Here is a 57,671-nt window from a genome sequence, read left to right on the forward strand (position 1 = left end):
TTAAATAATGCAGTGAAAGTCCCTTTTCCGCATTATTTATGCCGTCATGATAAATATGCTATTAAATATATGAGTTAATTATTGGCTGACCGTTTCGGCAACCGGCACCGCAGCTTTGGCTTTTTCGACATCAGTTTTCATTAATGAGCGTTCATAGGCGCGGAGGAATGGCAGATAAATTACCGCTGACATCACCATGCAAATTAAACACATCACCACCGGGCTTAGCGTCCAGTTTGCAGCCCAGGATGCACCGATAGGGGCCGGGGTCGTCCACGGCGTCAGCGAAACGACCTGGCTGAGCCAGCCGAGGCGCGTCGCACCGTAAGCCAGAACGGCGTTAATCATCGGGACAAAGACGAACGGGATAAACATCATCGGGTTCATGATAATCGGCGCGCCGAACAGAATCGGTTCATTGATATTAAAGAAGCTCGGAACGATACCCATTTTGCCAATGGTGCGCAGGTGAGCTACGCGGCTACGCAGCAGCAGGAAGGCCAGCGGAAGCGTGGAACCGACGCCGCCAATCAGCAGATAGTGGTCCCAGAAACCCTGCAGATAGACATGGGGCAGAGCCGCGCCGGCCGCCAGCGCAGCCTGATTTGCCGACAGGTTGGCCATCCAGAAGGGGTTCATAATGCCGGTCACGATCAGCGAGCCGTGGATCCCGGCGAACCAGAAAATCTGACACATCAGCACCGACAGCAGTATCGCCGGCAGAGAGTCAGAGGCGGAAACCAGCGGCTCCAGCAGGTGCATAATCGCCTGCGGCAGAATCATACCGGTCTGCGCTTCGATAAACAGATTCAGCGGATGCAGTGTCGCGATCACCACCAGCACCGGGATAAGGATTTCGAACGAGCGCGCGACGCCGGTCGGCACCTCTTTCGGCAGACGAATCGTAATGTTGTTCTGCTTCAGCCAGGCGTAAACGCGGGTAGAGTAGATAGCGGTGATCAAAGCGGTGAAAATACCCTGACCAGAGAGATACTGGGTGGAGATTTTGCCGTCGGCATACGGCGCGGCAACCAGTAAGAAAGCCATAAACGCCAGCAGACCGGACATCACCGGATCGAGCTGGAACTGGCGTCCCAGGCTGGCGCCGATTCCCACCGAAATAAAGAACGTCATCACGCCCATGCTGAGGTTAAACGGCAGCATCAGCTGTTCGCGATACTGCTGGGAGAAGTCCAGCCAGCCGCGGGCGAAACCGTTAGTGGTATCCGGCGAAAAAGGCGGAAAGATAAATACCAGCATGAATGAGCCGATGATCATAAACGGCAATGCGGCAGTGAAACCATCGCGAATCGCGATAACGTATTTCTGCTGCCCAAGGCGTCCTGCCAGCGGGGTAATTGATTGCTCGATCACGGCAATCATGGACTGATACAGAGAACTCATTTGTACACCTCTTAATGCGCTTCGATCAGCGACAGGGCATAATCCAGAACGTTGTCTCCCCGCTGCATCCCGTAATCCATGGTGTTAATTGGCTGGACCGGAATATTCAGGGGCGCGGCTTTCTCAGATAAGGTTTTCAGCATGTACTTCACCTGGGGCCCAAGAAGCACCACCTGGTACTGCGGAAACTGCATATCAAATTCGGAAACTCCATAGGCATCAATCTGCACCGGCAGGGCGCGTTCCTTCGCGGCATCGACCATCTTTCTGACCAACAGACTGGTGGACATCCCGGCAGAGCAGCACAGCATAATCTTGTACATCGACGATCATCCTCAAAATGTAAAAAGTTATTGCGTGGATGATTTGATATCAGACGGAAACCGGTTTCCATTTATAAAAAACAGAACTGTGATAACCGTCAAGATCCATCAGTCAAAGGGTGTGTTAATTAGATTTGGCTCACAGATTTTCGTGATTTTTGCTACGTTTTTCCGCGAAACGGAAAATCGGTTTCCAAATAAAAAAGGAAACGGATATACTGCCGCTGGTTATTATTGAAGCGATTCAGGTTTATGGATTTACAGGGATCGGATTAGCCCTGTCAGGGGAAAATAATGTCTACTATCAACGATGTATCACGATTAGCTGGGGTATCTAAAGCCACAGTCTCTCGGGTGTTGAGCGGTTCGCGCGGCGTAAAGGAAGCCAGCCGGCAGGCGGTATTACAGGCGGCGGAAGAACTCAACTACCGGCCGAACATGATAGCGCAATCTTTGCTGAGTCAGACCACCGGCTGCATCGGCGTGATCTGCGCCCAGGACAACATCAATCAAACCACCAGCTATCTCTATGCGCTGGAAAAGCAGCTCAGCCAGCACCAGAAGCATCTGCTGCTGCGTTTTGCCAACAGCCGCGGTAGGGTGCTGCACTCTCTGGAAGAGTTAACCTGCGGTTTATGCGACAACGTGCTGATTATCGGCGCCCGGTTTCCGCTCAATATCGACCGTCCTGACGTGGTGCTGATCGACTGTCTGGAAAGCGAAGGGGCGAACAGTATTCATTTTGACCACGCATTCGCGGCGGAAACGGCCTGTAACTATCTGATAAGCCAGGGGCGCAGGCAGATTGCGCTTATCCACCCGCAGGGCAGCGGCTTTGCAGACCAGGTCCTGCTGGGCTATAAGCACGCGCTGGAAAAGAATTTTCTGCCGTTTAATCGCAACCTGGTTTTTCTCGACAGTCCTTCGCCATCCGTAGCGGTGCAGGAGCTGGTGAATAACGCAACAACCTTGAACTTCAATGCGTTATTGGTTGCCAACGAGCAGCAGGCGCAGCTGGTGGTGCCGCAGCTCCAGGCATTTAACCGCGCGGTGCCGGAAAAAGTCATGGTATTCAGCCTGGCGGGCTCGTTACAACTGCCCGGTATTCCGACCATCCCGGCGATTGAATATTCCATGGACGCGATGGCCAGCCGGATAGTCAACTGGCTGACCGAGAAGACGCAAATGCTCGGCAGTAGCCCGCTGCGCGGGGATTTGATCATCCCGAACCGCTGATGGCGTCCAACCCGCCGCCGGAATCAGGGCGTTGGGCACTGAATGCCGCTAATGGCCTTCTGATAAGCGGCGCTGTTGTTTTTATCCAGCGCCCGCGTCGCGCTTTGTATGGCGGTCTTATTTTCCGCTGATTCCAGCACGCGGTTAGCAAACTGCGTATCATCCAGCGCGCTGCTGGCAGGGCAGTTTTTCCTCACATCCTTCACGATCTGCTGCTTCTGCTGTTCAAACTTCAGGCCGGAGAGCGGCGCGGCTGCGGCCAGATGGGGTAGCATCAGGCTGGCTGCCAGCGAAAGCGCAATACTCATTCTCTTCATCATGGATATCCTTATTTTTATTAAAGGGTTTTTCTAACTATAGACACATTCCCGAAATAACCATTTTGCGTGCCGGTTTCCGCAAAAATGCATCCGTTTCAGCCGCTGAAATTTATCTTCCGTACCGGCAAGCAAAGCCGTTGATGCGCAGATGCCCCCCTTTCTTTTGATGGATATATTTCTGCCATTGCGTTTCAGGGATGGCGGAGCATGATGAAAAAAGGAACCTCCTCGACGCCGCACGACGCGGTTTTTAAGCAGTTTTTATCGCATCCCGAGTGCGCCAGGGATTTTATCGACATTCATCTTCCCGCGTCGCTGCGCCAGCTATGCGATCTGCAAACGCTCAGGCTGGAGTCAGGCAGCTTTATTGAAGCGAATTTACGCGCCAGCTACTCCGACGTGCTGTGGTCGCTAAAAACCAGCGACGGTGATGGCTATATCTACGTGGTGATTGAACACCAGAGCACGCCGGATGCGCATATGGCATTCAGGCTGATGCGCTACGCGCTGGCGGCGATGCAGCGTCATCTGGATGCCGGGCATAAAACGCTGCCGCTGGTGGTGCCGATGCTGTTTTATCACGGCGCTAAAAGCCCTTATCCCTTCACGCTTTGCTGGCTGGATGAGTTTACCGATACGCAGACAGCACGACGACTTTATGCCGCCGCTTTCCCACTGGTGGATATTACGGTGGTGCCGGATGAGGACATTATGCAGCACCGGCGTGTGGCGCTGCTGGAGCTGATTCAAAAGCATATTCGCCAGCGCGATTTACTTGGCCTGGTGGAGCGATTAGCAGAGCTGTTGGTTAAAGGTTGCGCTAATGACAGCCAGTTGAAAGCGCTGTTTAATTACATGCTGCAGTGTGGTGATGCGCCTCATTTTGGTGAATTTCTTCACGAGGTCGAGCGGCGCGTTCCTCAACATAAGGAGGTACTCATGACGATTGCGGAAAGGCTACGGCAGGAAGGGAGACAAGAAGGCAAGTTGGAGGGCAAGTTAGAGGGCAAGTTAGAAGGTAAACAAGAGGGTAGACAAGAAGAAGCGTTGCGTATTGCTCGTTCATGTCTGGAACAGGGGTTTGAGCGCGAGCTGGTGCAGGTGGTTTGTGAGCTGTCGGATGACGATCTGAAGATGCTGCAAACTCAGGTTGCAGCATCTCCGGCCAGATAATTGTCAGCCTGTTTTCACCCGCCGCCGCGAATCCATGGCGATCAGCACCACCGACGAGAGAATCAGCAGCGTGCCCAGCCAGTCCGGCAGGCTAAAGGTAATGCCGAGCAGCAGCAGCGAGAGCAGGGCGCTACTCAGCGGCTCCGCGCAGCTGAGGATCCCCGCCTTCGCGCCGCCAATCTTCTGCGCGCCGTTCAGATAGAGGCTGAATGTCAGCGAGGTGCCGATAACCACCAGGTAGAAAAAGGCCAGCAGCAGGCCGCCGGTCACCACAAAATGGTTGCCCTGTCCGGCGTAGAATGGCAGCAGCATGGCGCCGCCGAGCAGCATGCTCCAGCCGACAATCGGCAGGGTGCCGTAGCGGGCAATCAGCGTCGATGGATATGTCGTGTAGAACGCGGCGGCAAATGCCGAAGCAATCCCCCAGAACAGCGCTGCGGGAGAAATCGACAGCGTTGTCGGATTGCCGTGGGTCACCAGCAGAAATGTGCCCGCCAGCGAGGTACCGATGGCCGCCAGCACCAGCGGACTGGGGCGCGTTTTGCGGGCGATGGCAAACCACGCAACGATAATCGTCGGTGACAGGAACTGCAGCACCGTCGCGGTGGCGGCGTTTGATTTCTCGATGGTCATCAGAAAGGTGTACTGCACGGTGAGCGCCCCGAACAGCGAAAAAATCAGCAAACTGATAGCGTCCTGGCGATTTTGCAGGACGCGGAAAATTTTATCGCCGTGAACGAACGAGAGCATCAGAAGAATCAGACCGGCGAACAGCAGGCGCGTCATGGTCAGAAACGGCGATGACATCTGACTTTGCTGCATAATATATTGCGCGCAGACGCCGGAACTGCCCCACAGCACGGCGGCGATCAGTACGTTCAGCATCCCTTTTTTGCTGGAGCCCATCTTTCCCTCAGGTGAAAATAGTGCGAAAGCAGTATCATAGCATGAGCACGCGCGGGAAGCGGGGCAGGAAATGGTAGCCGGATCCTTTATCAGATGGCCAGCAAAGCGTACCCCGGCCGACGTCGCCCGGCGGCTGGCGCCTGACCGGGCCGACAGAAACGCGACGCCACGTGCAAAAAATATTCAACATGGGGCGTCAGTGCCTCCCGCCACGCGGCGGATAAACTCACGTTCACCGCCGTGCGCCAGACGCGCCTCTTAGCTTAAATCAACGTTTTTACTGCCGAATAGCCAGGTGAGGGCAAATCCGCAGAGATAAGAGACCGCCAGCCCGGCGGCATACACCGCCATTCCGGCGTAGATCCCGCTGCCGGAGGTCATCAGCGGCAGCGCCACCAACCCCGACGGGCCAAACACCGTATTCAGGCCAACCGGCAGCCCCATCCAGGCGATGAGACCGAGAAAGAAACCGCCGCAAGCGCCGCCGAGACAGGCGGTGATAAACGGCTTCATACGCGGCAGCGTGACGCCGTAAATCAGCGGTTCACCGATGCCCAGGAAGCCGGGGATAATTGCCCCTTTAATCTGCGTGCGCAGCAGAGAACCGTGCTTCGCCCGCCAGAAAAGCGCCAGCGCCGCGCCAACCTGTCCGGCCCCGGCCATGGCCAGTATCGGAAACAGCGAGTTAAACCGCTGCGCATCCACCAGCGCGAAATAGACCGGCACGAAGCCCTGATGGACGCCGAACATCACCGCCAGCAGGAACAGGCCGGCCAACACCGCAGATCCGAACGGGTTACCGTTAAGGTGCAAAAACAGCCATGACATCCCGGTAAACAGCCAGCCGCCGATCGGCATAATAACGGTAAACGTTATCGCGCCCATGATCAGCAGCGTCACCGCCGAGGTGAGGATCATATCGAGGTTGGCAGGCATGATGCGTCGCACCTGCTTCTCCACCCACGCGCCGATAATCGAGGCGATCAGTACGCCGATAATATTGCCGCGCGGGTCAATACCGTGGCCGAAGAAGGTCGAAATTCCGGAATAGAAGCCGCTGGTGGCTTCCGGGTTATAGCCGAGGACAAACAGCGCAGCGATGATCGCTCCGTTGACTCCGGAGCCGCCGAAAGCTTTCTGGGCGTTATAGCCGATCAGGATGCTCAGGAAGGTAAACATTCCCTTGCTGAACACCTTCATGTAGCCGATCAGCGCCAGCAGCGTCGCATTCGGATGCGCGTTTTCAAGGACGAATATCTGCTCCGCCAAAGTGGCGAACCCCAGCAGCAGGCCGACGGCGATAAAACCGGGAATGAGTGGGGTGAAAATAGTAGCGAATTTCGCGAGGAATTTTTGAATGCCGCTGGTTTGCTTGCTCTTCAGCGCCTGTTTCTTTTCGGCGGCGACGTCGGCCAGCGATGGCGCCTCCGCCGGCGCGTCTTCCAGTAACGCGTTCATCATTTCCGCCGCGCTTTGCGCCTTGCCGGGCCCAAGGACGACCTGGAACTGTTCATCGCTAACGATCACTCCCATCACGCCGTCAATCTGACGGATGGCGGCGCTGTCGGCCCGTGATTCATCGCGTAGGGTCAGGCGCAGCCGGGTCATACAGTTGCCCGCCTGCGCGACGTTCCCGGCTCCGCCCACGTGCTGCAGGATCCGCGCTATCATCTCTTTATTTATTTTCGCCATTGCAGATTCCCCGTGAGTCAGCGGTCAGGAGTGGCTCAGCGCCTTGCGGATATAGCCGTTATTTTTTGCCAGCAGCGCCTGAGCCTCCGCGGCGCTTAAATCAGCCAGCACCATCACAATCGCCGTTTTGCAGTGGCGATCGCAGGCTTCCAGCGCGCTCTGGGCGGTTGCGCGATCGCATTCGGTCGCTTCCATGACGATGGACACCTGGCGCTCGATAAGCTTGGCGTTGGTCGCTTCAACGTCCACCATCAGATTGCTGTAAACCTTGCCGATGCGAATCATCGCCCCGGTTGAAATCATATTCAGCACCAGCTTCTGCGCGGTACCCGCCTTCAGGCGCGTTGAGCCGGTCACCACTTCCGGACCCACGACCGGCGTAATGGCGACGTCCGCCAGCCGGGCCATTTCGCCGTGCGGGTTACAGCTGACGATGGCGACAAAAGCGCTCTGGCTATGGGCATACTCCATCGCGCCGATGACGTACGGCGTGCGTCCGCTGGCGGCCAGGCCGACCAGTACATCGCGGCTGCTAAAGTTCAGATTCTGCAAATCCATCGCCCCTTGGGCTTTGTTGTCTTCGACGTTTTCCACGGCGCTCAGGATCGCTTTATGACCCCCCGCGATAATGCCCACCACCTGCTCCGGGCGGGTACCGAAGGTCGGCGGGCACTCGCTGGCATCAAGGATCCCCAGGCGACCGGAAGTACCCGCGCCAATGTAAATCAGGCGCCCTCCCGCCTGCAGCGCCGCCGCGACGTTATCCACGACCTGGGCAATTTGCGGCAGATAGGGGGTAATGGCGTGGGCCACCTTCCGATCTTCCTGGTTAATCACCGTCAGCATCTCTTCGGTGGAAAGGGTATCAATGTTGACGCTATTGGCGTTGCGGCGCTCGGTCAGCAGTTTGCTCAGGTCGATACTCATAGGAACCTCTTTATTCACAGTGGCGGGCAGTATAAGGAATTAATTATTCCTTTCCTGTGAAGGTTATCACGATTGGTGTTGAAGGAATAATAGGTGATTTCAGCACTGGCGGGAAAGATGGCGGTAATAAAACTGGAATTTTTTATTACCGCCGGAGAAAATTATACCGTGGGCCGCGGCTTTTTCAGGCCAATCAGCAGCGCGGCCAGATAGCAAAGGCTCATCGCGAAACTCATTTTGAGCATCGTTTCGCCGCCGAGCCCGGCCAGCGGCGCGGCAATACCGCCGAACACAAACATCAGCGTGCCCATCAGGGCTGACGCGGTGCCGGATTGACGGGCATTAATGGCATTCATCGCTTCCGCACCGGCGACGGTGCTGATACCGCTCATCATAGAAACGGTAAAAAACAGGCCGACCAGCGCCAGCGTCGGCAGCGGTAGCCAGGCGAAGAGCAGGGTGATGGCGGCAAACGTCACTGCCAGCAGCTGGCCGCCGCGCAGCAGGGCTTCGGCGCTGAAGCGGCGTGCCAGGCGGGAAAAGATCAGCGCCGCGATAATCAGCCCGATGCCGTTTAGGCCGAACAGCAGGCTGAACTGCATCGCGCTCATGGCATATTCGCTCTGGATAACGAACGAAGATGAGCCGATATACGAAAATAGCCCGGCCATCATAAAGGCCTGAATCAGGCAGTAGCGCATAAAGCGGCGGTTTTTCAGTACCGGCGCCTCATCCTGCTGCTGCGTAACCGAGGCGGCGCTTTTAACCGGCAGCGTTTCGTGCAGCACCGTCAGGCTGAGCAGCAGCAAAATAATGCCGATCGCCGCCATCGCCCAGAACAGAATACGCCAGTCGAAGGCGGTGATGATCCAGCCGCCGAGTACCGGTGAAAGCACCGGCGCAATGCCGTTAACGGTCATCAGCAGGGCGAAAAACTGGGTCAGCAGAGTGCCCTGATACTTGTCGCGTGCGATGGAGCGCGACAACACCGAGCCGCCCGCGCCGGCGAAGCCCTGCAGAAAGCGCCAGGCGATCAGCATATGGATATCGTAGGTTATCGCGCACATCGCCGAGGAGAAGATAAACAGCAGCAGGGAGAGCGCCAGCGGCTTTTTACGGCCAATGCGATCGCTCAGCGGGCCGAAAAACAGCTGCCCAAGGCCGAGACCAATCAGCGCCGCCGTGAGCGACAGCTGGGTCTGCGTGCCGGTGGCGCTGAGCTGCTGGGTGATTTCCGGCAGCGCGGGCAGATAGAAGTCGGTACACAGCGGCCCAATGGCGCTAAGCAAACCGAGAACCACGACCCAGGAGAGAGAAATTCGGGACATATCAACGGGCTCCTTGTCATCAAACCGGGCGTTGCCGCCCGGCAAAAGTGTTAGCTGGCGCCGCCTCCCAGCGACTGCCAGAGGGTAATGCGGTTTTCCAGATCGGTCTGCTGGAGGGAGATCAGCGTGGCCTGCGCCGACCACAGCGTTCGCTGGGCGGTCAGCACCGACAGATAATCTCCGACCCCGGCCTGATAGCTCTTCATCGCAATATTCAGCGATTTCTGCTCCGCCGCGACGTATTTATTCTGCGCGTCCAGCTGTTCGCTGAGCGTTTCCCGGCGCGCCAGCGCGTCGGCGACATCCTTAAAGGCGCTCTGAATGGTCTTCTCATAGGTGGCGATCAGACCCTTTTTCTCCGCTTCAGCGTAGCGCAGCTGCGCCAGGTTGCTGCCGCCGGTAAACAGCGGCAAGCTGATGGACGGCGCGAATGACCACACCTGCATGCCGTGGCTGAACAGCGACGAGAGCGAGTCGCTGCCGACCCCGGCGCTGGCGGTCAACGAGATGGACGGGAAGAAGTTGGCCCGCGCCGCGCCGATATCGGCGTTAGCGCTTTTCAGATTATGCTCCGCTTCCTGGATATCCGGGCGGCGCAGCAGTACCGATGAAGAGACGCCCGCCGGCACCAGGGTGATACTACGATCGCCAAGGCTTTCAAGGGTGCCGGGCAGCAGGCTATCCGGCACGGTTTCTCCGGCCAGCAGGTTGAGCGCGTTTTTATCCTGCGCCACCAGCGTGCGGTAGCTGGCGACGCTGGCGCGCGCCTGCTGATAAACGCTTTCCGCATCGCTCAGGTCGCCAGCTGAGGCGGTGCCGACTTCCATCTGGCGGGTGACGATGTTGCGCGAGTTCTCCGCGCTGGCCATGGTTTCCTGCGCCAGCGCCAGATTGCTGTTGTCCGCGGCGAGGGTTATCCACGCGGTGGTCAGATCGGCAATCATCGTCAGACGCGTATTCTGAGCGGTGAATTCGCTGGCAAGCCAGGTTTCCCGCGCCGCGCGCGTCAGGCTTTGGTTCTTACCAAACAGATCCAGCTCGAAGCTGGAAACCGCGCCGTCGGCTTCCGCTGACGAGGTGAGACCGCTGGCCACCGTTTTACTGCGGGTATGGCTCAGCTCGGCGTCGAGGGTTGGAAACAGCGAGGCGCGGGTTTCGCCAAACTGGGCGCGCGCGGCTTCGATATCGGCCAGCGCTTTCTGCACGTCGCGGTTGCTGGTCAAGGCGATATTCACCACTTTTTTGAGGCGGGCGTCATTCACTACCTGCTGCCAGTCGCTGACCACCGCGGTTGCCTCGCCGTGGCTGCCCGGCAGGGTCGCTGGCACAGGCGCGGCCGGGCGCTCATAGTTCGGATCGAGAGAGACGCAGCCCGCCGTCAGGAGCGCAACAAAGACTAAGGTAAAACGAAACATAACTTACTCCTGAGAAGAACGATGGCGGGTGAAGAAGCGTTTCACCAGCACAAAGAATAGCGGCACGAAGAACACCGCCAGCAGCGTCGCGGTCAGGGTTCCGCCGATAATCCCGGTACCGATCGCCACGCGGCTGTTGGCCCCGGCTCCGGTGGCGATCGCCAGCGGCAGCACCCCGGCAATAAACGCCAGCGAGGTCATCACAATAGGTCGTAGGCGGGTCTGCGCGGCGCGCATGGCGGCACGCGACAGGGAATAGCCCTCTTCCACCGCCGATTCGGCGAATTCGACGATCAGGATGGCGTTCTTCGACGACAGGCCGATAGTGGTTAACAGCGCCACCTGGAAGTAAACGTCATTGTTCAGACCGCGCATCCATGCCGCCAGCGCCGCGCCGAGCAGCCCAAGCGGGATCACCATGATCACCGAGAACGGTACCGACCAGCTCTCATACAGCGCCGCGAGGCACAGGAAGACCACCAGAATCGAGATGGCGTAGAGGCTCATCGCCTGGCCGCTGGCGAGTTTTTCCTGCAGCGACATGCCGCTCCATGCCCAGGTGGTACCGGCCGGCAGGTCATTGGCCAGGGCTTCCATCTTGTCCATTGCCGCGCCGGAGCTGAAGCCGCTGGCGTTTTCGCCCTGGATTTCAAAGGCGGCGGAGCCGTTGTAGCGCACCAGGCTCTCCGGGCCGTATTGCCAGCGGGTGGTGGCGAAGGCGGAGAACGGCGTCATGCTGTCATCGCTGCCGCGTACGAACCATTTACCGAGGTCGGACGGCACGGCGCGGGCGTCGCTTTCGCCCTGGATATAGACCTTCTTCACGCGACCGCGATCGATAAAGTCGTTAACGTAGGTTCCCCCCCAGGCGCTGGAGAGGGTATCGGTAACATCGCTTAATGACAGCCCGAGCGAGACGGCTTTATTGTTATCGATATCGACCTGCAGCTGCGGCATTTGCGGCAAATCGTTGGCGCGTACCGACTGCAGCTCGGAACTTTGATTCGCCGCGGCCAGCAGCTGGCTGCGCATTTTCATCAGACTGTCGCGATCGGTGCCGCCGCTGGCCATCAGTTCGAAGGTGAAACCGTTACTCTGCCCCAGGCCATCTACCGACGGCGGGGTCATGGCGAACAGGGTGGCGTCGCGAATGCTGCCGAGCTCTTTGGTGGCGCGCAGGGCGATGGCCTGAGCGGTATTTTCTTCGCCTTTACGTTCGGACCAGTTTTTCAGCGACACGAAGGCCATCCCGGCGTTTTGTCCGCTGCCGCTAAAGCTAAAACCGTCAACGGTAAAGATCACGTCGGTATTGGCTTTCTCTTTCGTCAGGAACCAGTCGGTGACCTGGCGGCGAACCTCGGCGGTGCGTACCGCCGTTGCTCCGGCAGGCAGCGTGTATTGGACCATGATTTCGCCCTGATCCTCCGTCGGCAGGAAGCTGCCCGGCAATTTCCACATCGCCAGCGCCATGCCGCCGCAAATCAGGACAAAAGCGCCCATCATCATCGCCGAGCGACGCAGGCCGCCGACAACACGATGCTGATAGCCCTGCTCGGTGCGTCCCCACAGGCGGTTAAAGGCGCCGAAGAAGCCTTTGGTATGCGGTTTCGAATGGCTCAGCAGCGCGCCGCACAGCGCCGGGGTTAAGGTTAAGGCGACCACTACCGAGAGCATCATCGCCGAGATAATGGTCACTGAAAACTGGCGATAAATCACCCCGGTTGAGCCGCCGAAGAAGGCCATCGGCAGAAATACCGCCGAGAGCACCAGGGCAATGGCGATCAGCGCGCCGGAGATTTCACCCATCGATTTTTCGGTGGCTTCGCGGGCGGGCAGCCCCTCGTCGCGCATGATACGCTCGACGTTTTCCACCACCACGATGGCGTCATCCACCAGCAAGCCTATCGCCAGCACCATCGCAAATAGCGTCAGGGTGTTGATCGAGTAGCCGAACAGCGCCAGCACGCCGAAGGTGCCCAGCAGTACGACCGGGACCGCCACCGCCGGGATCAGCGTGGCGCGGAAGTTTTGCAGGAACAGATACATCACGCAGACCACGAGGATTATCGCCTCGAATAGCGTCTGAATCACATCCTCCACCGAGATTTTGATGAACTCGGTGCTGTCTTTCGGGTAAGCGATATCGTAGCCCTGCGGCATCTGGCGCTGGAACTCGGCAATCTTGTTTTTTACCAGCGTCGCGGTATTCAGGGCGTTAGCGCCCGGCGCCATCATTACCGCGATCCCCGCAGCCGGATGGCCGTTAAGATTGGCGGAAGCGGTGTAATCTTCGCTGCCCATTTCAACGCGGGCGACGTCGCTCAGGCGCACCACCGAACCGTCGCTCTTGCTCTTGACGATAATCTCTTTGAACTGGGCGACGGTTTGCAGCCGCGACTGAGCGCGTACCGTGGCGGTCAGCTGCTGCGCGTTGGAGGCGGGTAGCGCGCCGATTTTACCGGCGGACACCTGTACGTTCTGCGCCTCTATAGCCGATTGCACATCGGATGGCATGAGCGAATAGGAGGCCAGTTTGGTTGGGTCCATCCAGATGCGCATGGCGTATTCGGCGCCGAACACCTGCAGACTGCCGACGCCTTCTATACGCGCCATCGGATCCTGCATGTTGCTGACCAGCCAGTCGGAGATATCGGAGCTGGTGGCTTTATTGTTTTTGTCATACACCGCGAGGATCAGCAGGAAGCTGCTCTGCGATTTCTCCACCGTTACGCCAGACTGCTGAACTTCGCTCGGCAGACGGGATTCCGCCTGCTGCACTTTGTTCTGCACCTGAACCTGGGCGGTATCCGGATCGGTACCCTGCTCGAACGTGACGGTAATGCTGACCGAGCCGTCGGAGCTGCTGGTGGATGTAAAGTAGAGCAGGTTATCCAGTCCGGTGAGCTGCTGCTCAATCACCTGGGTGACGCTGTTTTCCAGGGTTTCCGCAGAGGCCCCGGTGTAGGTGGCGGAGATTTTTATCGCCGGCGGCGCGACGTCAGGATACTGGGCGACAGGCAAGGTGCGGATAGCCAGAATCCCGGCGAGCATAATCAGAATGGCGATAACCCAGGCGAAGACCGGGCGTCGCACAAAGAAGCGGGAAAACATCAGGCGTTGCCTCCGTCATTTTTGACTTCGGCGGCTTTGACCTGCTGGCCCGGCGCCACTTTGCCGGTCCCTTCGACAATCAGCCGGTCGCCGCTCTTCAGACCGTTAACGATCAGCCATTTGTCGCCGTAGGTTTCGCCGGTTTCCACGCTGCGCTGTTCAACCTTGTTATTAGCATCAACCACCAGCGCGGTGGCATCGCCTTTGGCATCGCGGGTAATGCCCTGCTGCGGGGCGAGGATCGCATCGTTCATAATGCCTTCGTCTATGCGGGCGCGAACGAACATACCGGGCAGTAGCACATGCTGCGGATTGGGGAAGACCGCGCGTAGCGTGACCGATCCGGTCGATTCATCTACCGCCACTTCGGTCAGCGTCAGGCGGCCTTTTTCGCTGTAGGTGCTGCCATCTTCAAGGGTCAGGGTCACGTTGAGCGTATCGCTGTTGCTCGCCAGGCTTTGCTTACGCAGGCGCAGCAGATCGACGCTGGATCGGGTGAGATCGACGTACATCGTATCCAGGCCGCGGATCGTCGCCAGCGCGGTGTCCTGATCGGCGGATACCAGCGCCCCCGGCGTGACGGATGAGATCCCGATGCGCCCGGCAATCGGCGCGGTCACGGTGGTCCAGTTCAGGTTGATACGCGCGCTTTCCAGCGCCGCTTTTTTCGACTCCACGCTGGCTTTATCCTGATTACAGGTCGCTATTGCGTCATCGGCGTCCTGACGGGAGACGCCGTTATCTTTGACCAGCACCGCGTAGCGCTGGGCTTTTTGACAGTCGGCGGTCACCAGCGCCTGGGCCTGTTTCAGCGATGCGGCGGCTTCGTTAAACGTTGCTCGATAGCTTGACGGGTCGATTTGGTACAGCGCCTGTCCGGCTTTGACCATATCGCCTTCGGTAAACAGGCGTTTTTGCACGATCCCGCCCACCTGCGGGCGAACTTCAGCGTTAAGCGAGGCGGTGGTGCGTCCGGTCAGGCTGCTTACCACCGGGACAGGTTGCCCCTGCAGAGTGACGACGCCGACTTCCGGCGTCATCTGCTGCGGGGAGGAGGTTTGCGCATTATCGCACCCGCTAAGGAGAAATAATGCTGCTGCGATGGGGGCTATAGTGTATTTCATTATATTTTCTCAGGATGAACGACGTCCGCCCCGCAAATTCACTGGCGGGGTGATGGGCCGGGCGATGATGCATCTCCGGGCAAGCACAAATAACAAAGTGGGAAATAAATATTCCTGTTTGCAGTAAATAACTCGGTGAATACCGCTATTGATTGCGCGGTTTTTCCGAGATTTTCCTGTGCGGCGAATACGGCATCAGACGGCGGTTACAGGCTCTGAACCGAGTAGTCATGCCTGCTACAGGCTATTTATCACGGGTTTCTCCATGGTTTAAGATGATGAGAATGATCGTTCTCATTTTTTCCATTATACGTCTGAACCGAATGATGGGAAGATTTTTTACACAAAATTTAGTGCAGGGAATTTAGTCAGGAAATAATGGAGAAAAAAAGGATATTTTGTGAAAGTAGGGTGGTGAATGGTCTGTGAAAAATAAAAAATGGAGATAATCAATGACATTAATAATAACAGAGAACATTAATCCTACCGATCAAGAAGAGCTGCTGGCGGGCCTGCGGGAATACAATTTGCGCTTTCTCGACCCGGCTCAGTTCGGCGAGCTGGGCATTTATTCACGCGATGAAGCTGGCGCGATGCGCGGCGGGTTGATTGCCAAACGCAAAGGCAGCTGGCTGTGCATTGAGTATTTGTGGGTCAGCGAAGCTTCGCGCGGCAGCGGCCTGGGCAGCGAGCTGATGTATGAAGCGGAATCCCAGGCGCGGGCGCGCGGCTGCAGCCATATGCTGGTGGATACGTTCAGCTTTCAGGCGCTGCCGTTTTATCAGAAGCTGGGCTATCAGCTGCAGATGTCGCTGCCGGATTTTCCGCACGCGGGTATGCAGCGCCATTATTTATCGAAAGTCTTGTAAATCTGGCTTCAGGAGACCATCCCGGAGGCGGCGCTGTGCGCCTGTCCGGGCTACCCAATTGCAGGCGGCTGTGAATCGGGTTAAATCCCCCGGATGGCGGCTGCGCCTTATCCGCGCTACTCAACCGCAGACGGTTATAAACCTGTAGCCCGGCTAAGCGCAGCGCGAGCCGGGGGGAATTAGCCGCCGATGCCATTGCCTGTTAACGCCAGGGCATGGCTGACAATCATCTCCCGGTCTACCGATTTTAACCGCGGATCGGTGTGGGTGCGGGAGAACGGCACCAGCACCAGGCTTATCAGGGTGGTAAACAGCAGCTCCGGGGAGAGCGCCGGATTAAGCTTGCCCTCCCGCTGCCAGCGGCGCACCGTCTCCAGCATCTTATGATACTTCTCATCGCCAAAACGCGCGTGCATATGCTGGCGCAGCACCGGCATCTCGCCGATGATCTCTTGCATCCACAGCGGCGCGAACCACGCGTTTTTCTCCGCCATGGTCGCCAGGGTTTTAATGAGCAACGTAAAGGCGGTGACCGGATCGTCGCCGTGCGCGACAAAAATCTGTCCGATCTCGCTGCGTAGCGGCATAAAGCGCTCCTCAACCAGCTTTTCCACCAGCGCTTCGCGCGAGCTGAAGTAGTAGTGCAGCATCGCGGGCGTCACCCCCGCCTCTTTAGCAATGGCGTTCAGCGAAATTCGGGCGATCCCGTGGCGTGCAAACAGCGCCAGGGCAATATCCATCAGCTGTTCGCGGTTGGCGGAGCCGGATTTTTGCCCGCGCGGACGACCGGGACGACGCGGCGCTTCGTTGTCTTTTTGTGCTGACATCTTGTGGCGATCCCTTGACCAGATTCATCATTTCCCTAAATATTAATTATGCATTTAATTAATTTCAAGCGAGTGATGCTATGACATCTGAAGTCGCCACCCAACCGGCGGTACCCTCGATCCGCCTGCTCTTCAGCGCCCTGCTGCTGGTGATGCTGCTCTCGGCGCTGGATCAGACCATCGTCTCCACCGCGCTGCCGACCATCGTTGGTGAACTTGGCGGGCTGGATAAGCTTTCCTGGGTGGTCACCGCCTATATCCTGAGTTCGACCATCGCGGTGCCGCTGTATGGCAAGTTTGGCGATCTGTTCGGGCGCAAAATTGTCCTGCAGGTGGCGATTGTACTGTTTCTTGCCGGTTCCGTTCTTTGCGGGCTGGCGCAAAATATGACCCAACTGGTGCTGATGCGCGGCCTACAGGGGCTGGGCGGCGGCGGCCTGATGGTGATCAGTATGGCGGCGGTGGCTGACGTTATCCCTCCCGCCAGACGCGGCCGCTATCAGGGACTGTTTGGCGGCGTCTTTGGCCTGGCGACGGTCATCGGGCCGTTAATTGGCGGCTTCCTGGTGCAGCACGCCTCCTGGCGGTGGATTTTTTATATCAACCTGCCGCTGGGGCTGTTTGCGCTGCTGGTGATCGGTGCGGTTTTTCACAGCAGCAACAAACGCAGCCAGCATCAGATCGACTGGCTGGGAGCGATCTATCTCAGCATGGCGCTGCTGTGCATCATCCTGTTTACCTCCGAGGGCGGCAGCGTCCGCGCGTGGAGCGACCCGCAGCTGTGGTGCATCCTGGCGTTTGGTCTGGTCGGGATCGTTGGCTTTATTCATGAAGAGCGGCTGGCCAGCGAGCCGATTATTCCGCTCTCCTTGTTCCGCAACCGCAGCTTTTTGCTGTGCAGCCTGATTGGCTTTGTTATCGGCATGGCGCTGTTTGGTTCGGTGACCTTTCTGCCGCTCTATTTACAGGTGGTCAAAGAGGCGACGCCGACCGAGGCGGGCCTGCAGTTAATTCCGCTGATGGGTGGCCTGCTGCTGACGTCAATCATCAGCGGGCGCATTATCAGCCGCACCGGCAAGTATCGCCTTTTTCCGATTATCGGCACTCTGCTGGGGGTCATCGGCATGGTGCTGCTGACGCGCATCACTATTCACTCCGCGATGTGGCAGTTGTACCTGTTTACCGGGGTGCTGGGGGCGGGCCTGGGGCTGGTGATGCAGGTGCTGGTGCTGGCGGTGCAGAACGCGATGCCCGCGCAGATGTACGGCGTGGCGACCTCCGGGGTCACGCTGTTTCGATCGATTGGCGGTTCCATCGGCGTGGCGCTGTTTGGAGCGGTGTTTACGCATGTGCTGCAAAGCAATCTCCAGCGCCTGCTGCCGGAAGGCGCGCAGCTGCCGAGGGCGCTGAACCCGGCGGCGGTGCAGAATCTTCCGGCGGAGATTCGCCTCGATTACCTGGATGCCTTCGGGTCCGCTATTCATGCGGCGTTTCTGATGGCCGCCGGCATTATGGCGGTAGCGTTCGCGCTCTCCTGGTTCCTGAAAGAAGCGCCGTTAAAAACCACCGCAGGCTAGACGGCGGCGGCAATACGTAACAGCGCCTGGCGCAGTGCCGGTGTGGCAAAATCGATAAATTTACGCAGCTTGAGCGGAGCCAGATCCCGGGAGGTGTACAGCAGGTGCACCGGCACAGGTTCCGGCTCCATCGCTTGCAGGATCATCCGTAATTCGCCGCGGGCCAGGCCATCGATCGCCTGGTAATGCAGCAGTCGGGCCACGCCGACTCCCTGGCGGGCAGCCTCGGCGGCGCTCTCCGGCGTGGTCAGTGACAGCACCGGCTGCAGCACCACCAGCCGGTCCTCCGCCTCTTCGGCGTGAAAGCGCCAGCCGCGGTAAGGCATCGGTGATTCAATACCAATGATCGGTAGCGCGGCCAGCTCGCGCGGGCGTTGTGGTATGCCGTATTTTTCCAACAATGCCGGGTGGGCGCAGGTCACGATGCGCATCTCGCCCAGCCGGGTGGCCACCATCCCGCTGTCCGGTAGCGGGCCGATACGTACCGCTAAGTCAATATGGTCGCCCACCAGGTCGGCATTGCGGTCGCTGAGCAGCAAACGGACGCGAATCTGCGGGTAACGAGCGAGAAAACGGGCGACTATCGGTAAAACATGCAGGCGCCCAAACATGGTTGGGGCTGAGAGAACCAGTTCGCCTTTTGGCTCCTGATATTCACCCGCCGCCTGGCGCTCGGCGCGCTCTACCTCTTCCAGAATGCGCCGCGCGGCGGCGACATAATCGACGCCAGCATCGGTCAGCGTCAGCTTGCGCGTAGTGCGGATCATCAGGCGTACGCCGAGGGTATTTTCCAGTTCGCCAATCTGGCGACTGACGGTAGTCAGGGGCATATTCAGCGCCCGCGCAGCCGCCGACATACTGCCGAGTTCGGTCACTTTTACCAGCAGCGCCATCGCGCTAAGTCGGTCCATAATTATCCCGTTTTACGGAAAGATGATTGTCATATTCCCACTATTATCTTTTCTGCCAGCACAGTCCATGATGAGTTACGCCGCAACGCATCGGGAGGATCTATGCCAGCAGAATTTCTTGATATCGCCATGACGCCGGACGTGATGGATGTCCAGCATGAAATGGGCAGCGATGAGCTGTGGCAGGCGCCGCATCGCCAGCGCCGGGGTGAGCGCTTCGGCGCCAGCGAGGAGGCGATGATTGTCACCCGCGACAGCTTCTATCTGGCCACCCTTTCGCAAACCGGCTGGCCCTATGTTCAGCATCGCGGCGGTCCGGTGGGCTTTCTGCATCTGCTGGATGAAACCACCCTGGCGATGGCGGATTTTTCCGGTAATCGCCAGTACATCACCACCGGCAACCTGCGCGGCAGCAATCGAGCCTGTCTGTTTTTGATGGATTACCCGCGGCGTGCCAGGCTGAAAATCTACGCCACCGTAGAGGTTGTGGCGGTGGATGCCGACCCGCAGCTGCTGGCGCGGGTGGCCCCGGAGAACTATCGGGCCCGGATTGAGCGCATTTATCGTTTCCGCTTACAGGCTTTTGACTGGAACTGCCCGCAGCATATTACCCCGCGCTACACCGCCCGACAGGTGGCGGAGTATAGCCAGACGCTGCAACAGCGTATTGACGAGCTGGAGCGGGAAAATCAGCGTCTGCAGCAGCGTATTCATACAGGAGATTCATGATGACCGAACAACGTCCGCCTCTGCCGCCGTTCACCCGCGAGAGCGCCGCGCAAAAAGTCCGAGCCGCTGAAGATGGCTGGAACAGCCGCGATGCCGCTAAGGTCGCGCTGGCCTATACCGTCGATAGCGAATGGCGTAACCGCAGCGAATTTGTTCACGGCAGAACGCAGATTATCGACTTCCTGCAGCGCAAATGGCGTAAAGAGCAGGAGTACCGGCTGATTAAGGAGCTGTGGGCGTGGAACGATAATCGTATTGCGGTACGCTTTGCCTATGAGTGGCACGACGACAGCGGCAACTGGTTTCGTTCATACGGCAACGAAAACTGGGAGTTTGATCGGCACGGCCTGATGCAGACGCGCTACGCCTGCATCAACGATCTGCCGATAACCGAAAGCGAGCGTCTGTTTCACTGGCCCCAGGGCCGTCGTCCGGACGATCACCCGGGGCTGAGTGAGCTGGGGCTGTAAGGCGCTGTTCTGCGGAACGAGCCTCACCGTTAAAGAGATCCCCGGAGGCGGCGCTGCGCACCTGTCCGGGCTACTCGATCGTAGCCGGCGGTGAATCCGTAGCCCGGGCAGGCGCATCACGCCGCCCCCGGGAGAAAGGGGGAAGATGATTTTATTTCCGGTTGCGGTTTTTGCGTTTAAAACCTCCCCACAAAGTCGTTATAGTTTCAGACGAAAAAATAATAACGATCTTCTATGGACTGACGGGGTGATAACAATGAAATTGCGTTTACGGACAGCCGCCGCCGTGGTGCTGGCGGGCCTGCTGCTGGCGGGCTGCGACCAGAAGGGCAGCGATGCGAAACACATTAAAGTCGGCGTGATTAACGGCGCGGAACAGGATGTGGCGGAAGTGGCGAAGAAAGTGGCCAAAGAGAAATATGGCCTCGACGTTGAGCTGGTGGGTTTTAGCGGCTCGCTGCTGCCCAATGAGTCCACCAACGCTGGCGATCTGGACGCCAACGTTTTCCAGCATCGCCCGTTCCTCGAACAGGATAATAAAGCCCACAACTATCACCTGGTAGCGGTAGGCAACACCTTCGTCTTCCCGATGGCGGGCTACTCGCGCAAAATTAAATCCGTCACCGAGCTGAAAGACGGCGCGACGATTGCCATACCGAACGACCCGACCAACCTGGGGCGCGCGCTGCTTCTGCTCCAGCAGGAAAAGCTGATTACCCTCAAAGCGGGCACCGGCCTGCTGCCGACGGCGGTCGATATCACCGACAACCCGCATAACCTGAAAATTATGGAGCTGGAAGGGGCGCAACTGCCGCGCGTTATCGACGACCCGAAGGTCGACGTAGCGATCATCAGCACCACCTACCTGCAGCAAACGGGCCTTTCCCCGGTGCGCGACGGTATCTTTATTGAAGATAAAAACTCGCCCTATGTGAACATCATCGTGACCCGCGAAGACAACAAAGACGCGGAAAACGTCAAAGCGTTTATCCACTCCTACCAGTCGCCGGAAGTGGCGAAAGCGGCAGAGACGATCTTTAACGGCGGCGCGGTGCCCGGCTGGTAATCACTCACACAAGGAGACGTGGCGATGACCCGGCAACGCCAGGCTGATTTGCTGCTCATAGCCGCGACGGTTATCGCCGCCTGCGGATGGATTTTTTCCCGGGAAGCGATTGCCGGTATGCCGGTTTTCGCTTTCCTCGGTCTGCGCTTTTTCTTCGCCGCGCTGCTGCTGCTGCCTTTCTGCCGCGGCTTTCGCGTCGGCAGGGAGCACTGGCCGCGCATCATAATCAGCGGTCTGTGGTTTGCCTTAAACCTGTGCCTGTGGATCTACTCGGTATCGACGACCCCGTCGCTGGGCGAAGGGGCGTTTATCATGAGCCTGTCGATGCTGTTCGTGCCGCTTACCGCCTGGGTGATGATGAAGGCGAGGCCGGCGCGGGCCTACTGGGAGTGCCTGCCGATAGCGGTTGTCGGTCTCGGCTTGCTCAGCCTGCATATGCCGATTGCGTTTCACCCCAGCCAGGGTTGGTTTCTGCTGACCGCGCTGGTGCAGTCGATCTGGTTTTGCTACACCAGCAAAAGCGCCCGCGAGGTGCCGCTAATCCCGCTGACCACCGTGCAGCTCGGCATTACCGGGATTGTTGGACTGGGGGTCTCCGCCGCCGTCGAAAGCTGGGATCAGCCGTTTACGCTGCCGACCTTCGGCTGGCTGCTCGCCAGTATCGTTATCGCCACCAGCCTGCGCTTCGGCCTGCAAATGAAGGGGCAGAAGTACGCGGCGGTCGCCAGCGCGGCGATTATTATGGTGCTGGAGCCGCTGCTGACGGTGATTGCCGCGACGCTGTGGTACGGCGAACAGCTACCGCTGCAGAAAATTATCGGCGGCCTGCTGATCCTCGTCGCTCAGCTATGGTTCCGCTGGCGAATGCTGAAGCCGCTACGCTAAACCGGTACGCCGCTGCGCCATCAGATGCAGCAGCGGCACCAGCGATAGCCCGTCCGGCATATCGCCGCGGGCGATCATCTGGCCTATCTCTTCGAGGGTAAACCAGCCCGTTTCCATCACTTCGTCCTGATCTTCATCCATTCCCACCCAGGCCAAATCGCGGGCCAGCCAGGTAATAAACAGCTGATCGCTGCTACCGTAGGAGGGGTTATAGCGGATAATTTCTTCAGCGTGCTGCGCCTGCCAGCCGGTCTCTTCTCGCAGTTCCCGCAGGGCCGCCTCGCGCGGGTCTTCGCCTTCATCGACGCCGCCGGAAGGAATTGCCCATACCACCCCATCGATCAGGTAACGGTAGTGGCGAATCAGCAGCACTTTGTCATCCTGCATCGCCACAATCCCTACCGCCGGGTGCGGGTAGTGAATAGAGTAAAAATCCCGCCGATCGCCGGGCGCCATATCAATCCCAACCTTGCGCATACTGAACCACGGACAATGCGCCAGAACTTCGGCATCATGCAGGTCGTCTGAGGTGAGTTTCTTCTTCATCGTCGCCACTGTTTCTGAAAAATAAGCCTTCAGCACACCATAGCCGGGCGGCGATGGCAACCGTCGCAGATTGGCCCGATTTCATCGTTCATTGCCCAAACGCCCATATTGCGCCAGGCTTGTGGGACGTACGATGTTCAGCAGATGACCGCGAAGAGGAATGAACATCATGAAAATCACCCATGTGCGTAATGCCACCCAGCTTATTGATTATGCGGGTAAAAAGTTTCTCATTGACCCGATGCTTTCTGCCAAAGGCGCCTGGGCGGGCTTTGCCGGTACCGCGCGCAGCGAGTTGCGTAACCCGCTGGTGGATCTGCCTTTTTCCATCGAAGCGATCGTTGACGTGGATGCCGTGATTGTTACCCACACCCATCAGGATCACTGGGACGAAGCGGCGATCGCCGCGATCCCCAAAACCCTGCCGGTTTACGCCCAGCATGAGGCCGACGGACAGCTACTGCGCGGGCAGGGCTTTCGCGATATTCGTCTGCTCTCTGAGGACAGCGCGTTTGCTGACGTTGCGCTGGTAAAAACCACCTCGGGCCAGCACGGCAGCGACCGCACCTATGCGGTGCCGGCAATGGCCGAGCGCCTGGGCGAAGCCTGCGGCGTGGTGCTGCGCCATCCGCAGGAGAAAACCCTGTGGCTGGTGGGGGACTCTATCTGGCGCGATGAAGTGGAAGCCGACATGCTCAGGCTGCGCCCTGAGGTGGTGGTGCTGAATGCCGGGTATGCGCACGTCATCGGTTTTGGGCCGATCATCATGGGCAAAGAGGATGTGCTGAAGGCGCACTTCACCCTACCGGAAGCCAAAATCGTCGCCAGCCATATGGAAGCGGTGAACCACTGTCTGCTGAGCCGCGATGAGCTGCGCCAGTACGTGGCTGACAATCAGATTGCCGGGGCGGTCAGCATCCCGCAGGATGGGGAAAGTATGATCTTTTAGAAGCGGAGCGGGCGATGAAACTGACGGAAGTGGCGATTGTGGCGGTGGACGGGTTTAGTCCGTTTCACTACTCGGTGCCCTGTATGCTGTTTGGCGATACGGTCTCGGAAACCAAACGCTTTAACCTGCATATTTGCGCCGAACACCCCGGGCTGCTGAACGCTCGCGACGGCTTTGCGCTGAACGCCAGCGGCGATTTTTCCACTCTGGAGCAGGCGGATATTGTGGTGGTGCCTTACTGGGGGGCGGTGAATCAGCGTCCACCGCAGCCGCTGCTTGACGGCCTGGTTCGCGCGCGTAACAACGGTGCGCAGATCGTCGGCCTGTGTCTCGGGGCGTTTGTGCTCGGCTACGCCGGGCTGCTGGATGGCAGGCGTGCGGCGACCCACTGGGAGTTCGAGCAGGATTTTCAGCACCTGTTTCCGCAGGTGCGGCTGGATATCAACGCGCTGTACGTTGACGATGAGGGGATCATCACCTCGGCGGGCACCGCGGCGGCGCTCGACTGCTGCCTGTATCTCATTCGCCAGCGCTTCGGCAGCCTTGCCGCCAATCAGATCGCCCGGCGGATGATCGTCCCGCCGCACCGGGAGGGAGGACAGGCGCAGTTTATCGCTCAGCCGGTACCGAAAAACACCCGCGACGCGCGGATAAACGGCCTGCTTGAGTATCTTCAGCAGCATATCCGCGAATCGCATAATCTCGATTCGCTGGCGCAGGTGGCGGCGATGAGCCGCCGTACCCTGACCCGCCATTTCGCCAAAGCGACCGGTATGGGCATTGCCGACTGGCTGGCCGCCGAGCGCCTGCGGCGCAGCCAGATCCTGCTGGAGGCCGGGGATTTACCCGTCGGGCAGGTGGCGGAGGAAGTGGGCTATCGCTCCGCCGTAACCTGGCGTCAGCAGTTTAAAGCGCGCTTTGGCGTCAGCCCGGTGGAGTGGCGGCGCACCTTTCGTCGCGGGGCTTAGCCGCCGAGCGTGGCGCTGTCGATGACGAAACGGTATTTCACGTCGCCTTTAATCATCCGCTCCCAGGCCTCGTTAATCTGGTCGCCGCGAATCAGCTCAATATCGGCGACGATGCCGTGCTCGGCGCAGAAATCGAGCATCTCCTGAGTTTCCGGGATGCCGCCGATCATCGATCCGGCAATTGACCGGCGGCGGAAGATCAGATTAAACACTTCCGGCGAGGGATGCGGCGTGGCGGGCGCGCCCACCAGCGTCATGGTGCCGTCGCGTTTGAGCAGCGTGGTGAAGGCATCGAGGTTATGCGGCGCCGCCACGGTGTTAAGTATAAAGTCGAAGCTTTTCAGATGGGCGGCCATTTCGTTTTCGTTGCGCGAGACCACCACTTCGTCCGCGCCCAGCTCTCGCGCCGCGTCACGCTTGGATTCCGAGGTAGTAAAGGCCACCACGTGGGCCCCCATGGCGTGGGCCAGCTTGATGCCCATATGCCCCAGCCCGCCGATGCCTACGATGCCGACTTTTTTGCCCGGCCCAACGTTCCAGTGGCGAAGCGGCGAGTAGGTCGTGATACCCGCGCACAGCAGCGGCGCGACGGCGGCCAGCTGTTCTTTGGGATGGGATATGCGCAGCACGTAGCGCTGATGAACAACGATCTGCTGGGAGTAACCGCCGAGCGTGTGGCCGGGCGCATCCTGCGTCGGGCCGTTATAGGTGAGCACCATATGATCACAGTAGTTTTCCAGCCCGTCCCGGCACTCCTCGCACTCTTTACAGCTATCGACCATACAGCCGACGCCCACCAAATCGCCAACGGCGTGACCGGAGACGCGGCTGCCCACGGCGGTCACCCGGCCGACGATTTCATGACCCGGCACGCAGGGATAGAGCGTCCCTGCCCACTCGGAGCGCGCCTGGTGCACATCCGAGTGGCAGACGCCGCAATAATCAATGGCGATCTGCACATCGTCCGGCCCCGGCTCGCGGCGGGTGATGGCCATAGATCCCAACGGCTGGCTGGCCGAATTCGTTCCAATAGCGTTGATTTGCATAGCAAAACCTCTTCTACATAATGATAATGGCGTTGAATAAAACGGAGGGGGAGAGCGTTTTTTGAGCGGCAGGATCAAGCGTAGCCTGGTTGAGGCGCGATGGGAGGGGGAGAGCTCAAAGGGTTAAAGATGGGCTCACCCCCGCAAACGGAGTGCAGAAAATATCAGGGCGCGACGGGCGTCAGATAATCCAGCCGCAGCGGCCCGGCAAGCAGGCTATCCATCTGCGCAATAAAAGCCTGGAAGTGCGGCAGGGCGATATGCGCGTCCAGAGCCTCCTGATTGCGCCAGGATTCGCGCATATAGAACGTATCCGGCGCATCGCGCAGCTGAAACAGGGCGTAATCAAGATTGCCCGGCTCCTGACGCGTGGGCAACAGGAGCGCCCGCAGGGCCTGGCGCAGCGCGTCGCTGTGGCCCGGTTTCGCCGTCAGCACCGCGATAAATGAAATCGCCTCGCCGCTCATCTTAAAAACCCTCCAGCACGATTTTGCCCACCGAGCGCCCGGTTTCCAGCTGCGCGTGCGCTTTTTGCAGATTGGCGGCGGTGATGGCGCCGTAGTGCTCGCCGAGGGTGGTCTTAATGGTGTTGTCGTCAATCAGAGCCGCCACGCGGGTCAGCAGCTGATGCTGGGCGATCATGTCCGGCGTTTCGAACATCGAGCGGGTAAACATAAATTCCCAGTGCAGGGAGATGCTTTTCGCCTTCAGCGGCACCACGTCGAGGGTTTGCGGATCGTCGATTAGCGCCAGCTTGCCCTGCGGTGCGAGAGCGGCGATCAGCTGCGGATAGTGCTGGTCGGTATTGGTCAGGCTGGCGACGTGGGTTACCGCTTTGACGCCAATCCGCGCCAGCTCTTCAGCAAGCGGTTTGCTGTGATCGATAACATGATGCGCGCCCGCTTCCCGTACCCATTTCTGGCTTTCCGGACGCGAGGCGGTACCGATGACCGTCATACCGGTGAGCTTGCTGGCGAGCTGGGTCAGTATCGAACCGACGCCGCCCGCCGCGCCGACGATCAGCAGCGTGTCGCCCGCGTTGCCGCCTTCCTCTACGCCAAGGCGGTGGAACAGTAGCTCCCATGCGGTGATGGCGGTGAGCGGCAGCGCGGCGGCGGCGGCGTTATCCAACGAACGCGGTTTGCGGGCGACGATGCGTTCGTCCACTAACTGAAACTCGCTGTTGCTGCCCGGACGGCCCAGCGCGCCGGCGTACCACACTTCATCGCCCGCGGCGAACAGGGTTACCGCGCTGCCGACGGCTTTAACTACGCCAACCGCGTCCCAGCCCAGCACGCGCGGGGTATCGGCGTTAAAGCCGGCGCGGACTTTGGTATCCACCGGGTTGACGGAAATGGCCTTCACTTCAACCAGCAGATCATGCCCCTCGGCAACCGGCTGCGGCAGCTCGATGTCGGTTAAAAAAGGAATGTTGCTGCCTTCGGTCGCTGCGCGAGTAATGGCGATCGCTTTCATACACTCTCCGGTTTTGAATGAGGTTCATCGTTTGAATGTATTGAGGATAGACCGCGGCACGTGGGGGAAAAATGGCCCGGCGGCGATAACAGTTATATTGAAAAAGTGAAAATCAGCGGACGCGATAAAAATCGAGCGTTACGCCGTCCTGGGAGCGGCCGCCGGAACAGATAAACAGCGAGGTGGTGAGCCAGCGCAGCGCCGGCGCATCCACTTCGAAAGTCGGTACGGTACGAAAATAGATCGCTTCCGGCGGTATATCGCTAAAAAAGCGCATATCGTCGCCAAAAAGACGTTCTTTATACTCTTCGGGTAGGCGTCGAATGCCGTTGTTTTCAATATATACCGTGCCTCCTTCCACGTGTAAGGCATAGCGCGCGGAGAGGCGGCAGGTGCCGTCAGGCTCGATGATCTGGCTGTCGACGCCGCCGGGTAAGACGTGTCCGTTGAGCTCACCGCGTACGATTCCGCTGAGGATAGGGATCAGCTGACGTTTCCCGCTCTGCGGGCTGCGGGAGACGATGACCGGTTTGTCGACCTGAATGGTGATAGAGAAGCTGTGTTTGAGTTCGGGTGTCATCATTGGTCTCCTTTTTAAGCCACGTTATCCCGTTAGTGTAAGGATTTAAAGGTGAAGGGAATAACGCAAACATTGGATGGAAATGATTGGCTGGGGAGATGGGATCTGAAATCGGCAGGCTTATTTTCGTTTATTTCGAATATTGAGAGTTTCGAATATTTCGAATATACTCGCCTGTATGACTCACAGGAGGCAATCATATGACTACACTGACTCATCTCAACCTTCCCGATCGCCAGGAGAGCGAACTTGCGCAGCGCGGACAGCGTGAGCTTGCGGCGTATCTTTCCACCAGGCTGGAAACACAGCGTATTGCCATTGTAGGAGAGGATGATAAAGCTCATACCATAGAGCTACCTACAAGTGCGCTGACATTGCTGATGGAGATATTGGGGGAGTTGGCTAGCGGAAATGCGGTACAAATCGTTCCCGTACATGCGGAACTCACAACCCAGGAGGCGGCAAATATACTCAATGTCTCTCGTCCGCATATGGTTAAGCTCCTGGAAGCGAGGAAGCTCCCATTTCATAAAACGGGGCGTCATCGCAGAGTGTTGTTTGCCGATCTTATGGAGTATAAGAAACGCAGGGAACAGGAGAGCCTGGACGCGATGCAATCATTGGCCGATCAGGCGCAGGACTTAGGGATGTATTAATGCGTCATTCACCTTATCCGGTGATTTTAGATGCCTGTGTTATATCCGGCACGACTCAGAGATTTGCTGATGCACCTGGGGATTGCCGGGCTGTATCAACCAAAATGGAGCCGCTGCATTCAGGATGAATGGTGCAGAAACTTGATTGCTAATCGGCCTGACATTCTGCCAGAGACGCTTCAGCGTACTGTCAAAATGATGAATTCCGCCTTACCAGATGCCAATGTTACGGGATATAAGGGATTAATAAGTAATCTGCATCATAGCGCGCGAAAAAAAACCAAAGGGCGGCGGCCAGTCTCCGCAGTTTAAAATACGCATTGATCCGGCATTGAAGGAACAACTGGATGCCGTGGCGGCGGAAGAGGGGGTGAGTCTCGCGAGCTGGTTTAAAAAACTGGCGAGAAGCGCGCTAAAAGCGAAAGGCATTGAACCGAAAGGCTGATTTTCTGGATAAGTTCACATGGATAAAATGATTGAACTGGCGGAAGATCACAGGAGTTGAACCTGCCCGGGACCGCTGGCGGCCCCAACTGGATTTGAAGTCCAGCCACCTCACCGGAGATGACGATCTTCCGCGCCTCGATTGCTACATGGAGGCGGGCGCATTATAGCTACTTTCCTGCATTAACCACATCCCCCAAGGCACTTTTTTACTGCGAAAACTGGACTTTACAGAACCTTCTGAAACATTCCCTTGCAAAATCCGTGGCTTACACTTTTACACACTCTTTCAGGCTACCGGGATCACATAAAACAAGAAACGTAATTTGATTATGAGATATCGCAATTCATCTTACTGCGCGGATGGGTTACAAAGCATGTAACCGGTACCAACCCGCGGTAGCGCTGAGAGAAGAGTGTGCGATGAAAGATCATATTTTGTCCGTCAAAGAGAAGATTGGCTACGGCATGGGCGACGCCGCAAGCCACATCATTTTCGATAACGTCATGTTGTATATGATGTTTTTCTATACCGATATCTTTGGTATCCCTGCCGGCTATGTCGGTACCATGTTCCTGCTGGCCCGCGCGCTGGACGCGATATCCGACCCTTGCATGGGGCTGCTGGCCGACCGTACCCGCAGCCGCTGGGGAAAATTCCGCCCGTGGATACTGTTCGGAGCGATTCCGTTCGGTCTCGTGTGCGTACTGGCCTACAGCTCGCCGGACCTGAGTCATAACGGCAAGCTGATATACGCCGCGGTCACCTACACGCTGCTGACCCTGCTCTACACCGTGGTCAACATCCCCTACTGCGCGCTGGGCGGGGTCATTACCGACAATCCGACGCAGCGCATCTCCCTGCAGTCCTGGCGCTTTGTGCTGGCGACGGCGGGCGGCATGCTCTCCACCGTCCTGATGATGCCGTTGGTGAACTTTATCGGCGGCGAAGATAAAGCGTTTGGCTTCCAGGGCGGCATCGCGGTGCTCTCGGTGATCGCGTTCCTGATGCTGGCGTTTTGCTTCTTCACTACCAAAGAGCGCGTCGAAGCGCCGCCGAGCTCTACCTCGATGCGGGAAGACCTGCGTGATATCTGGCGCAACGATCAGTGGCGAGTGGTTGGCCTGCTGACCATTCTCAATATTCTCGCGGTCTGCGTTCGCGGCGGCGCGATGATGTACTACACCACCTGGATTATGGGATCCGCGGGTCTGTTCACCGCCTTCCTCACCACCTACTGCGTCGGCAACCTGATTGGCTCGGCGCTGGCGAAGCCGCTTACCGACTGGAAATGCAAAGTCAGCGTTTTCTGGTGGACCAATGCTCTGCTGGCGGCGCTGAGCGTGGCGATGTTCTTCGTGCCGATGGACGCCGAAATCACCATGTTCGCCTTTATCTTCGTAATTGGCGTGCTGCATCAGCTGGTGACGCCGATTCAGTGGGTGATGATGTCCGACACCGTCGACTACGGCGAATGGTGTAACGGCAAACGCCTGACCGGCATCAGCTTTGCAGGCACCCTGTTCGTGCTCAAGCTGGGCCTGGCGCTGGGCGGCGCGCTGATTGGCTGGATGCTGGCGGGCGGCGGTTACGATGCCGCGGCCAAAACCCAGAACAGCGCCACTATCACCATCATCATCTCATTGTTCACCCTTGCTCCGGCGGTCTGCTACCTGCTGAGCGCGGTTATCGCGAAACGCTACTACACCCTGAAAACGCCGTTCCTGAAGAAGATGATGGCGGAACTGGCTCAGGGCGCGCGCCGCAACGAACACGACTTCACTTCAGCGCCGACAGGCAAAGAATTGCAAAACTAAGAGGAAGCTATTCATGAAAATCAGTGATGGAAACTGGCTTATTCAACCAGGGCTCAATCTGATCCAACCCGTGCAGGTCTATGAGGTTGAGCAGCAAGGTAACGAGATGGTCGTCTATGTGGCGTCTCGCGAAGTTCGCGAACGCGCCGCCCAACTGGACGTTCCGCTCTTTACCGTGCGCTTCTTCTCCCCACAGGAAGGGGTGATCGGCGTACGCATGGAGCACTTCCAGGGCGCACTGAACAACGGCCCGCATTACCCGCTGAACGTGCTGAAAGACGTGAACGTGGAGATTAATAATGGCGCTGAATATGCCGAGCTGAAAAGCGGCAATTTGACCGCACGCGTCACGAAAGGCGATTTCTGGTCGCTGGATTTTCTGCGTGACGGCGTGCGTATTACCGGTAGCCAGCTGAAAAATGACGGCTACGTGCAGGATACCAAAACGAATCGCAACTATATGTTCGAGCGTCTGGATCTCGGCGTCGGCGACACCGTTTATGGCCTCGGCGAGCGCTTTACCGCGCTGGTGCGTAACGGCCAGACGGTCGAAACCTGGAACGAAGACGGCGGCACCAGTACCGAACAGTCGTATAAAAATATCCCGTTCTACCTGACTAACCGCGGCTACGGCGTGCTGGTGAATCATCCTGAGCGCGTCTCTTTCGAAATCGGCTCCGAAAAAGTCTCGAAGGTGCAGTTCAGCGTCGAAGGGGAATACCTGGAGTACTTCGTCATCGACGGCCCGACTCCGAAAGAGGTGCTGAACCGCTATACCCGGTTTACCGGGCGTCCAGCGCTGCCGCCAGCCTGGTCCTTCGGCCTGTGGCTGACCACCTCGTTTACCACCAACTACGATGAAGCGACGGTTAACAGCTTTATTGACGGTATGGCAGAGCGCAACCTGCCGTTGCACGTGTTCCATTTCGACTGTTTCTGGATGAAAGCCTTCCAGTGGTGCGATTTTGAGTGGGATCCGGTGACCTTCCCTGACCCGGAAGGGATGATTAAACGCCTGAAAGAGAAAGGACTGAAGGTCTGCGTGTGGATCAACCCGTATATCGGCCAGCGTTCACCGGTGTTTAAAGAGCTCCAGGAGAAAGGCTATCTGTTGAAACGTCCGGATGGTTCATTGTGGCAGTGGGATAAATGGCAGCCGGGCCTGGCGATTTATGACTTCACCAATCCGCAAGCCTGCCAGTGGTATGCCGACAAGCTGAAAGGCCTGGTGGCGATGGGCGTAGACTGCTTCAAAACCGACTTCGGCGAGCGTATTCCGACCGACGTGCAGTGGTTTGATGGTTCCGATCCGCAGAAAATGCACAACCACTACGCCTTCATCTATAACGAGCTGGTGTGGAACGTGCTGAAAGAGACCGTTGGCGAGAAAGAAGCGGTGCTGTTTGCTCGTTCCGCCTCGGTGGGCGCGCAACAGTTCCCGGTGCACTGGGGCGGCGACTGCTACGCCAACTATGAATCGATGGCGGAAAGCCTGCGCGGCGGCCTGTCGATCGGCATGTCCGGTTTTGGGTTCTGGAGCCACGATATCGGCGGCTTCGAAAACACCGCGCCCGCCCACGTCTACAAGCGCTGGTGCGCCTTCGGCCTGCTGTCGAGCCACAGCCGTCTGCACGGCAGCAAATCCTATCGTGTGCCATGGGCCTACGATGACGAGTCCTGCGACGTGGTGCGCCACTTCACGCAGCTGAAATGCCGCATGATGCCGTATCTGTACCGTCAGGCGGCGCTGGCCAACGAGTTCGGTACGCCGATGCTGCGTTCGATGATGCTGGAGTTCCCGCACGACCCGGCCTGCGACTATCTGGACCGGCAGTACATGCTGGGGGATTCGGTGCTGGTGGCGCCGGTGTTTAGCGAAACGGGCGACGTCCAGTTCTGGCTGCCGGAAGGCCGCTGGACCCATCTGTGGCACAACGATGAAGCGCAGGGCAGCCGCTGGCATAAGCAGAATCATGATGTGCTGAGCCTACCGGTGTACGTGCGTGACAACACCCTGCTGGCGTTGGGCAACAATGACCAGAAACCGGACTACGCGTGGAATGAAGGCACCGCCTTCCAGCTGTTTAATCTCGAAGATGGGCGCGAAGCGGTCAGCCAGGTGCCGGCAGCGGACGGGTCGGTGGTCTTTACCCTGAAGGCGAAACGCCAGGGCAATGTCATTACCGTCAGCGGTGACGGTGAGGCCAGCGGCTGGACGCTGTGCCTGCGCAATATCCAGCAGGTAGCGAGCGTGCAGGGCGGTGTTCAGGCAGGCAGTGAGCTGGGCGTGGTGGTGACCGCGCAGGGCAATGCGTTGACCATCACGCTGTAAGTTTTTGCTTCCTGAAGCATGGGTTCACAGCCATCTGCGGACCCGTAGCCCGGACAAGGCGCGACAGGCGCCGCCTCCGGGGAATGTGCCGAACCTGATGCATCTGCGCTGCTGCTCCCCGGCTCGCGCTGCGCTTAGCCGGGCTACGGATCCTGTGGGCCAGGTAGCACGGACAAGGCGCGGCAGGCGCCGCCTCCGGGATACAGGCGCAATGTAGCTTCAGGTTATCCTCCCCGGTGGCGCGACGCTTACCGGGGCTACAGGCTATGCCCTCTTCGTTTGCGGAGAGGGTTTTTTTATTCCATTTCTTCTGAAAAAGTAACGTTCATTTCATTCTGGTGATTCACCCCACAGACACTCGCGCCGTCAGGTGATAGCGTAGTTTACCGCTGAGAGGAGCCCGGAATGGATTTAGAAAACATTTTTCGTGACGTTAAGCTAAGCAAAACCGAAATGACCGTGCTGCGTTTTATTCAGAATGACCCTGAGCAATGTGTGCGCGAGGGGATCCGCGCCGTCGCGGAACACTGTTATAGCAACCCTTCCTCGCTAGTGCGGTTGGCGAAGAAACTGAAATTCAGCGGCTGGCTGGAGCTGGTCTATTTTATTAAATTCAATATCACCATGCCGAAACTCGATGTCACCAACGATATCGACTACATGAGCATTCAGCCGATAGAGCGGATAACTTCTCTACTGGAAAGCCTGCAACATCATCGCATTTTGATTCACGGCAGCGGCTTTTCGCAGCTGATCGCCCAGTATATTTACAATAAATTTTTGGTGACCGGGGTAAACGCCAGCCTGGCGCTATGGCCGGATTACGAAATTCTTGAGCAGAAGAACGCCGCTAAATTTGATTCGATCTGGATTATTTCCAAATCCGGGCGTAGCAGTTCGGCGCTGAACTGGGTGAAGGCGCTGGAAGGGAAGAAGATTAATCTGGTCTGCTTCACCGGCGATTATCAAAGCCCGCTGGCGCAGGCGGCGGATACGGCGTTTATTATTCACGATCCGCAGAAATTCGATGATGATATTTACTGGAGCAACCCGTTTTTTGGCTACTGCATACTCGGGTTTGAGCGGCTGCTGAAGATGTGGTTTACACACACGGGGATCCCCGGAGGCGGCGCCTGAGGCGCCTGTCCGGGCTACCGCCCCGCAGGCGGTGGTGAACCCGTAGCCCGGTCAGCGCAGCGCCACCGGGAGGAGTGCGGTGGCGCGAGGGTGGGATTATTGCCAGTCGGCGAACTGCTTATCATCGAGATAAGCTTCAACAAGCGCTTTTGCCAGCGAATAAGAGCCGACCAGCGGATGCGCCATCAGCGCCCGTACCGCCAGTGACTTATCCCGCTGCAGAATCGCCGCCACCGCCAGCCGCTCATACTCCTTCACGCTGGCGATCATGTTTTTCTGCGCTGTCGGCACATGTTTCGGCGTCACCGGCTTCAGGCCCTCTTTACTGAGATCGCAGCTGATCTCAATCACGTCGTCCTGGCGCAGGAAGTCCAGCGTGCCGTTGTTGGGCATCGACACCACAATACGCTTGGTGGTGGTGCTGTTGACCGCCTCCAGAATATCCAGCGCCACCCCTGCGTAGCCGCCGGTATCCGGCTCCTCGATAAACTGCTTTAAGGTTAACGGCTCGCGGGTATGGAATTTTTCCTGCTGCGACTCGTTCTGCATATAGCTATTTTCCCGGCGCAGATAGTGCTTCATCCAGATGGTAAACGCCGCTTCCGGGTTGGCTTTCACATCCACGGTCCGCAGCTCTTCGCGCATATCGTGATTGATACGGGCAATCTGCTCGCCGCGGGTTTCCGCTGCGTTCTGAATCGCTTTTAAAGCCACTTCTCGATAGTAGTAGTAGTAAAGATATTCATTAAGCAGTTGCTTATCGCATAGCTGAACCAGCTCCGGCGAAAAATACTGCATCGCCGTCTTACGATACAGCTCAGGACTGGTAATCAGGCGCTCGGTGACATCCTCGCCGCTTACGGTGAAGTGGGTAAACCAGGAGAAGTGGTTCAACCCGTAGCACTCAACGCCGAGATCGCGCTCGTCGCAGCCGAGGATTGCCGGCAGCTCGCGAATCAGCTCCGACGGCGCGTCGCAGATGCCGTACACCCGGCGCTTAAAGCCGGATTTGATAATCGCCTCGGTGACCAGCCCTGACGGGTTGGTGAAGTTAAAAAGAATAGCGTCTCCGGCGGCGTGCTCTTCAATCAGGCGGCAGTAGTGAAGAATCGCCGGAATGGAACGCATCGCCATGGCGAAACCGCCAGCGCCGGTGGTCTCCTGGCCCAGGGTGTTGTGCTGCAGGGCGATACGCTCGTCGCGAATGCGACTCTCATCGCCGCCTACCCGCAGGGTGGTGATGACATAGTGGCTATTTTTGAGTGCCGGCACCGGGTCGCTGGTTACGCTGAAGTGAATATCCGGGCGAATCGTATTAAACACATAGCGGGCGATTTCGCCAAAAATTGCCAGATTCTCAGCGGAGCTGTCGAGAAATACAACTTCCGTTAAACCAATGCGGTGCGCGTTATATGCCAGAGATTTTGCCAGGAACGCAGAGCGAACGCCGCCCCCGCCTAATACGGTTAATTTCATAAACAACTCCTAATTAATTTTCTGCTAGCCAGCTATCAACCCGGGAACGGACCTGTCCCACTTTGACGCCGTAAATAACCTGAACTTCATTTCGATTTCGTACTACGCCGTTTGCACCGGTGCTTTTTAATATTGCATCATCAACTAAATCCATATTGTGAATAGCGACGCGCAGGCGGGTAAAACAGTTGTCGACGGAAATAATATTCGCTTTGCCGCCTAAGCCATTAATAATCTCGTTGGTCACCGACTGCGGTTCGCCCATTTTTTTACGATAATCAGCTTTGCTATATAACTTCACGTTTTCATCGTCTTCACGGCCCGGCGTTTTGAGATTCAACTTAACGACCAGCGTGCGGAAGATAACGTAGTAGACGGCGAACTGGCCGATCCCGATGAGCACGTAGCCGGGCCAGCGGGTCAGGGCGACCGGCAGCGGCAGGTTGTAAATCAGAAACTCAATCAGCCCCGAGGCGCCCCACGGACGGACGGTAAAGATGTCGCAAATCGCCTGCGAAGCTGCGGTTAAGGTAGCATGGATCACCCACAGCAGCGGGGAAACGAACAGAAAGGTAAACTCAATCGGCTCGGTGATACCGGTGAGCATGGAAGTGATAATGGCCGGTAGCAGAATCGCTTTAGCCATCATTTTTTTCTCCGGTTTCGCCGTATGGTAGAACGCCAGCGAGGCGCCGGCCAGGCCGAAGATGGTGGTCATCCCCTGCTGTGAGAAACGCAGCGCCTCGTTCATCACCGGCGTCAGATCCGGGTGACGCATATAGGCGAGGAAAATCGCCTGGGTTCCGGAGACTATCTGCCCGTCGACGTTCAGCGTGCCGCCGATTTGCGTGAGCTGGAACGGCGACCAGACGAAGTGGTGCAGGCCGGTGGGGATGAGGAATTTTTCAAAGAAGCCGTAAACGAAGACCCCCGCCACGCCGGCGTTTTTCATAAAGCCGGTCAGCGCCGCGATGCCGTGGGTCATAAACGGCCAGATCCAGGTAAAAGCGATGGCGTAGAAAATGATGACCGGCGTCATCGCCACCAGTGTCAGCTTGGCCCCGCCGTACATGGAGAGCGCTCCGGGTAGCTCAATAGTCGATACTTTGTTATGCACCCAGGCGATGGTGCAGCCGAGAATAATGCCGAGGAAAACCCCCATATCGACCACCACAAAGCCCAGCAGTTGGGTTTGCCCGGTGCCGTAATATTCGCCGTTAATTTTTTCCGCCAGGCCGTGAGTATGCTCCAGCCAGGAGTGGTTGGCGCCAAGAAACATAATAAAACACATCACTGAAACCAGCGCGACTTCGGTTTTTTTATCTTTTGCCAGGCCATAGCTGATGCCGACGCAAAAGAGTAATCCCAGATTGCCGAATAAAGGCCAGAAGGTATCGCCGAGTAGCTGTCCAAGCTGGTGTAAAAAGCTGGTCTCCGAAATTAATGTTGGGTTGGTTAAGACTGAGCTGAGTGCCAAAATTAAGCCGATGACCGGCAAGAACAATACTGCACCGATCATTGCTCTGGAGAATTTTTGCATATTCTCCAGAATACGTTGACGTATTACGGACATGGTCGTTCCTTTATTTTTGTATACCCGTCATACTTCAAGTTGCTTATGTGTTAGCTACGCTCGCTCACCCCAGTCACATAGTTATCTATGCTCCTGGGGACTCACTCCCTTGCCGCCTTTAAGCAACTCGAATTATTTTGGGTATAGGTTCAGGGACTTTAATTATTTTTTTCGCTTCCAGTATTTTTGTTATAGCAAGTCCGCTATTTAAAAGGAACAGGTTGCGGAAAATAGGTACAAATAGCCGCTAAATGGCAACAGGTTTCACCATTAAGGATATTATATAACCCTCACCCCAAACCTCTCCCTGAAAGGGAGAGGGGGTCGATCGGTGTGGGGATAAAAAAATAAAGAGTGCAGAGGGCGGTTCCCTCTCCTCGGCGGGGAGAGGGTTAGGGTGAGGGGAAATTAAGGGGTAGACATTATCGGAGCAGAAGGAGCCTGAGCGCTGGTAACTTCACCGTTGCGCATGACCTGCGCTACCTGCTGTTTCTCCATATTGACTGCGCTGAGCTGACCGTTAACGGTTGGCTTCAGCGGCGCATCTGGCAGCACGCTGCCGGTCGCCGTTAGCTGGAGATTACCATCGCCGGATATCGGCAGCGCTGGCCAGCCCCAGGCCTGCAAAATATTTAGCGGCACGCCGCGACCGCTCAGGCTCAGGTTGACCTGACGCTGCGGAAGCTGCGACACCGCCGCGGTGGCTTGCAGGATCCCACGCTCGGTAAAGGCGCTGAGCTCGTTAACGTTCACCGTTGAGGCATTGGCGCTCAGCTTCAGCGACGGGCGGCGGACATCAACACGATTAAAGGTCGCGGCGGCGGCGTTCAGCGTCGCGCTACCGTTCCACACGCCCCAGCTGCGGTTTTTCACCAGCTGCAGCTCGCCGCCGTAGCCGTCGAGCGCGGTGATTTGCCACGGGAACGCCGGTTCAACATCGATAATGAGGTTGCGGCTGGCGCTGAACTTTCTCAGCGTCAGGCTTTGCAGCCACTCGGGAAGCGGCGCCATCCATAGCTGCTTCCAGTTGGTCGGCAGCGTATATTCCAGTCCGGCGAACGCGGTGTCGTCCAGCACGAGGGCATGGTCGGCGCGCAGCCAGTTGCCGGACGTGCGCACCATCCCGCCCTCCCAGCGTGAGGTGAACTGGCGCAGCGCGATACCCTGCGGGGAGAATCCGGCGTTAAGGATTGGGTCGAGGAAGTGCAGCGAACCGTAAATAAACTCGTTGGCGTTCATCGACAGCGTGCCATCCTGGCTTTGCCAGTCGCCGCGGCTCAAGGTCAGGTTGCGCAGATTAAGGTCGAGGCCAGCGATCGCCCAGTCAGGCCCCTGCAGGCTGGCGTCGGTCACGTCAAGGCGGCCAATCTGCAGCGAGGGCAGGGTGGTCAGCGGCGTGAAAAAGTCGGCGAGTGATTTATCGCTTTGCAGACGGATCTCGTTGAGGCGCAAATTATCGACCTGCCAGCCGCCGTCGGCGCTGCGTTTTGCCGTGCCGGTGAGCGTGCCGCGAGCGACGTCCGCCCCGAGGGTCGAGAGCGTCACTTCGCCGTTATCGATATTCCCCTGAATCAGCACGTTGCTGGCTTCAATACCGTTGAGCGTCATCGACCCGGCGCTCATCTGAATTTGCGTTTTCTTGCCCAGCACATTACCCGCTTCCGGCGCCCACGGGCTGACGCCGCCGGTGACGCGCTGCGCGCTCAGATCCCAGTCGCTCTCCGGGCTGTTGAACGCCATATTGCGCAACCGGAGACGATCGGCGGCGAACGGCAGCGCTGCGGAAGAAGGGGAGAAGTTTAGCGTACCGTCGCTGAGAATGATTTCGTCAGCATGCAGCGGGTCGCTAAACTGGCGGCTGCTAAATCCGATATCCACGGTTTGCGCCACCAGCGTGGCGGGTTTGCCGTCGCGACCGAGGGTGACGTTTTGCAGCTGCAGGTGCAGTGGCGAAGAGAAATTATGGTCCATTTTGTTGAAAGAGACCTTCCAGCCGGTACCGTCGCTTAGCCAGGCGCTGGCCTGACGCCCTCCCCACTGGGTTTGCAGCAGGAAATAAGCGGCAATAATCACTACCAGCAGAGCAATCAGCAGCCAGAGAATCAGCTTTCTGAGAAATTTCATGATCTTCGATCCTGAGCGAGGCACATAAGGCTGTTATGCCCGAATTATGCGCAATCCTCAAGACAGGAATTGTGTAATGAGATGATGTGAGGTTGATGATGTTTGCGCTCCGGCCGACGTTGCGCGGCCGGAGCATCAGAGAGGATCAGTTTTTCTCTGGCGGGAAAATCAGATTCAGAACAATCGCCGTGATACCGCCGGCGGCGATACCGGAGGAGAGCAGATTCTTCAGCCAGTCAGGGGCGAACTGCAGGATCAGCGGCTGCTGGGAAACGCCAAGGCCGACGGCCAGCGACAGGGCGATAATCAGGATCGCGCGGCGGTTCAGCGGCTCGCGGGAGACGATACGCACGCCGGAGGCGGCAATGGTGCCGAACATCACCAGCGTTGCGCCGCCGAGCACCGGCTCAGGAATATGCTGCACGAAGCCGCTCACCGCCGGGAACAGGCCGAGCACGATCAGCATCAGCGCGACCACAAAACCAACATAGCGGCTGGCGACGCCGGTCAACTGAATCACGCCGTTGTTCTGGCCAAAGCAGGAGTTCGGGAAGGTGTTGAATACCGCCGAAACAAACGAGTTCAGACCGTTGGCCAGCACGCCGCCCTTCAGACGCTTCATATATAGCGGGCCGGAAACCGGCTGCTCGGAAACGTCAGAGGTGGCGGTGATATCGCCGATGGTTTCCAGCGAGGTAATCATAAACACCAGCATCAGCGGCAGCAGCAGATTCCAGTCGATGCCCAGCCCGTAGTACAGCGGCGTGGGAACCATAATCAGGCTGCTTTCCGTCGGTGCGGTATTGGTTGGCAGCATATCGAGTAGCCATGCCGCCAGGTATCCGGCCGCCATCGCGATAACCAGCGAAGCGATGCGCAGATACGGGTTGCGCTGGCGGTTAAGGATAATAATCAGCGCCAGCACGATCCCCGCCAGCAGCAGGTTTTTTGGCGCGCCGAAGGTGTGGTCGGCCATGGCGGCATAGCCCCCGCCGATGGAGGTCAGGCCAACCTGAATCAGCGACAGGCCGATAATCATTACCACCACGCCGGAGACCAGCGGAGTGATTATGCGGCGGGCGAGATGCAGAACGCGCGAGAGAACCATCTCCGTGCAGCTGGCCAGCATCAGGGTGCCGAACAGCGCGGCCATCATGGTCGGAACATCGGCGCCGCCGGTTTTCAGCGCGGTTCCGCCCATAATCAGCGGAGCGACGAAGTTAAAGCTGGTGCCCTGAATCGAAAGCAGACCAGAACCCACCGGGCCCCAGGCTTTAATTTGAATGATGGATGCCACGCCGGAGGCGAACAGGGACATGCTGATGATGTGTTGTGTATCCTGAGCCGGGAGGCCCAGAGCCTGACAAATTAACAGCGCCGGAGTGATAACCGCGACAAACATCGCCAGCAGGTGCTGGAACGCGGCGAACAGCGTTTGCGGTAGCGGCGGGCGGTCTTCAAGGCGGTAGATTAATTCGCTGGTTTGCTTATGCGCAACCGGTTGCGCATTTTCTGATTCTGCGGTGTTAACGGACATCACAACAATCCCAAAGGTGGCAAAGCGGGGATTTTATCGGACTGTAGACCAAAAGCAAACGTTTGCCACTCTTTAGCGGCAAATATTTATGCAGGGAATAGGTGTCAAATATTTATTAACATTTTGTATGCTTGATCGCATCATTATCCCTACAAAATATCTTTTCCTGTCCTTTTTTCCGTACTTCTGCTTAAAATCCCTTCCCGATTACTCATGATGAGAAGCAATCGACACCGGGAATTTCGTCGCGTGTGAATGGATCATGCGCCTATAAGGAGCTCTTTTTATGTTTCATCTCGATACCTTATCGACGCTCGTTGCCGCAACATTAGTGTTGCTACTAGGAAGAAAACTCGTTCAAACCGTCCCTTTCCTGAAGAAATACACTATTCCTGAGCCCGTGGCGGGCGGTCTGCTGGTCGCTCTGGCGCTGCTGGTATTAAAGAAAAGCATGGATATCGAAATTGATTTCGATATGAGCCTGAAAGACCCGCTGATGCTGGCTTTCTTCGCCACTATCGGCCTGAATGCCAACCTCGCCAGCCTGCGCTCTGGCGGCAAAGTGGTGGGGACATTCCTGATCGTGGTGGTGGGGCTGCTGCTGCTGCAAAACGCCCTCGGTATCGGCATGGCGAAGCTGCTGGGCCTCGACCCGCTGATGGGGCTGCTGGCCGGTTCGATTACCCTTTCCGGCGGCCACGGTACCGGCGCGGCGTGGAGTAAACTGTTTATTGAGCGCTATGGCTTTGTCAACGCCACCGAAGTGGCTATGGCTTGCGCAACCTTCGGTCTCGTTCTTGGCGGCCTGATCGGCGGGCCGGTGGCGCGCTATCTGGTCAAACACTCTTCATCACCGGACGGCACGCCGGACGATCAGCTCGCGCCGACCGCGTTTGAAAAGCCGGATATGGGGCGCATGATCACGTCGCTGGTGCTGATTGAGAGCATCGCACTGATCGCCATCTGTTTGACGGTAGGGAAGATCGTTGCGCAACTGTTGGCGGGGACCGTATTCGAACTGCCTACCTTCGTTTGCGTGCTGTTTATCGGCGTTATCCTCAGCAATAGCCTGTCAGCACTTGGCCTGTACCGCGTATTCGACCGCGCGGTGTCGGTGCTGGGTAACGTCAGCCTGTCGCTATTCCTGGCGATGGCCCTGATGAGCCTCAAGCTGTGGGAGCTGGCGTCGCTGGCGCTGCCGATGATTGCCATTCTGGCGGTGCAGACGATAGCAATGGCGCTGTATGCGGTGTTTGTGACCTATCGAATGATGGGTAAAAACTACGATGCCGCGGTGCTGGCCGCCGGCCACTGTGGTTTCGGCCTCGGCGCGACGCCGACGGCGATTGCCAATATGCAGGCGATTACCGATCGTTTCGGTCCGTCGCATATGGCGTTTCTGGTAGTGCCGATGGTAGGGGCGTTCTTTATCGATATCGTTAACGCGCTGGTGATTAAGCTCTATCTGCTGCTGCCGGTATTTGGCTGATAAAAACCCGGAGGCGGTGCGCTACGGGATTATGCGGTCTGCGGGCTGTGTAGCCCGCCTAAGGCGTTTACGCCGCAACCCGGGGATACCCCGGGATTTATGCGTCGGCGCGGTTTCTCCCCGGTTCGCGCTGCGCTTAGTCGGGCTACGGGGTGTGCGGTCTGCGGGTTGTATCCCGGCTAAGGCGTTTACGCCGCCAGCCGGGAATACCTCAACAATCTTACGCTTCGTCGTGCTCTTCCCACGCCAGCGCGCGTTTTACCGCCTTCTTCCAGCCGCTGTAGCGATAGTTACGCTCGGTGGTTTCAATTCCCGGACGGAACTCGCGCTCGATCACGGCTTTCTCCTGCAGCTCATCCAGATTCTGCCAGAAGCCCACCGCCAGACCGGCCAGATAGGCTGCGCCCAGCGCCGTGACTTCGCGGACTTCCGGGCGTTCTACGCGGGTGCCGAGAATATCGGACTGGAACTGCATCAGGAAGTTGTTGGCGACCGCGCCGCCGTCAACGCGCAGGGCGTGCAGACGGATCCCGGAGTCAGCCTGCATCGCTTCCAGCACGTCGCGGGTCTGATAGGCGATCGATTCCAGCGTGGCGCGAATAATATGGTTGGAATTGACGCCGCGGGTCAGGCCGAAGATCGCCCCGCGGGCATACGGGTCCCAGTAAGGCGCGCCGAGCCCGGTAAACGCCGGAACCACGTACACGCCGTTGGTATCCTTCACTTTGGTGGCGAAATATTCGGAATCGAACGCGTCGCTAATCAGCTTCATCTCATCGCGCAGCCACTGAATGGAGGCGCCCGCCATAAATACCGCGCCTTCCAGCGCATAGTTCACTTCACCGCGCGGGCCGCAGGCGATAGTCGTCAGCAGGCCGTGCGTTGATGCCACCGCTTTCTCGCCGGTATTCATCAGCATAAAGCAGCCGGTGCCGTAGGTGTTTTTCGCCATCCCCTCTTTAACGCACAGCTGGCCGAATAGCGCCGCCTGCTGGTCGCCCGCGATGCCGGCGATCGGAATACGCGTGCCGCCCTTACCGCCGATGTTGGTCTGGCCGTACACTTCGGAAGATTTGCGCACTTCCGGCAGCATGGCGCGCGGAATATCCAGCGCGTCGAGCATTTTGTCGTCCCAGTCCAGTTCGTGGATATTGAACAGCATGGTACGCGAGGCGTTGGTGTAGTCGGTAACGTGAACGCGTCCCTGGGTCATTTTCCAGATAAGCCAGGTGTCTACTGTGCCGAACAGCAGCTCGCCGCGTTTTGCGCGCTCGCGCGCACCTTCGACGTGGTCAAGGATCCACTTCACTTTGGTTCCGGAGAAGTAGGGGTCAACCACCAGGCCAGTTGCCTTACGGATGTACTCTTCCATGCCGTCGCGCTTGAGCTGTTCGCAGATCTCGGCGGTACGGCGGCACTGCCAGACGATGGCGTTATAAATCGGCTTACCGGTTTCGCGCTCCCACACGATGGCGGTTTCACGCTGGTTGGTAATGCCGATCGCGGCGATTTCATCGGAACTGATATCGGCCTTTGCCAGCACTTCAACCAGCGTAGAGCTTTGCGATGCCCAGATTTCCATCGGGTCGTGCTCAACCCAGCCTGGACGCGGATAAATTTGTTCGAATTCTCGCTGAGAGACGCTGACGATATTGGCATCGTGATCCATTACCACGGCGCGGGAGCTGGTGGTGCCCTGGTCGAGCGCTACGATATATTTTTTGTCGGTCATAGTATGAGTCCCGTAGTCAGATTACAGCGAAGCTTTGTGTTGTGTCGTAGAGGGAGATGCGGCTTCTTTCTCTTCAACGACGCAGGTGTCGCAAGGCAGGTGGCGGCCAATCAGCTTGCGGTAGCAGAATGCGCCCAGCGCAGCACCGACGATTGGCGCACACAGCGGCACCAGAAAATAAGGAATATCTTTGCCGCCCGTGAAGGCGACGTTGCCCCAGCCTGCCAGCCAGGCGAAGGCTTTCGGTCCGATATCACGCGCCGGGTTCATGGCGAAGCCGGTCAGCGGGCCCATGGATGCGCCAATGACGGCGATCAGCAGACCAATCAGCAGCGGCGCCAGCGGGCCGCGCGGCACGCCGTTGCCATCATCGGTCAGCGCCAGAATGACGCCCATCAGGATAGCGGTAATCACCATTTCTACCGCGAAGGCCTGCACAAAATTGATATGCGGGTTTGGATAGGTAGAGAAAATACCTGCCAGCTCAAGACTTTCGACGCTACCGCGCACCATATTGTGGGTATGTTCGAAATCGAAGAAAAGATTGTAATAAAGCCCGTAAACTAAAGCCGCAGCGCAAAAGGCGCCAGCGAATTGCGCAATGATAAAAGGAACAACTTTACGACCGTCAAAGCAGGCGAACAGCCACAGCGCGATGGTCACCGCCGGGTTAAGGTGCGCACCGGAAACCCCTGCGGTCAGGTAAATCGCCATGGCGACGCCCAGACCCCAGATGATGCTGATTTCCCACTGACCGAAGCTGGCTCCCGCGACCTTAAGCGCAGCGACGCACCCAACGCCGAAAAAGATCAACAACCCGGTACCGAGGAACTCTGCGATGCACTGGCCTTTTAGTGTTGATGTTTGGCTCATAATCGAATCCTGAAGCGAAGTGATGATTATTGTATGTGTGAAGGTCGCAGGCGACCACGCTGCCATGTAGGCATAGTGTTAATTTATCGTTAACGAACAAAAACGAGAAATATCGAAATTCAAATGTGTGTACCTCGTCAAGAAAATGAGCGTTTTCGCGCCATAAACGCGTGTTCGGTCATTTGCGGGAGCGTTTCACCGCTCATTTTTTTAACGAGGTGATAAACAATTACGAAAAAGTACCGGGTAAAAGCGGCGAACGGACCAGGTAAAGACTGAAAAGTGTTGCAAACCGCAATCTACGCGGGTTGTCGCTGGACAGGGGCGGCGGGGCTTCATACAATCGACTACATCACCACTGTAGTGCGCTAATTTTCGTTAAGGCGTCAACGCGTATACGAAACGGACGGTTTCTATCAACGCCTTGCAAGTTCAGGAGAGGTATGACGATGTCATTAGAAGTGTTTGAGAAATTAGAATCTAAAGTTCAGCAGGCGATTGATACCATCACTCTGTTACAGATGGAAATCGAAGAGCTGAAAGAAAAGAACAATACGCTGGCGCAGGAAGTACAGAGCGCCCAGCATAGCCGTGAAGAGCTTGAGCGTGAAAACGGTCAGCTTAAAGAACAGCAGCAGGGCTGGCAGGATCGTCTGCAGGCGCTGCTGGGCCGTATGGAAGAAGTCTAATGCTTCCCGCCTCCTCCCGTTCGGGAGGAGGCAAACTCACCTCGCTCTATATACTCACAAGTTATAGCCAATCTTTTTTTATTCTTTAATCATCAGTCTGCTTTCTGGCACGCTTAATCCATCACAACACTACATATAGAGAGCGGTGCGATGAATAAGTGGGGCGTGGGGTTAACTCTGTTGCTGGCATCCGCCAGCGTTCTGGCAAAAGACATTCAGCTATTAAACGTTTCTTACGATCCGACGCGCGAGCTGTACGAACAGTACAACAAAGCCTTTAGCGCGCACTGGAAGCAAGAAACCGGCGACAACGTGGTGATTCGTCAGTCACACGGCGGCTCCGGCAAACAGGCGACCTCGGTGATCAACGGCATTGAAGCCGATGTGGTGACCCTTGCGCTGGCCTATGACGTCGATGCGATCGCCGAGCGTGGACGAATCGACAAAAACTGGCTGAAGCGTCTGCCGGATAACTCCGCGCCGTATACCTCAACCATCGTGTTCCTCGTACGTAAAGGTAACCCGAAGCAGATTCATGACTGGAACGACCTGATCAAACCGGGCGTGTCGGTGATTACCCCGAACCCGAAAAGCTCCGGCGGCGCGCGCTGGAACTATCTGGCGGCCTGGGGCTATGCCCTGCACCAGAACAACGGTGACCAGGCTAAGGCGCAGGAGTTCGTAAAAGCGCTGTTTAAGAACGTCGAAGTACTGGATTCCGGCGCCCGCGGTTCGACCAACACCTTTGTGGAACGCGGGATCGGCGATGTGCTGATTGCCTGGGAAAACGAAGCCCTGCTGGCGACCAACGAACTGGGTAAAGACAAATTCGAGATCGTCACCCCGAGCGAATCGATTCTGGCCGAGCCGACCGTTTCCGTGGTGGATAAAGTGGTCGACAAAAAGGGCACTCGCCAGGTGGCGGAAGCGTATCTGAAGTATCTCTACTCGCCGGAAGGCCAGGAGATTGCGGCGAAGAACTTCTATCGTCCGCGTGACCCAGAAATCGCGAAAAAATACGCGGATGAGTTCCCGAAACTGAAGCTGTTCACCATCGATGACGTGTTTGGCGGCTGGACTAAAGCGCAGAAAGAGCACTTCTCCAACGGCGGCACCTTTGACCAGATCAACCAGCGTTAAATAGTCTCTCCTTATCCCCGCTCGCGCTGCGCGTAGCGGGGCGACAACGCTTGTCGCCCGGGTAAGGCGTAAGCCGCGACCCGGGGCAGAGTAGTCTGGTAGCCCGCTCAGGCGCGTTAAGCACCGCTTCCGGCAAAACTCACCGTACCTCCTCCCGTTTTCATTTAGTCATCAAACTGCGCTACTCTTCCGTTTCTGGCTGAGACAGGAAAAAATAATGCGAAGAGTACGACCCCTTTTATTAGCGCTGGTGGTGGTGGTTGTGGCGGCGATGGCTGGCGGCTACTACTGGCTTCATTCCGGCAACCGTGACGCGTTGCGTCACATTGTTCTGCAACAGTGCGTCCCTCATCAACAGCAGAATCACAATCCCGCGCCCTGCGCGGAAGTGAACCTGAAGGGCGGCTATGTCCTGTTTAAGGACCGCAATGGCCCGCTGCAGTATTTGCTGATGCCAACCTACCGTATCAACGGCACTGAAAGCCCGCTGCTGCTTGAACCGCTGACGCCGAACTTCTTCTGGCAAGCCTGGCAGGGACGCGAAATCATGAGCCAGCACCGTGGCTCTGCCGTACCGGATGAGGCGGTCTCGCTGGCCATCAACTCGCGCAGCGGACGCACGCAAAATCATTTCCATATTCATATCTCCTGCCTGCGACCTGATGTGCGCCATCAGCTGGATAGCCAGGCTGCCGCTATCAGCAGCCGCTGGTTACCGCTGCCCGGTGGGCTCATGGGCCATGAATATCTGGCGCGCCGCGTAACCGAAACCGAACTGGCGCAGCGCAGTCCGTTCCTGATGCTGGCTGAAGAGGTGCCGGAAGCGAGAGAACATATGGGCCGTTTCGCGCTGGCGATGGCGAAGCAGAGCGACGGCTCGCTGCTGCTGCTGGCAACCGAGCGTAACCTGCTGACGCTGAATCGCGCATCGGCAGAAGAGGTTCAGGACCATAGCTGCGCCATTCTCGCATCCCGTTAATTTTCTTTACGTTCCCGCTATTCATTATCTCCTTGATTCTTATCCCGGTTTAACGCCGGGGTAGGATCGGGTGCATAAAAATATGTGAAACCGATCAAAAGATATAAAGGTATACCTTTATATCTTTTTGAGGGTGGTTACACTCTCTTCATAGCCTCTATTGCGTGTCGGACAGGCGGCTTATTTATAAAAACGTTTTTATTTCATGTAGTGACATCATTAATTGTTTCCTCTATTTGCGCGGCTAAGCGTAAAGGAATATCAACATGAAACTTTCTATCGTGGAAAAACTCGGCTTCGGCGCAGGAGATATGGCGATAAACGTTGTGATCATCGCCATGCAGCTGCTTCTCGCCTATTTTTATACCGATATCTACGGCCTGAGCGCCGCTGATGTTGGCGTACTTTTCGTGGTTGTGCGGATGATCGATGCCATTATCGATCCGGCCATGGGCGTCCTTACCGATAAGCTGAATACGCGCTGGGGACGCTATCGCCCGTGGCTGCTGTGGTTTGCCATCCCTTTTGGCTTCGCCGTTTATTTAATGTTTATCACGCCTGATATGGTTTATATGGCTAAGCTGGCGTGGGCCTATGGCACCTATATTCTGATGACCCTGGTCTATACCGCTATCACTATTCCCTATATCTCGATGATTGGCGTGATTACCAGCGATCCCGTGGAACGGCTAAGCGCAAACGGCTATCGCTTTGTGATGACCAAAATTGCCGCTTTTCTGGTGACTATTGTCGTCCCGATGCTTGCCGTCTGGCTTGGGCAGGGCAACAAGGCCCTGGGTTACCAGTTTTCTATGGGGCTAATGGGCGCGATGGGGGCCCTGCTGTTTATCTTCTGTTTTCTCACCACTCGTGAACGTAGCGAGCCGGAAATTACTTCGCTATCGGTAGGGAAGCAGTTTAAGTATCTGTTACGTAACGATCAGTGGATTATTCTTGGGGTTGTTATTTTACTGCTGATGTGCGGTTACGTTATTCGCGGTTCCGTCGCGGCCTATTATGCCAAGTATTATCTTAATGGCGGCGATAGCCTGATTTCACCTTTTCTGACTACCGGTGTTGTCGCCTCTATTCTGGCGATGATCGCCACCACCTGGATAACTAAATTCTGGGATAAGATTAAGATGTTCCGCTACACCCAGATTATTACCTTTGTACTAAGCGCGCTGATGTATTTCTTCGTTGGGCGTGAAAATCTTATCCTGGCATTTACGTTCTATTTTCTTATTAATTTCTTCTGCGATATGCAAATGCCGGTGTTCTGGTCCTCTATCGCCGAAGCGGTGGATTATGGCGAAAAGAAAACCGGGCTGCGGGTATCCGGCCTCGCGTTTGGCGGCATTCTCTTCTTCCAGAAGTTTGGTATGGGGATCGCGGGGGGCGTACTGGGATTTCTGCTGAGCCACTTTGGCTATCAGGCCGACGTTGAACAGAGCGCGCGTTCGCTCACCGGTATTGCGCTGATGATGACGCTCATTCCGGCCCTTTTCCATCTTGCGGTTGGGCTACTTATGAAAAAGTATCTGATTAATAACGAATATTATCGTGATATTCAGCTAGCCCTTGCGCAAAAACAGGCATAAGGAGGCGTAAATGAATGCCATGAATAAGGTTTGGGCGATCGGCGACGCCTCCGTAGACCTGGTACCGGAAAAACAGAACAGCTACCTGAAATGTCCCGGAGGCGCTTCGGCGAACGTGGGGGTCTGCGTTGCCAGGCTGGGCGGAACGTGCGGTTTTATCGGCTGCCTTGGCGACGATGACGCCGGGCATTTCCTGCGCCAGGTTTTTCAGGATAACGGCGTCGATGTCTCTTCGCTGCGGCTGGATGCGAGCCTGACCAGCGCGGTACTGATTGTCAATCTGACGGCTGACGGCGAGCGCAGCTTTACCTATCTGGTACATCCGGGGGCTGATACCTTCGTTTCACCTCAGGATCTGCCGACGTTCAGAAAATACGAATGGTTTTACTTTAGCTCCATTGGTCTCACCGACAGCCCCGCTCGCGAGGCATGCCTTGAGGGCGCGCGAAGAATGCGGGAGGCCGGCGGCTACGTTCTGTTTGATGTCAACTTGCGCAGCAAGATGTGGCGCAATGCCGCTGAGATCCCTGACCTGATCGCCCGCTCCGCTGCGCTGGCGTCTATCTGCAAAGTCTCGGCAGATGAGCTGTGTCAGCTGAGCGGCGCCAGCCATTGGCAGGATGCGCGGTATTACATGCGCGATCTGGGCTGCGAGACCACCATCATTTCGTTGGGGGCCGAAGGGGCGTTGCTCATCACCGCCGAGGGAGAGTTCCTTTTTCCTGCCCCGCGCGTGGAGGTCGTCGATACCACCGGAGCCGGTGATGCCTTTGTTGGCGGCCTGCTGTTCACGCTTTCCCGCGAAAACCACTGGAATCATGCCCTGCTGGCGGAGGCGATCAGCAATGCCAACGCCTGCGGAGCGATGGCGGTGACGGCAAAAGGGGCAATGACTGCTCTGCCGTTTCCCGACCAGCTCAATACTTTTCTGTCCAGCCGTTCGCTGGCACAAGCCATGACCGTGAAATAAGGAGTCATCATGCACGTTGATCAAAACAAAATACTGGGATGCCTGGTGGGTGCCGCCGCCGCGGACGCGATGGGCGCGGCGACGGAAGTACGGACTCAGCAGCAAATTAAGGACTATTTCGGCGGCTGGGTGACGACCTTTCAAAAACCGCCAGCGGATACGTTTGGTCGCTGTAACGAAGCGGGTATGTGCACGGATGATTTTATTCAGGCGAAATACATTATGGACGCGCTGCTGCGCCACCAGCGCCAGGTCAGCGATGAGGCGATGCGCGAAGCCTTTCAGCAGTGGCTGGATTACCCTTACTACGCCAACTTTACCGGCCCGACAACGCGTGCGGCAATGAAAGCGATATTCAATGACCATCGCGCCTCTTTGCAGGGTGATCTTGAAGGCGAAAAGCAGTCGGTACAGATTATTAATAAGGGAAACGCGGAAGCCACCAACGGCGCCGCCATGAAGATTTGGCCTGCGGCGGTACTGCATCCGGGAGATATTGATGCGGCGATTCACTGCGCGCTGCAGATTTGCCGCTTTACGCATAATAACGTGCTGGCGATGTCCGGCGCAGCGGCGATGGCGGCGGCAACCAGCGAAGCGTTACGATCGCAGACCAATGCGGACACCATTATTGCCGCCGGTATTTATGGCGCGCAAAGAGGCTATCTGCTGGCGCAGGATCAAGGGGCGATGATGGTGGCAGGCCCATCCGTTGCCCGACGCATCGAACTGGCCGTGGCTATCGGTCAACGGCATCGTCATTGGGAAACGGCGGTGGTGGAACTTGCCGATATTATTGGTTCCGGGCTGCACGTCAGCGAAGCCGTACCGGCGGCCTTTGGCCTGTTCGCGTGTTGTCCGAATTCTGCCGTAGATGCTATTATCTCCGGCGTTAATATCGGCAATGATACTGATACTGTCGCTACCATGGTCGGAGCGATTTCCGGCGCATTCCATGGCGTGGAGGCTTTTCCCGCCGATTATTTAACGACCGTGGATCGTATGAATCATTTCGATTTGGCACAACTGGCCAGGCAAATCGCAGGGTAGCGAATTCACCCTGCCGGGGACGGTAAAACGTCCCCTGCTGGCGAAGACGTGAGGTGCGCAGTTTGCAGGTTGATAAAACGAGCTTTACTCCGCTTTATAAGCAACTATTTTTTATCATCTGTCAGCAGATTCAGAATGGGTCCTTGCCGTTAGGCAGCCAGCTGCCGACGCAAAAAGAGGTTGCCAGAGCCTATAACGTCTCGCTCATCGTGGTTAAACAGGCCTGGAGCGAATTAATCAATGCGGGCATTATTTCGTCCCAGCGCGGAAGCGGATCGGTAGTGTGCTCTGTGCCGGAGGGAGTAAGCTACGGCCACACGTTTCGCGGCATTACCAGCGATCTTCAGGATGCCAGCGTCGAGATAGAGAACCGTATTCTTGAGATCGCGCCGCGTCGCGCACGTGACGCTCAGGCAGATGGTTTGAGCCTGCCCGCCCATCATCATTATCTCTATATCTCGCGTATTCGTTGCCTGAACAATCGCCCGTTTAACCATGAAAAGATCTATCTCGATCTTAGCTTCTTTCCCAATCTGCAGCTCACGCCAGAGGCGCTGGAGCATACGTCGCTTTATTCGCTATTAAACGTCACCAGTGACTCGGCGACTGAAAAGGTGGAGGCGATCTTACCTTCCGCCGACCTGTGCGAAAAGCTGCAGATTGCGGCGAATAAACCACTATTATCCGTCGCCAGACAGACGTTTCAGGCCGGGCATAACAGCCCTTTCGAATATTGCCGCTATTACGTGCTGTCGGAATACTTTGGCGAAATTCATTATCACTAATCTGCCCGCACCAGAGTTGTCATAACCCCCACTATATCTGGCGTTTACCTGCCCTGTTGTCCGTCGTATTCTTGCTGAAAAAACCGACAGGAGACAGGTATGTCGCTCTGGTTGTCCCATCCTCTGTTCCTTCCTTCAATTATCGTTGGCCTCACTATCCTGCTTTGGGCGACATCGCTCCTGCCGGAGTTTATGACCGCGCTGCTGTTTTTTGCCGCAGCGATGATCGCTAAAATCGCGCCGCCGGAGGTGATTTTCGGCGGCTTCGCGTCGTCGGCATTCTGGCTGGTGTTCAGCGGCTTTGTGCTGGGGATCGCTATCCGCAAAACCGGGCTGGCGGACAGGGCGGCACGGGCGCTTTCGTCGCGTCTGACGGATTCCTGGCCGCTGATGGTCGGCAGCGTGGTGCTGCTCAGCTATGCGCTGGCGTTTGTGATGCCGTCCAATATGGGGCGCATCGCGCTGCTGATGCCGATTGTGGCGGCAATGGCCAGGCGTGCCGGTATTGAAGAGGGAACGCGCCCCTGGTTTGGCCTGGCGCTGGCGGTGGGGTTCGGTACCTTCCAGCTGTCTGCCACTATTTTACCGGCGAACGTCCCGAATCTGGTGATGAGCGGCGCGGCGGAGGGATCGTACGGTATCCATCTGAATTATCTGCCCTATTTACTGCTGCATACGCCGGTGCTCGGCTGGCTCAAGGGGGCGGCGCTGATCGTGCTGATATGCTGGCTGTTCCCGGGGAAACCGCATCCGCCGCGCGATCTGTCGCCGCTGCCGCCGATGAGCCGCGATGAGAAGCGCCTTGCCTGGCTGCTGGTCGTGGTGCTGACGCTCTGGGTGACGGAGAGCTGGCACGGCATAGGGCCAGCCTGGACGGGGCTGGCGGCGGCGGTGATAACGCTGCTGCCGCGAGTCGGTTTTATCCGCGGCGAGGAGTTTTCCAGCGGCGTGAACATCCGCACCTGTATTTACGTCGCCGGAATTTTGGGGCTGGCAATCACCGTGACCCAGACCGGGATCGGCGGTGTGGTGGGGAATGCCCTGCTGCAGATTATGCCGCTGGATAAAGAGAGCCCGTTTACCAGCTTTCTCGCGCTGACCGGTATTACCAGCGCGCTAAACTTTATTATGACCGCGAACGGCGTACCGGCGCTGTATACCACTTTCGCACAGAGCTTCTCCGATGCGACCGGCTTCCCGCTGCTGAGCGTGATTATGATTCAGGTGCTGGGATACTCCACGCCGCTGTTGCCGTATCAGGCGTCACCGATTGTAGTGGCGATGGGGCTAGGGAAAGTACCTGCACGGGCGGGAATGCTGCTGTGTATTGCGCTGGCGGCGGTGAGCTATTTAATTCTGCTGCCGCTGGACTATCTGTGGTATCAGGCGTTGGGCAAACTGTAGCCTGTTTCGTTCGGGGATTTTCCCGGAGGCGGCGCTGCGCACCTGTCCGGGCTACCAGGCACTCCCCGGTTGCGAAGCGCGACCGGGGAGTGCCTGTAAAGCGAATTACGCTTTTTTCGCGGCTTCTGCTGCTTTAACGATTACCGCGAAAGCGTCCGCTTTCAGGGATGCGCCGCCAACCAGCGCGCCGTCGATGTCCGGCTGGGTGAACAGTTCTGCTGCGTTGCCCGCGTTAACGGAACCGCCGTACTGGATAATGACTTGTTCAGCCACTTTCGCATCGGCTTTCGCAATGTGATCGCGGATGAATTTGTGTACTGCCTGAGCCTGAGCCGGGGTAGCGGATTTGCCGGTACCGATCGCCCATACCGGTTCGTAAGCGATAACCGCGCCTTCGAACGCCGCCGCGCCCTGGGTTTTCAGAACGGCGTCGATCTGACGTGCGCACACTTCTTCGGTTTTGCCCGCTTCGTTTTCCGCTTCGGTTTCACCGATGCACAGTACCGGGATCAGGCCCTGCTCTTTCAGTACCGCGAATTTCTTAGCGATAAACTCGTCGGACTCTTTGTGGTAGGTACGACGCTCGGAGTGGCCGATGATGATGTATTCAGCGCCGATGTCTTTCAGCATTTCGGCAGAGGTTTCGCCGGTGAATGCGCCGGACAGGTTCAGATCAACGTTCTGCGCGCCCAGGTGAATGTGGCTGCCGGCAGCGGCTTGTTTAGCCAGGTCGATGTACATCTCAGGCGGAGCAATGGCAACTGCACAGCCGGTAACGCCTGCCAGTTCGGTACGCAGGTTCGCGACCAGTTCGTTTACCATGTGGCGGCTGCCGTTCAGTTTCCAGTTACCCATCACTAAAGGATGTCGCATTTTTATTCTCCACGCTTTAAAGCGAATTAAGGAATATAGCCGCCCCCGCGGGCAGCATGGTCTGTGAAACAGTATAGAGATTCATCACTGGAAAGGCTTTGCTTTTTGTCATTTATTGTTGTTTTCCAGCGTTTCAGATAGCGCCAGCTTAATCGGTTCAACAGCGAAGGTCAGCCCCTTTTCGCCGTTGTCCGCCACCACATAGCGTACTGCGCCTTCGGTTTCCGAAAAGTACCGTTTGCCTTTTCCGGCGGCCAGCAGCTTTTGTAGCTTCTGTTGGCTCTGCGCCTGGCTGAGCGTCGGCACGAACGCGCGCATGACGGCGCTCATATACTCGAGGGCCCGGGCTTTCGCTGCTTTCTGCTGCGGCCCCTGAATCGGCAGCCAGGTTATCTGCATCGATTTAATTTTAAGCGTACCGCGCTCAAGCGCGGTCGAGGCATAAAGATTGTCGTTGATCCTGGTGGCGGCGCGGGTCAAATTCGCCTGGTCTTTACTGGAGGCGACGGCGCGAAACTCATTGAGCAAAAGCCTCGGGTTATCGGTATTGAATTTTTCCCGAAACGCGCTGATGGAGATATCAAACACCGGCGCGCCGGAGAGAAGATAGGGCGCCGTAGCGGCGGAGTCAGGCTCGGCGGACAACGCATTTTGGCCGACGGATAGCGCCGTCAGCCCAATTAAATATAAAGTTGCCCACTTCTTCATGCCCATCTTTCCTTTTTTTGTCTGCCGACGATTAAAACGAGAACCGTCACGCTTGTCAAAAAGTCACGCCTTCAGGGTAAACTACGTCGGTGATGATGATAAGGAATAAAACATGACCCTACAGCAGTGGCTATTCTCAATTAAAGGGCGGATTGGACGTCGCGACTTCTGGATCTGGATTGCTATCTGGATTGCGACCATGAGCGCGCTGTTCACGCTGGCTGGCAGTAACCTACTCAACTTACAGACCGCGGCGTTTATTCTGGTATGCCTGCTGTGGCCGACGGCGGCGGTGACCGTTAAACGTCTGCACGACCGGGGGAAATCCGGCCTCTGGGCGCTGCTGATGATTCTGGCGTGGATGCTGCTGGCGGGTAACTGGTCGATGCTGCCGGGCGTCTGGCAGTGGGGCGTCGGGCGGTTTATACCGACGCTGATTATCGTGATGATGCTTATCGACCTGGGGGCGTTTGTCGGCACCCAGGGGGCAAATAAGTTTGGCAAAGAGACGCTGGACGTGCGCTGGAAAGCGGAGCCCTGATTACCAGTAGTGTTCGGCGGTCATATGACCCGGTCGGCGGCGCAGATGCTTGCTCATCTGCCGGGTCTCTTTCAGCAGCTGCTGAGTGTCGCGCACCATCTGCGGGTTACCGCACAGCATGACGTGGCTACTCTCGGCGTTCATTGGCAGGCCGACGGCCTCTTCCAGCGCGCCGGTTTCAATCAGGAACGGGATACGTCCCGTGAGCATGCCCGGCGCGGTTTCCCGACTGACGACCGACTGGATGCGCAGCTTGCCCGCATAGCGCGCTTCCAGCGCCTGCATCTGCGGCAGATAGCTGAGATCCGCGGCATAGCGCGCGGCGTGCACCAGTACGAGATTTTTAAAACGATCCAGGTCCTTCCCTTCTTCGAGAATTGACAGATACGGGCCAATCGCCGTGCCGGTGGCGAGCATCCACAGGGTGTCGCAATCCGGCACCTCTTCGAGCACGAAGAAGCCGGCCGCTTCGCTGACCACCTGCACTTCATCGCCCGGCTTCAGCGCCGCCAGCCGTGGGCTAAGTTTGCCTTCCGGAACCGTCACCAGGTAGAACTCAAGATCGGGATTACTGGGAGCATTGACGTAGGAATAGGCGCGCTGCACGCGTTCACCGTCGACATCCAGCCCCAGTTTGGCAAACTGCCCTGCGGTGAACGGTTCAACCGGTGCGTGAACGATGAGGCTAAACAGTGCATCCGTCCAGTTTTGAACTTTTACGACTTTGCCTGTAACCCAGTTTGCCATAGCGTCTCTCCTCTCAATCCTGTTAGCGTATCTTCACCGCGACGAGAGCAGATTTCCAGCCCGAAAAGGCTGGAAAGCTCTATTGATCAAATGTTTTACAGGATGTGTAGCTGGATATCCGGATCTTTGCGATCGAGATAATGAATCGACTGAATTCGGCGGATAGTGCGGGATTTACCGCGGATCAGTAGGGTTTCGGTGGTGGCCATATTACCTTTACGGGTAATACCGTCCAGCAGATCGCCTTTGGTGATGCCCGTCGCCGAGAAAACGACGTTGTCGCTGCGCGCCATATCGTCCAGACGCAGCACTTTGCCTGCTTCGATGCCCATGGCCTGACAGCGTGCCAGCTCGTTCTCGCCGATGCGGCGGTTCTCTTCACTGTCGCCCTTAACGTGGTGGCGCGCCAGCAGACGACCGTGCATATCGCCGTCCAGCGCGCGGATCACCGCCGCTGAAACGACCCCTTCCGGGGCACCGCCGATACCGTACATAACGTCAACTTCGCTATCCGGCATGCAGGTCAGAATAGAGGCGGCAACGTCGCCGTCGGGAATAGCAAATACGCGCACGCCCAGTTTTTGCAGCTCAACGATGACCTCGTCATGGCGCGGCTTGGCTAAGATGGTAACGGTTAATTCACTTAGTGGCTTATTCAGCGCGCGGGCGATGTTTTGCAAGTTTTCCGCCAGCGGCAGGTTCAGATCGATGGTGCCTTTCGCGCCCGGACCGACAATCAGCTTTTCCATGTACATATCCGGCGCGTTCAGGAAACAGCCTTTATCGCCTACCGCCATCACCGCCAGCGCGTTGGCCTGGCCCATCGCCGTCATGCGGGTGCCTTCAATGGGATCGACGGCGATGTCTACCGCATCACCGTTGCCGGTACCGACGCGTTCGCCTATATACAGCATCGGCGCTTCGTCGATTTCGCCTTCGCCAATCACGATAGTACCGTCGATGTTGATCAGGTTGAGCATAATGCGCATGGCGTTGACGGCGGCGCCGTCGGCGGTGTTTTTATCACCACGGCCTAACCATTTATAGCCTGCCAGCGCGGCGGCTTCGGTGACGCGCGAAAATTCGATGGCCAGTTCTCGTTTCATAATCCACTCATCTGAATAAAAAATTATGC

General features: G+C 57.3%; 52 protein-coding genes and 1 tRNA gene. 25 read left to right on the forward strand and 28 right to left on the reverse strand.

What is annotated here, in order from left to right:
* Positions 1-78: 78 nt before the first annotated feature.
* A complete protein-coding gene (locus tag K2184_RS04230; protein ID WP_064370663.1) occupies positions 79-1,404 on the reverse strand; it encodes a PTS sugar transporter subunit IIC in 1,326 nt (441 codons plus the stop codon).
* An 11-nt stretch (positions 1,405-1,415) separates the two neighbouring features.
* Entirely contained in the window at positions 1,416-1,727 is a 312-nt protein-coding gene (locus K2184_RS04235) for a PTS sugar transporter subunit IIB (RefSeq protein WP_004107048.1), read from the reverse strand.
* Positions 1,728-2,021: 294 nt separating this feature from the next.
* Here K2184_RS04235 and K2184_RS04240 point away from each other — a divergent pair, with 294 nt between their 5' ends.
* Positions 2,022-2,963 carry a LacI family DNA-binding transcriptional regulator gene (locus tag K2184_RS04240; protein WP_004107045.1) on the forward strand — a complete coding sequence of 314 codons (942 nt, stop codon included), beginning with the start codon at positions 2,022-2,024 and terminating at the stop codon, positions 2,961-2,963.
* A gap of 23 nt (positions 2,964-2,986) precedes the next feature.
* Here K2184_RS04240 and K2184_RS04245 read toward each other — a convergent pair whose 3' ends face one another.
* Positions 2,987-3,283: a YicS family protein gene (locus K2184_RS04245; protein ID WP_224227088.1), complete on the reverse strand. Its 297-nt coding sequence runs from the start codon at positions 3,281-3,283 to the stop codon at positions 2,987-2,989.
* A 210-nt stretch (positions 3,284-3,493) separates the two neighbouring features.
* Here K2184_RS04245 and K2184_RS04250 point away from each other — a divergent pair, with 210 nt between their 5' ends.
* Positions 3,494-4,456 (forward strand): Rpn family recombination-promoting nuclease/putative transposase, encoded by a 963-nt coding sequence (locus tag K2184_RS04250; protein ID WP_163524770.1) that lies wholly within the window; start codon positions 3,494-3,496, stop codon positions 4,454-4,456.
* Between the two features lie 3 nt (positions 4,457-4,459).
* Here K2184_RS04250 and K2184_RS04255 read toward each other — a convergent pair whose 3' ends face one another.
* The 7 genes from K2184_RS04255 to K2184_RS04285 all read right to left on the reverse strand — a co-directional run bounded on the left by K2184_RS04255 (position 4,460) and on the right by K2184_RS04285 (position 14,959).
* Positions 4,460-5,362: a DMT family transporter gene (locus K2184_RS04255; RefSeq protein WP_004107039.1), complete on the reverse strand. Its 903-nt coding sequence runs from the start codon at positions 5,360-5,362 to the stop codon at positions 4,460-4,462.
* A gap of 258 nt (positions 5,363-5,620) precedes the next feature.
* The gene (gene murP / locus K2184_RS04260; protein ID WP_163524733.1) at positions 5,621-7,054 is read right to left on the reverse strand and encodes a PTS N-acetylmuramic acid transporter subunit IIBC; all 1,434 of its coding nucleotides are present in this window, start codon (positions 7,052-7,054) and stop codon (positions 5,621-5,623) included.
* A 24-nt stretch (positions 7,055-7,078) separates the two neighbouring features.
* Positions 7,079-7,981, reverse strand: a complete 903-nt coding sequence (murQ, locus tag K2184_RS04265; protein WP_004107035.1) for an N-acetylmuramic acid 6-phosphate etherase — start codon at positions 7,979-7,981, stop codon at positions 7,079-7,081.
* Between the two features lie 161 nt (positions 7,982-8,142).
* Entirely contained in the window at positions 8,143-9,309 is a 1,167-nt protein-coding gene (locus tag K2184_RS04270) for a multidrug effflux MFS transporter (protein WP_004107034.1), read from the reverse strand.
* A gap of 50 nt (positions 9,310-9,359) precedes the next feature.
* Positions 9,360-10,724 (reverse strand): efflux transporter outer membrane subunit, encoded by a 1,365-nt coding sequence (locus tag K2184_RS04275; protein ID WP_004107033.1) that lies wholly within the window; start codon positions 10,722-10,724, stop codon positions 9,360-9,362.
* A gap of 3 nt (positions 10,725-10,727) precedes the next feature.
* A complete protein-coding gene (gene eefB, locus K2184_RS04280; protein ID WP_004107030.1) occupies positions 10,728-13,835 on the reverse strand; it encodes a multidrug efflux RND transporter permease subunit EefB in 3,108 nt (1,035 codons plus the stop codon).
* Complete coding sequence (locus K2184_RS04285) at positions 13,835-14,959, reverse strand: efflux RND transporter periplasmic adaptor subunit (protein WP_163524735.1); 1,125 nt, start codon at positions 14,957-14,959, stop codon at positions 13,835-13,837. Before K2184_RS04285 ends, eefB begins: the two co-directional genes overlap by 1 nt.
* A 452-nt stretch (positions 14,960-15,411) precedes the next feature.
* Between K2184_RS04285 and K2184_RS04290 the strand changes: the two genes are divergently transcribed.
* The gene (locus K2184_RS04290) at positions 15,412-15,828 is read left to right on the forward strand and encodes a GNAT family N-acetyltransferase (RefSeq protein WP_163524737.1); all 417 of its coding nucleotides are present in this window, start codon (positions 15,412-15,414) and stop codon (positions 15,826-15,828) included.
* Between the two features lie 179 nt (positions 15,829-16,007).
* On the opposite strand, the gene K2184_RS04295 is transcribed toward K2184_RS04290, so the two are convergent.
* Complete coding sequence (locus K2184_RS04295; protein WP_004116543.1) at positions 16,008-16,655, reverse strand: TetR/AcrR family transcriptional regulator; 648 nt, start codon at positions 16,653-16,655, stop codon at positions 16,008-16,010.
* Positions 16,656-16,735: 80 nt separating this feature from the next.
* On the opposite strand from K2184_RS04295, the gene K2184_RS04300 reads away from it, so the two are divergent.
* Positions 16,736-18,232: an MDR family MFS transporter gene (locus tag K2184_RS04300; RefSeq protein ID WP_004107020.1), complete on the forward strand. Its 1,497-nt coding sequence runs from the start codon at positions 16,736-16,738 to the stop codon at positions 18,230-18,232.
* Here the strand turns inward: K2184_RS04300 and K2184_RS04305 are convergent.
* Complete coding sequence (locus tag K2184_RS04305; RefSeq protein ID WP_064370665.1) at positions 18,229-19,143, reverse strand: LysR family transcriptional regulator; 915 nt, start codon at positions 19,141-19,143, stop codon at positions 18,229-18,231. The two genes, K2184_RS04300 and K2184_RS04305, sit on opposite strands and share 4 nt — an antisense overlap.
* A gap of 102 nt (positions 19,144-19,245) precedes the next feature.
* Here K2184_RS04305 and K2184_RS04310 point away from each other — a divergent pair, with 102 nt between their 5' ends.
* The 4 genes from K2184_RS04310 (at position 19,246) to K2184_RS04325 (ending at position 22,293) form a co-directional block, all read left to right on the forward strand.
* Positions 19,246-19,872, forward strand: coding sequence for a pyridoxamine 5'-phosphate oxidase family protein (locus K2184_RS04310; RefSeq protein ID WP_024274831.1), 627 nt, complete (start codon positions 19,246-19,248; stop codon positions 19,870-19,872).
* The gene (locus tag K2184_RS04315) at positions 19,872-20,342 is read left to right on the forward strand and encodes a nuclear transport factor 2 family protein (RefSeq protein WP_004107014.1); all 471 of its coding nucleotides are present in this window, start codon (positions 19,872-19,874) and stop codon (positions 20,340-20,342) included. The genes K2184_RS04310 and K2184_RS04315 overlap by 1 nt, the downstream gene beginning before the upstream one ends.
* 256 nt (positions 20,343-20,598) lie before the next feature.
* Complete coding sequence (nlpA, locus tag K2184_RS04320; protein ID WP_017145214.1) at positions 20,599-21,408, forward strand: lipoprotein NlpA; 810 nt, start codon at positions 20,599-20,601, stop codon at positions 21,406-21,408.
* Between the two features lie 24 nt (positions 21,409-21,432).
* Entirely contained in the window at positions 21,433-22,293 is an 861-nt protein-coding gene (locus K2184_RS04325) for a DMT family transporter (RefSeq protein ID WP_049095427.1), read from the forward strand.
* Here K2184_RS04325 and K2184_RS04330 read toward each other — a convergent pair.
* Complete coding sequence (locus tag K2184_RS04330; RefSeq protein ID WP_049095425.1) at positions 22,285-22,839, reverse strand: NUDIX domain-containing protein; 555 nt, start codon at positions 22,837-22,839, stop codon at positions 22,285-22,287. The two genes, K2184_RS04325 and K2184_RS04330, sit on opposite strands and share 9 nt — an antisense overlap.
* A 169-nt stretch (positions 22,840-23,008) precedes the next feature.
* On the opposite strand from K2184_RS04330, the gene K2184_RS04335 reads away from it, so the two are divergent.
* The gene (locus K2184_RS04335; RefSeq protein WP_163524739.1) at positions 23,009-23,788 is read left to right on the forward strand and encodes an MBL fold metallo-hydrolase; all 780 of its coding nucleotides are present in this window, start codon (positions 23,009-23,011) and stop codon (positions 23,786-23,788) included.
* Between the two features lie 14 nt (positions 23,789-23,802).
* Positions 23,803-24,756 (forward strand): GlxA family transcriptional regulator, encoded by a 954-nt coding sequence (locus tag K2184_RS04340; protein ID WP_024274829.1) that lies wholly within the window; start codon positions 23,803-23,805, stop codon positions 24,754-24,756.
* Here K2184_RS04340 and K2184_RS04345 read toward each other — a convergent pair.
* The 4 genes from K2184_RS04345 to K2184_RS04360 form a co-directional block, all read right to left on the reverse strand.
* The gene (locus tag K2184_RS04345; protein ID WP_004107002.1) at positions 24,753-25,802 is read right to left on the reverse strand and encodes an NAD(P)-dependent alcohol dehydrogenase; all 1,050 of its coding nucleotides are present in this window, start codon (positions 25,800-25,802) and stop codon (positions 24,753-24,755) included. The two genes, K2184_RS04340 and K2184_RS04345, sit on opposite strands and share 4 nt — an antisense overlap.
* 164 nt (positions 25,803-25,966) lie before the next feature.
* Positions 25,967-26,269, reverse strand: coding sequence for a putative quinol monooxygenase (locus K2184_RS04350; protein WP_029779396.1), 303 nt, complete (start codon positions 26,267-26,269; stop codon positions 25,967-25,969).
* Position 26,270: 1 nt separating this feature from the next.
* The gene (locus tag K2184_RS04355) at positions 26,271-27,278 is read right to left on the reverse strand and encodes a zinc-binding alcohol dehydrogenase family protein (protein WP_024274827.1); all 1,008 of its coding nucleotides are present in this window, start codon (positions 27,276-27,278) and stop codon (positions 26,271-26,273) included.
* A gap of 112 nt (positions 27,279-27,390) precedes the next feature.
* A complete protein-coding gene (locus tag K2184_RS04360; RefSeq protein WP_004106996.1) occupies positions 27,391-27,858 on the reverse strand; it encodes a DUF3237 domain-containing protein in 468 nt (155 codons plus the stop codon).
* 200 nt (positions 27,859-28,058) lie between these two features.
* Here K2184_RS04360 and K2184_RS04365 point away from each other — a divergent pair, with 200 nt between their 5' ends.
* Both K2184_RS04365 and K2184_RS04370 read left to right on the forward strand, forming a co-directional pair.
* On the forward strand, positions 28,059-28,514 hold the full coding sequence (locus K2184_RS04365) for a helix-turn-helix domain-containing protein (RefSeq protein WP_004106993.1): 456 nt from the start codon (positions 28,059-28,061) through the stop codon (positions 28,512-28,514).
* Between the two features lie 253 nt (positions 28,515-28,767).
* A complete protein-coding gene (locus K2184_RS04370) occupies positions 28,768-28,959 on the forward strand; it encodes a toxin-antitoxin system HicB family antitoxin (RefSeq protein ID WP_049593708.1) in 192 nt (63 codons plus the stop codon).
* A 37-nt stretch (positions 28,960-28,996) separates the two neighbouring features.
* Here K2184_RS04370 and K2184_RS04375 read toward each other — a convergent pair.
* A tRNA-Sec gene (locus tag K2184_RS04375) sits at positions 28,997-29,091 on the reverse strand.
* A gap of 290 nt (positions 29,092-29,381) precedes the next feature.
* Between K2184_RS04375 and K2184_RS04380 the strand changes: the two genes are divergently transcribed.
* The 3 genes from K2184_RS04380 to K2184_RS04390 all read left to right on the forward strand — a co-directional run bounded on the left by K2184_RS04380 (position 29,382) and on the right by K2184_RS04390 (position 34,245).
* Entirely contained in the window at positions 29,382-30,776 is a 1,395-nt protein-coding gene (locus K2184_RS04380; protein ID WP_004106990.1) for a glycoside-pentoside-hexuronide family transporter, read from the forward strand.
* A 13-nt stretch (positions 30,777-30,789) separates the two neighbouring features.
* The gene (yicI, locus tag K2184_RS04385; RefSeq protein ID WP_016809955.1) at positions 30,790-33,108 is read left to right on the forward strand and encodes an alpha-xylosidase; all 2,319 of its coding nucleotides are present in this window, start codon (positions 30,790-30,792) and stop codon (positions 33,106-33,108) included.
* Positions 33,109-33,513: 405 nt separating this feature from the next.
* Positions 33,514-34,245, forward strand: a complete 732-nt coding sequence (locus K2184_RS04390) for a MurR/RpiR family transcriptional regulator (RefSeq protein WP_004106985.1) — start codon at positions 33,514-33,516, stop codon at positions 34,243-34,245.
* 96 nt (positions 34,246-34,341) lie between these two features.
* Here the strand turns inward: K2184_RS04390 and K2184_RS04395 are convergent, their stop codons facing one another.
* The 4 genes from K2184_RS04395 to K2184_RS04410 all read right to left on the reverse strand — a co-directional run bounded on the left by K2184_RS04395 (position 34,342) and on the right by K2184_RS04410 (position 40,955).
* A complete protein-coding gene (locus K2184_RS04395; protein WP_004106983.1) occupies positions 34,342-35,721 on the reverse strand; it encodes a family 4 glycosyl hydrolase in 1,380 nt (459 codons plus the stop codon).
* Positions 35,722-35,734: 13 nt separating this feature from the next.
* Positions 35,735-37,294, reverse strand: a complete 1,560-nt coding sequence (locus tag K2184_RS04400) for a PTS transporter subunit EIIC (protein ID WP_004106980.1) — start codon at positions 37,292-37,294, stop codon at positions 35,735-35,737.
* Positions 37,295-37,702: 408 nt separating this feature from the next.
* Positions 37,703-39,418, reverse strand: a complete 1,716-nt coding sequence (locus K2184_RS04405) for an AsmA family protein (RefSeq protein ID WP_163524742.1) — start codon at positions 39,416-39,418, stop codon at positions 37,703-37,705.
* Between the two features lie 145 nt (positions 39,419-39,563).
* Entirely contained in the window at positions 39,564-40,955 is a 1,392-nt protein-coding gene (locus K2184_RS04410) for a nucleobase:cation symporter-2 family protein (RefSeq protein WP_004106976.1), read from the reverse strand.
* 286 nt (positions 40,956-41,241) lie between these two features.
* Between K2184_RS04410 and gltS the strand changes: the two genes are divergently transcribed.
* A complete protein-coding gene (gene gltS / locus K2184_RS04415; RefSeq protein WP_004116504.1) occupies positions 41,242-42,444 on the forward strand; it encodes a sodium/glutamate symporter in 1,203 nt (400 codons plus the stop codon).
* Between the two features lie 220 nt (positions 42,445-42,664).
* On the opposite strand, the gene glpK is transcribed toward gltS, so the two are convergent.
* Positions 42,665-44,176: a glycerol kinase GlpK gene (gene glpK / locus K2184_RS04420; protein ID WP_004106971.1), complete on the reverse strand. Its 1,512-nt coding sequence runs from the start codon at positions 44,174-44,176 to the stop codon at positions 42,665-42,667.
* Positions 44,177-44,197: 21 nt separating this feature from the next.
* A complete protein-coding gene (locus tag K2184_RS04425) occupies positions 44,198-45,049 on the reverse strand; it encodes an MIP/aquaporin family protein (RefSeq protein WP_004106970.1) in 852 nt (283 codons plus the stop codon).
* 443 nt (positions 45,050-45,492) lie between these two features.
* On the opposite strand from K2184_RS04425, the gene zapB reads away from it, so the two are divergent.
* From zapB to K2184_RS04465, 8 genes are all read left to right on the forward strand, one after another.
* On the forward strand, positions 45,493-45,738 hold the full coding sequence (gene zapB, locus K2184_RS04430) for a septal ring assembly protein ZapB (RefSeq protein WP_009652751.1): 246 nt from the start codon (positions 45,493-45,495) through the stop codon (positions 45,736-45,738).
* A gap of 150 nt (positions 45,739-45,888) precedes the next feature.
* Positions 45,889-46,878, forward strand: a complete 990-nt coding sequence (locus K2184_RS04435) for a sulfate ABC transporter substrate-binding protein (protein WP_004106966.1) — start codon at positions 45,889-45,891, stop codon at positions 46,876-46,878.
* Positions 46,879-47,095: 217 nt separating this feature from the next.
* Positions 47,096-47,857 carry a CDP-diacylglycerol diphosphatase gene (locus tag K2184_RS04440; protein WP_004116499.1) on the forward strand — a complete coding sequence of 254 codons (762 nt, stop codon included), beginning with the start codon at positions 47,096-47,098 and terminating at the stop codon, positions 47,855-47,857.
* A gap of 266 nt (positions 47,858-48,123) precedes the next feature.
* Positions 48,124-49,458 (forward strand): MFS transporter, encoded by a 1,335-nt coding sequence (locus tag K2184_RS04445; protein WP_123830047.1) that lies wholly within the window; start codon positions 48,124-48,126, stop codon positions 49,456-49,458.
* 10 nt (positions 49,459-49,468) lie between these two features.
* Positions 49,469-50,428: an aminoimidazole riboside kinase gene (locus tag K2184_RS04450; protein WP_004106956.1), complete on the forward strand. Its 960-nt coding sequence runs from the start codon at positions 49,469-49,471 to the stop codon at positions 50,426-50,428.
* Between the two features lie 9 nt (positions 50,429-50,437).
* Entirely contained in the window at positions 50,438-51,478 is a 1,041-nt protein-coding gene (locus tag K2184_RS04455; RefSeq protein WP_004106952.1) for an ADP-ribosylglycohydrolase family protein, read from the forward strand.
* A 62-nt stretch (positions 51,479-51,540) separates the two neighbouring features.
* Complete coding sequence (locus K2184_RS04460; protein ID WP_004106944.1) at positions 51,541-52,263, forward strand: GntR family transcriptional regulator; 723 nt, start codon at positions 51,541-51,543, stop codon at positions 52,261-52,263.
* A gap of 99 nt (positions 52,264-52,362) precedes the next feature.
* Positions 52,363-53,667 (forward strand): SLC13 family permease, encoded by a 1,305-nt coding sequence (locus K2184_RS04465; RefSeq protein ID WP_163524746.1) that lies wholly within the window; start codon positions 52,363-52,365, stop codon positions 53,665-53,667.
* A gap of 105 nt (positions 53,668-53,772) precedes the next feature.
* On the opposite strand, the gene tpiA is transcribed toward K2184_RS04465, so the two are convergent.
* Positions 53,773-54,540, reverse strand: coding sequence for a triose-phosphate isomerase (gene tpiA / locus K2184_RS04470; RefSeq protein ID WP_004106939.1), 768 nt, complete (start codon positions 54,538-54,540; stop codon positions 53,773-53,775).
* Positions 54,541-54,648: 108 nt separating this feature from the next.
* A complete protein-coding gene (locus tag K2184_RS04475; protein WP_049127701.1) occupies positions 54,649-55,248 on the reverse strand; it encodes a DUF1454 family protein in 600 nt (199 codons plus the stop codon).
* Between the two features lie 112 nt (positions 55,249-55,360).
* On the opposite strand from K2184_RS04475, the gene K2184_RS04480 reads away from it, so the two are divergent.
* Complete coding sequence (locus K2184_RS04480) at positions 55,361-55,789, forward strand: DUF805 domain-containing protein (RefSeq protein ID WP_049127702.1); 429 nt, start codon at positions 55,361-55,363, stop codon at positions 55,787-55,789.
* On the opposite strand, the gene fpr is transcribed toward K2184_RS04480, so the two are convergent.
* Together fpr and glpX are read right to left on the reverse strand one after the other, a co-directional pair.
* Complete coding sequence (fpr, locus tag K2184_RS04485; RefSeq protein ID WP_004106932.1) at positions 55,790-56,536, reverse strand: ferredoxin--NADP(+) reductase; 747 nt, start codon at positions 56,534-56,536, stop codon at positions 55,790-55,792. It lies immediately after the preceding gene.
* 95 nt (positions 56,537-56,631) lie between these two features.
* On the reverse strand, positions 56,632-57,642 hold the full coding sequence (gene glpX / locus K2184_RS04490) for a class II fructose-bisphosphatase (RefSeq protein WP_016809637.1): 1,011 nt from the start codon (positions 57,640-57,642) through the stop codon (positions 56,632-56,634).
* Positions 57,643-57,671 lie beyond the last annotated feature (29 nt).

The organism is Klebsiella sp. K5-306, from assembly GCF_051835185.1.
In the GTDB taxonomy this organism is placed as follows: domain Bacteria; phylum Pseudomonadota; class Gammaproteobacteria; order Enterobacterales; family Enterobacteriaceae; genus Klebsiella; species Klebsiella oxytoca.

Coding starts and splice junctions, on each gene's coding strand:
- K2184_RS04390 (WP_004106985.1), top strand. CDS start 33,514: ATGGATTTAGAAAACATTTTTCGTGACGTTAAGCTAAGCAAAACCGAA.
- nlpA (WP_017145214.1), top strand. CDS start 20,599: ATGAAATTGCGTTTACGGACAGCCGCCGCCGTGGTGCTGGCGGGCCTG.
- K2184_RS04235 (WP_004107048.1), bottom strand. CDS start 1,727: ATGTACAAGATTATGCTGTGCTGCTCTGCCGGGATGTCCACCAGTCTG.
- K2184_RS04355 (WP_024274827.1), bottom strand. CDS start 27,278: ATGAAAGCGATCGCCATTACTCGCGCAGCGACCGAAGGCAGCAACATT.
- yicI (WP_016809955.1), top strand. CDS start 30,790: ATGAAAATCAGTGATGGAAACTGGCTTATTCAACCAGGGCTCAATCTG.
- fpr (WP_004106932.1), bottom strand. CDS start 56,536: ATGGCAAACTGGGTTACAGGCAAAGTCGTAAAAGTTCAAAACTGGACG.
- K2184_RS04455 (WP_004106952.1), top strand. CDS start 50,438: ATGCACGTTGATCAAAACAAAATACTGGGATGCCTGGTGGGTGCCGCC.
- K2184_RS04230 (WP_064370663.1), bottom strand. CDS start 1,404: ATGAGTTCTCTGTATCAGTCCATGATTGCCGTGATCGAGCAATCAATT.
- K2184_RS04450 (WP_004106956.1), top strand. CDS start 49,469: ATGAATGCCATGAATAAGGTTTGGGCGATCGGCGACGCCTCCGTAGAC.
- K2184_RS04365 (WP_004106993.1), top strand. CDS start 28,059: ATGACTACACTGACTCATCTCAACCTTCCCGATCGCCAGGAGAGCGAA.
- K2184_RS04445 (WP_123830047.1), top strand. CDS start 48,124: ATGAAACTTTCTATCGTGGAAAAACTCGGCTTCGGCGCAGGAGATATG.
- K2184_RS04480 (WP_049127702.1), top strand. CDS start 55,361: ATGACCCTACAGCAGTGGCTATTCTCAATTAAAGGGCGGATTGGACGT.
- K2184_RS04305 (WP_064370665.1), bottom strand. CDS start 19,143: ATGGACCGACTTAGCGCGATGGCGCTGCTGGTAAAAGTGACCGAACTC.
- K2184_RS04350 (WP_029779396.1), bottom strand. CDS start 26,269: ATGAGCGGCGAGGCGATTTCATTTATCGCGGTGCTGACGGCGAAACCG.
- murQ (WP_004107035.1), bottom strand. CDS start 7,981: ATGAGTATCGACCTGAGCAAACTGCTGACCGAGCGCCGCAACGCCAAT.
- K2184_RS04345 (WP_004107002.1), bottom strand. CDS start 25,802: ATGCAAATCAACGCTATTGGAACGAATTCGGCCAGCCAGCCGTTGGGA.
- K2184_RS04395 (WP_004106983.1), bottom strand. CDS start 35,721: ATGAAATTAACCGTATTAGGCGGGGGCGGCGTTCGCTCTGCGTTCCTG.
- K2184_RS04405 (WP_163524742.1), bottom strand. CDS start 39,418: ATGAAATTTCTCAGAAAGCTGATTCTCTGGCTGCTGATTGCTCTGCTG.
- K2184_RS04250 (WP_163524770.1), top strand. CDS start 3,494: ATGAAAAAAGGAACCTCCTCGACGCCGCACGACGCGGTTTTTAAGCAG.
- K2184_RS04240 (WP_004107045.1), top strand. CDS start 2,022: ATGTCTACTATCAACGATGTATCACGATTAGCTGGGGTATCTAAAGCC.
- K2184_RS04310 (WP_024274831.1), top strand. CDS start 19,246: ATGCCAGCAGAATTTCTTGATATCGCCATGACGCCGGACGTGATGGAT.
- K2184_RS04410 (WP_004106976.1), bottom strand. CDS start 40,955: ATGTCCGTTAACACCGCAGAATCAGAAAATGCGCAACCGGTTGCGCAT.
- glpX (WP_016809637.1), bottom strand. CDS start 57,642: ATGAAACGAGAACTGGCCATCGAATTTTCGCGCGTCACCGAAGCCGCC.
- tpiA (WP_004106939.1), bottom strand. CDS start 54,540: ATGCGACATCCTTTAGTGATGGGTAACTGGAAACTGAACGGCAGCCGC.
- K2184_RS04330 (WP_049095425.1), bottom strand. CDS start 22,839: ATGAAGAAGAAACTCACCTCAGACGACCTGCATGATGCCGAAGTTCTG.
- K2184_RS04275 (WP_004107033.1), bottom strand. CDS start 10,724: ATGTTTCGTTTTACCTTAGTCTTTGTTGCGCTCCTGACGGCGGGCTGC.
- K2184_RS04435 (WP_004106966.1), top strand. CDS start 45,889: ATGAATAAGTGGGGCGTGGGGTTAACTCTGTTGCTGGCATCCGCCAGC.
- K2184_RS04335 (WP_163524739.1), top strand. CDS start 23,009: ATGAAAATCACCCATGTGCGTAATGCCACCCAGCTTATTGATTATGCG.
- K2184_RS04270 (WP_004107034.1), bottom strand. CDS start 9,309: ATGTCCCGAATTTCTCTCTCCTGGGTCGTGGTTCTCGGTTTGCTTAGC.
- K2184_RS04360 (WP_004106996.1), bottom strand. CDS start 27,858: ATGACACCCGAACTCAAACACAGCTTCTCTATCACCATTCAGGTCGAC.
- zapB (WP_009652751.1), top strand. CDS start 45,493: ATGACGATGTCATTAGAAGTGTTTGAGAAATTAGAATCTAAAGTTCAG.
- K2184_RS04325 (WP_049095427.1), top strand. CDS start 21,433: ATGACCCGGCAACGCCAGGCTGATTTGCTGCTCATAGCCGCGACGGTT.
- K2184_RS04290 (WP_163524737.1), top strand. CDS start 15,412: ATGACATTAATAATAACAGAGAACATTAATCCTACCGATCAAGAAGAG.
- K2184_RS04340 (WP_024274829.1), top strand. CDS start 23,803: ATGAAACTGACGGAAGTGGCGATTGTGGCGGTGGACGGGTTTAGTCCG.
- K2184_RS04440 (WP_004116499.1), top strand. CDS start 47,096: ATGCGAAGAGTACGACCCCTTTTATTAGCGCTGGTGGTGGTGGTTGTG.
- K2184_RS04425 (WP_004106970.1), bottom strand. CDS start 45,049: ATGAGCCAAACATCAACACTAAAAGGCCAGTGCATCGCAGAGTTCCTC.
- K2184_RS04285 (WP_163524735.1), bottom strand. CDS start 14,959: ATGAAATACACTATAGCCCCCATCGCAGCAGCATTATTTCTCCTTAGC.
- K2184_RS04255 (WP_004107039.1), bottom strand. CDS start 5,362: ATGGGCTCCAGCAAAAAAGGGATGCTGAACGTACTGATCGCCGCCGTG.
- K2184_RS04315 (WP_004107014.1), top strand. CDS start 19,872: ATGACCGAACAACGTCCGCCTCTGCCGCCGTTCACCCGCGAGAGCGCC.
- K2184_RS04300 (WP_004107020.1), top strand. CDS start 16,736: ATGACATCTGAAGTCGCCACCCAACCGGCGGTACCCTCGATCCGCCTG.
- murP (WP_163524733.1), bottom strand. CDS start 7,054: ATGGCGAAAATAAATAAAGAGATGATAGCGCGGATCCTGCAGCACGTG.
- eefB (WP_004107030.1), bottom strand. CDS start 13,835: ATGTTTTCCCGCTTCTTTGTGCGACGCCCGGTCTTCGCCTGGGTTATC.
- K2184_RS04245 (WP_224227088.1), bottom strand. CDS start 3,283: ATGATGAAGAGAATGAGTATTGCGCTTTCGCTGGCAGCCAGCCTGATG.
- K2184_RS04295 (WP_004116543.1), bottom strand. CDS start 16,655: ATGTCAGCACAAAAAGACAACGAAGCGCCGCGTCGTCCCGGTCGTCCG.
- K2184_RS04475 (WP_049127701.1), bottom strand. CDS start 55,248: ATGAAGAAGTGGGCAACTTTATATTTAATTGGGCTGACGGCGCTATCC.
- glpK (WP_004106971.1), bottom strand. CDS start 44,176: ATGACCGACAAAAAATATATCGTAGCGCTCGACCAGGGCACCACCAGC.
- K2184_RS04380 (WP_004106990.1), top strand. CDS start 29,382: ATGAAAGATCATATTTTGTCCGTCAAAGAGAAGATTGGCTACGGCATG.
- K2184_RS04400 (WP_004106980.1), bottom strand. CDS start 37,294: ATGTCCGTAATACGTCAACGTATTCTGGAGAATATGCAAAAATTCTCC.
- gltS (WP_004116504.1), top strand. CDS start 41,242: ATGTTTCATCTCGATACCTTATCGACGCTCGTTGCCGCAACATTAGTG.
- K2184_RS04465 (WP_163524746.1), top strand. CDS start 52,363: ATGTCGCTCTGGTTGTCCCATCCTCTGTTCCTTCCTTCAATTATCGTT.